Source organism: Phenylobacterium sp. (assembly GCF_035475775.1).
Lineage (GTDB): Bacteria > Pseudomonadota > Alphaproteobacteria > Caulobacterales > Caulobacteraceae > Phenylobacterium.
This window is the reverse complement of record NZ_DATIMC010000106.1, coordinates 1-52,203: the sequence shown is the minus strand read 5'-3', so window position 1 is coordinate 52,203 and position 52,203 is coordinate 1. Positions and strand designations below refer to the sequence as shown.

The 52,203-nt window shown below is 70.6% G+C and carries 52 protein-coding genes and 1 tRNA gene; 24 read left to right on the top strand and 29 right to left on the bottom strand.

Annotated features, from left to right (window positions below):
- The coding region (rnr, locus tag VLI41_RS13675) for a ribonuclease R (protein WP_325268636.1) at positions 1-1,565 on the top strand (1,565 nt) is incomplete at its 5' end.
- A gap of 9 nt (positions 1,566-1,574) precedes the next feature.
- Here the strand turns inward: rnr and VLI41_RS13670 are convergent.
- Complete coding sequence (locus VLI41_RS13670) at positions 1,575-2,234, bottom strand: TMEM175 family protein (RefSeq protein ID WP_325268635.1); 660 nt, start codon at positions 2,232-2,234, stop codon at positions 1,575-1,577.
- Between the two features lie 98 nt (positions 2,235-2,332).
- On the opposite strand from VLI41_RS13670, the gene VLI41_RS13665 reads away from it, so the two are divergent.
- Both VLI41_RS13665 and rpmG read left to right on the top strand, forming a co-directional pair.
- Positions 2,333-3,043 (top strand): NUDIX hydrolase, encoded by a 711-nt coding sequence (locus tag VLI41_RS13665; RefSeq protein ID WP_325268634.1) that lies wholly within the window; start codon positions 2,333-2,335, stop codon positions 3,041-3,043.
- A gap of 104 nt (positions 3,044-3,147) precedes the next feature.
- Complete coding sequence (gene rpmG, locus VLI41_RS13660) at positions 3,148-3,315, top strand: 50S ribosomal protein L33 (protein ID WP_299541601.1); 168 nt, start codon at positions 3,148-3,150, stop codon at positions 3,313-3,315.
- Positions 3,316-3,477: 162 nt separating this feature from the next.
- On the opposite strand, the gene VLI41_RS13655 is transcribed toward rpmG, so the two are convergent.
- Positions 3,478-4,842, bottom strand: a complete 1,365-nt coding sequence (locus VLI41_RS13655) for a PleD family two-component system response regulator (protein ID WP_325268633.1) — start codon at positions 4,840-4,842, stop codon at positions 3,478-3,480.
- 4 nt (positions 4,843-4,846) lie between these two features.
- Positions 4,847-5,212: a response regulator gene (locus tag VLI41_RS13650; RefSeq protein WP_325268632.1), complete on the bottom strand. Its 366-nt coding sequence runs from the start codon at positions 5,210-5,212 to the stop codon at positions 4,847-4,849.
- A gap of 113 nt (positions 5,213-5,325) precedes the next feature.
- Here VLI41_RS13650 and VLI41_RS13645 point away from each other — a divergent pair, with 113 nt between their 5' ends.
- The gene (locus VLI41_RS13645; protein ID WP_325268631.1) at positions 5,326-5,985 is read left to right on the top strand and encodes a hypothetical protein; all 660 of its coding nucleotides are present in this window, start codon (positions 5,326-5,328) and stop codon (positions 5,983-5,985) included.
- On the opposite strand, the gene VLI41_RS13640 is transcribed toward VLI41_RS13645, so the two are convergent.
- A complete protein-coding gene (locus tag VLI41_RS13640; protein ID WP_325268630.1) occupies positions 5,982-7,439 on the bottom strand; it encodes a hypothetical protein in 1,458 nt (485 codons plus the stop codon). The two genes, VLI41_RS13645 and VLI41_RS13640, sit on opposite strands and share 4 nt — an antisense overlap.
- Before the next feature lie 64 nt (positions 7,440-7,503).
- On the opposite strand from VLI41_RS13640, the gene VLI41_RS13635 reads away from it, so the two are divergent.
- The 4 genes from VLI41_RS13635 (at position 7,504) to clpA (ending at position 12,482) form a co-directional block, all read left to right on the top strand.
- Positions 7,504-8,397, top strand: a complete 894-nt coding sequence (locus VLI41_RS13635; RefSeq protein WP_325268629.1) for an ROK family protein — start codon at positions 7,504-7,506, stop codon at positions 8,395-8,397.
- Positions 8,394-9,668 (top strand): DNA polymerase IV, encoded by a 1,275-nt coding sequence (locus VLI41_RS13630; RefSeq protein ID WP_325268628.1) that lies wholly within the window; start codon positions 8,394-8,396, stop codon positions 9,666-9,668. Before VLI41_RS13635 ends, VLI41_RS13630 begins: the two co-directional genes overlap by 4 nt.
- 150 nt (positions 9,669-9,818) lie before the next feature.
- On the top strand, positions 9,819-10,148 hold the full coding sequence (clpS, locus tag VLI41_RS13625) for an ATP-dependent Clp protease adapter ClpS (protein WP_325268627.1): 330 nt from the start codon (positions 9,819-9,821) through the stop codon (positions 10,146-10,148).
- A 6-nt stretch (positions 10,149-10,154) separates the two neighbouring features.
- Positions 10,155-12,482: an ATP-dependent Clp protease ATP-binding subunit ClpA gene (gene clpA / locus VLI41_RS13620; RefSeq protein WP_325268626.1), complete on the top strand. Its 2,328-nt coding sequence runs from the start codon at positions 10,155-10,157 to the stop codon at positions 12,480-12,482.
- Positions 12,483-12,768: 286 nt separating this feature from the next.
- Here clpA and VLI41_RS13615 read toward each other — a convergent pair whose 3' ends face one another.
- A complete protein-coding gene (locus tag VLI41_RS13615; protein WP_325268625.1) occupies positions 12,769-14,067 on the bottom strand; it encodes an abortive infection family protein in 1,299 nt (432 codons plus the stop codon).
- Between the two features lie 93 nt (positions 14,068-14,160).
- Here VLI41_RS13615 and VLI41_RS13610 point away from each other — a divergent pair, with 93 nt between their 5' ends.
- Entirely contained in the window at positions 14,161-16,035 is a 1,875-nt protein-coding gene (locus tag VLI41_RS13610; protein WP_325268624.1) for a DUF7380 domain-containing protein, read from the top strand.
- Between the two features lie 306 nt (positions 16,036-16,341).
- Positions 16,342-16,914 (top strand): hypothetical protein, encoded by a 573-nt coding sequence (locus tag VLI41_RS13605; protein ID WP_325268623.1) that lies wholly within the window; start codon positions 16,342-16,344, stop codon positions 16,912-16,914.
- Here the strand turns inward: VLI41_RS13605 and VLI41_RS13600 are convergent.
- The gene (locus VLI41_RS13600; protein WP_325268622.1) at positions 16,883-17,500 is read right to left on the bottom strand and encodes a TetR/AcrR family transcriptional regulator; all 618 of its coding nucleotides are present in this window, start codon (positions 17,498-17,500) and stop codon (positions 16,883-16,885) included. The two genes, VLI41_RS13605 and VLI41_RS13600, sit on opposite strands and share 32 nt — an antisense overlap.
- Positions 17,501-17,604: 104 nt before the next feature.
- Here VLI41_RS13600 and VLI41_RS13595 point away from each other — a divergent pair, with 104 nt between their 5' ends.
- Positions 17,605-18,312, top strand: coding sequence for a VC0807 family protein (locus VLI41_RS13595; protein WP_325268621.1), 708 nt, complete (start codon positions 17,605-17,607; stop codon positions 18,310-18,312).
- 181 nt (positions 18,313-18,493) lie between these two features.
- On the opposite strand, the gene VLI41_RS13590 is transcribed toward VLI41_RS13595, so the two are convergent.
- The 5 genes from VLI41_RS13590 to VLI41_RS13570 all read right to left on the bottom strand — a co-directional run bounded on the left by VLI41_RS13590 (position 18,494) and on the right by VLI41_RS13570 (position 22,026).
- On the bottom strand, positions 18,494-18,931 hold the full coding sequence (locus VLI41_RS13590; protein ID WP_325268620.1) for an HIT family protein: 438 nt from the start codon (positions 18,929-18,931) through the stop codon (positions 18,494-18,496).
- Between the two features lie 199 nt (positions 18,932-19,130).
- Positions 19,131-20,291: a GNAT family N-acetyltransferase gene (locus VLI41_RS13585; protein ID WP_325268619.1), complete on the bottom strand. Its 1,161-nt coding sequence runs from the start codon at positions 20,289-20,291 to the stop codon at positions 19,131-19,133.
- Positions 20,291-21,037 carry a glycerophosphodiester phosphodiesterase family protein gene (locus VLI41_RS13580; protein WP_325268618.1) on the bottom strand — a complete coding sequence of 249 codons (747 nt, stop codon included), beginning with the start codon at positions 21,035-21,037 and terminating at the stop codon, positions 20,291-20,293. Before VLI41_RS13580 ends, VLI41_RS13585 begins: the two co-directional genes overlap by 1 nt.
- Positions 21,034-21,495 carry a RidA family protein gene (locus VLI41_RS13575; RefSeq protein ID WP_325268617.1) on the bottom strand — a complete coding sequence of 154 codons (462 nt, stop codon included), beginning with the start codon at positions 21,493-21,495 and terminating at the stop codon, positions 21,034-21,036. Before VLI41_RS13575 ends, VLI41_RS13580 begins: the two co-directional genes overlap by 4 nt.
- Before the next feature lie 90 nt (positions 21,496-21,585).
- Positions 21,586-22,026 (bottom strand): TIGR01841 family phasin, encoded by a 441-nt coding sequence (locus VLI41_RS13570; RefSeq protein WP_325268616.1) that lies wholly within the window; start codon positions 22,024-22,026, stop codon positions 21,586-21,588.
- Between the two features lie 280 nt (positions 22,027-22,306).
- Here VLI41_RS13570 and VLI41_RS13565 point away from each other — a divergent pair, with 280 nt between their 5' ends.
- Entirely contained in the window at positions 22,307-23,575 is a 1,269-nt protein-coding gene (locus VLI41_RS13565) for a D-alanyl-D-alanine carboxypeptidase family protein (RefSeq protein WP_325268615.1), read from the top strand.
- 10 nt (positions 23,576-23,585) lie between these two features.
- Here the strand turns inward: VLI41_RS13565 and VLI41_RS13560 are convergent, their stop codons facing one another.
- Together VLI41_RS13560 and VLI41_RS13555 are read right to left on the bottom strand one after the other, a co-directional pair.
- Complete coding sequence (locus VLI41_RS13560) at positions 23,586-24,011, bottom strand: DnaJ domain-containing protein (protein WP_414692561.1); 426 nt, start codon at positions 24,009-24,011, stop codon at positions 23,586-23,588.
- Positions 24,012-24,014: 3 nt separating this feature from the next.
- Positions 24,015-24,821 carry a division plane positioning ATPase MipZ gene (locus VLI41_RS13555; RefSeq protein ID WP_325268614.1) on the bottom strand — a complete coding sequence of 269 codons (807 nt, stop codon included), beginning with the start codon at positions 24,819-24,821 and terminating at the stop codon, positions 24,015-24,017.
- A 157-nt stretch (positions 24,822-24,978) separates the two neighbouring features.
- Between VLI41_RS13555 and panC the strand changes: the two genes are divergently transcribed.
- From panC to VLI41_RS13515, 8 genes are all read left to right on the top strand, one after another.
- A complete protein-coding gene (gene panC, locus VLI41_RS13550; RefSeq protein ID WP_325268613.1) occupies positions 24,979-25,839 on the top strand; it encodes a pantoate--beta-alanine ligase in 861 nt (286 codons plus the stop codon).
- 210 nt (positions 25,840-26,049) lie between these two features.
- Positions 26,050-26,913: an enoyl-CoA hydratase-related protein gene (locus tag VLI41_RS13545; RefSeq protein ID WP_325268612.1), complete on the top strand. Its 864-nt coding sequence runs from the start codon at positions 26,050-26,052 to the stop codon at positions 26,911-26,913.
- Between the two features lie 61 nt (positions 26,914-26,974).
- Positions 26,975-27,451 carry a (2Fe-2S)-binding protein gene (locus tag VLI41_RS13540; RefSeq protein ID WP_325268611.1) on the top strand — a complete coding sequence of 159 codons (477 nt, stop codon included), beginning with the start codon at positions 26,975-26,977 and terminating at the stop codon, positions 27,449-27,451.
- Entirely contained in the window at positions 27,451-29,529 is a 2,079-nt protein-coding gene (locus VLI41_RS13535; RefSeq protein WP_325268610.1) for a xanthine dehydrogenase family protein molybdopterin-binding subunit, read from the top strand. The genes VLI41_RS13540 and VLI41_RS13535 overlap by 1 nt, the downstream gene beginning before the upstream one ends.
- Before the next feature lie 10 nt (positions 29,530-29,539).
- Complete coding sequence (locus VLI41_RS13530) at positions 29,540-30,298, top strand: ABC transporter ATP-binding protein (RefSeq protein ID WP_325268609.1); 759 nt, start codon at positions 29,540-29,542, stop codon at positions 30,296-30,298.
- A complete protein-coding gene (locus VLI41_RS13525; protein WP_325268608.1) occupies positions 30,295-31,098 on the top strand; it encodes an ABC transporter permease in 804 nt (267 codons plus the stop codon). The genes VLI41_RS13530 and VLI41_RS13525 overlap by 4 nt, the downstream gene beginning before the upstream one ends.
- A gap of 62 nt (positions 31,099-31,160) precedes the next feature.
- Positions 31,161-32,528 (top strand): FAD-binding oxidoreductase, encoded by a 1,368-nt coding sequence (locus tag VLI41_RS13520; RefSeq protein WP_325268607.1) that lies wholly within the window; start codon positions 31,161-31,163, stop codon positions 32,526-32,528.
- 7 nt (positions 32,529-32,535) lie between these two features.
- Positions 32,536-33,666 carry an amidohydrolase family protein gene (locus VLI41_RS13515; RefSeq protein ID WP_325268606.1) on the top strand — a complete coding sequence of 377 codons (1,131 nt, stop codon included), beginning with the start codon at positions 32,536-32,538 and terminating at the stop codon, positions 33,664-33,666.
- Between the two features lie 19 nt (positions 33,667-33,685).
- Here the strand turns inward: VLI41_RS13515 and VLI41_RS13510 are convergent.
- Positions 33,686-33,760: transfer RNA gene (locus VLI41_RS13510), tRNA-Lys, on the bottom strand.
- Positions 33,761-33,883: 123 nt separating this feature from the next.
- On the opposite strand from VLI41_RS13510, the gene VLI41_RS13505 reads away from it, so the two are divergent.
- Positions 33,884-34,531 (top strand): hypothetical protein, encoded by a 648-nt coding sequence (locus tag VLI41_RS13505; RefSeq protein WP_325268605.1) that lies wholly within the window; start codon positions 33,884-33,886, stop codon positions 34,529-34,531.
- On the opposite strand, the gene tgt is transcribed toward VLI41_RS13505, so the two are convergent.
- Positions 34,452-35,582: a tRNA guanosine(34) transglycosylase Tgt gene (tgt, locus tag VLI41_RS13500; RefSeq protein ID WP_325268604.1), complete on the bottom strand. Its 1,131-nt coding sequence runs from the start codon at positions 35,580-35,582 to the stop codon at positions 34,452-34,454. The genes VLI41_RS13505 and tgt overlap by 80 nt on opposite strands.
- Positions 35,582-36,658, bottom strand: a complete 1,077-nt coding sequence (gene queA, locus VLI41_RS13495; protein ID WP_325268603.1) for a tRNA preQ1(34) S-adenosylmethionine ribosyltransferase-isomerase QueA — start codon at positions 36,656-36,658, stop codon at positions 35,582-35,584. The genes tgt and queA overlap by 1 nt, the downstream gene beginning before the upstream one ends.
- A gap of 61 nt (positions 36,659-36,719) precedes the next feature.
- On the opposite strand from queA, the gene VLI41_RS13490 reads away from it, so the two are divergent.
- On the top strand, positions 36,720-37,736 hold the full coding sequence (locus tag VLI41_RS13490) for an endonuclease/exonuclease/phosphatase family protein (protein WP_325268602.1): 1,017 nt from the start codon (positions 36,720-36,722) through the stop codon (positions 37,734-37,736).
- Here the strand turns inward: VLI41_RS13490 and VLI41_RS13485 are convergent.
- From VLI41_RS13485 to gyrA, 6 genes are all read right to left on the bottom strand, one after another.
- The gene (locus VLI41_RS13485) at positions 37,663-38,133 is read right to left on the bottom strand and encodes a hypothetical protein (protein WP_325268601.1); all 471 of its coding nucleotides are present in this window, start codon (positions 38,131-38,133) and stop codon (positions 37,663-37,665) included. The two genes, VLI41_RS13490 and VLI41_RS13485, sit on opposite strands and share 74 nt — an antisense overlap.
- Positions 38,134-38,145: 12 nt before the next feature.
- Entirely contained in the window at positions 38,146-38,607 is a 462-nt protein-coding gene (locus VLI41_RS13480) for a peptidylprolyl isomerase (RefSeq protein WP_325268600.1), read from the bottom strand.
- On the bottom strand, positions 38,607-39,470 hold the full coding sequence (locus tag VLI41_RS13475) for a peptidylprolyl isomerase (RefSeq protein ID WP_325268599.1): 864 nt from the start codon (positions 39,468-39,470) through the stop codon (positions 38,607-38,609). The genes VLI41_RS13480 and VLI41_RS13475 overlap by 1 nt, the downstream gene beginning before the upstream one ends.
- 67 nt (positions 39,471-39,537) lie before the next feature.
- Positions 39,538-40,032, bottom strand: coding sequence for a pantetheine-phosphate adenylyltransferase (coaD, locus tag VLI41_RS13470; protein WP_325268598.1), 495 nt, complete (start codon positions 40,030-40,032; stop codon positions 39,538-39,540).
- 82 nt (positions 40,033-40,114) lie between these two features.
- A complete protein-coding gene (gene mddA / locus VLI41_RS13465) occupies positions 40,115-40,846 on the bottom strand; it encodes a methanethiol S-methyltransferase (RefSeq protein ID WP_325268597.1) in 732 nt (243 codons plus the stop codon).
- Positions 40,847-40,935: 89 nt separating this feature from the next.
- Positions 40,936-43,722, bottom strand: coding sequence for a DNA gyrase subunit A (gene gyrA, locus VLI41_RS13460; protein ID WP_325268596.1), 2,787 nt, complete (start codon positions 43,720-43,722; stop codon positions 40,936-40,938).
- A 157-nt stretch (positions 43,723-43,879) separates the two neighbouring features.
- Between gyrA and VLI41_RS13455 the strand changes: the two genes are divergently transcribed.
- On the top strand, positions 43,880-44,950 hold the full coding sequence (locus VLI41_RS13455) for a 2OG-Fe(II) oxygenase (RefSeq protein ID WP_325268595.1): 1,071 nt from the start codon (positions 43,880-43,882) through the stop codon (positions 44,948-44,950).
- A 20-nt stretch (positions 44,951-44,970) separates the two neighbouring features.
- Positions 44,971-45,408: a DUF3617 domain-containing protein gene (locus VLI41_RS13450; protein ID WP_325268594.1), complete on the top strand. Its 438-nt coding sequence runs from the start codon at positions 44,971-44,973 to the stop codon at positions 45,406-45,408.
- 16 nt (positions 45,409-45,424) lie between these two features.
- On the opposite strand, the gene ssb is transcribed toward VLI41_RS13450, so the two are convergent.
- The 7 genes from ssb to VLI41_RS13415 form a co-directional block, all read right to left on the bottom strand.
- The gene (ssb, locus tag VLI41_RS13445; protein WP_325268593.1) at positions 45,425-45,898 is read right to left on the bottom strand and encodes a single-stranded DNA-binding protein; all 474 of its coding nucleotides are present in this window, start codon (positions 45,896-45,898) and stop codon (positions 45,425-45,427) included.
- Positions 45,899-46,019: 121 nt separating this feature from the next.
- On the bottom strand, positions 46,020-46,394 hold the full coding sequence (locus tag VLI41_RS13440; RefSeq protein ID WP_325268592.1) for a hypothetical protein: 375 nt from the start codon (positions 46,392-46,394) through the stop codon (positions 46,020-46,022).
- A gap of 40 nt (positions 46,395-46,434) precedes the next feature.
- Entirely contained in the window at positions 46,435-47,100 is a 666-nt protein-coding gene (locus VLI41_RS13435) for a hypothetical protein (protein ID WP_325268591.1), read from the bottom strand.
- A 14-nt stretch (positions 47,101-47,114) separates the two neighbouring features.
- A complete protein-coding gene (locus VLI41_RS13430) occupies positions 47,115-49,934 on the bottom strand; it encodes an SBBP repeat-containing protein (protein ID WP_325268590.1) in 2,820 nt (939 codons plus the stop codon).
- Between the two features lie 107 nt (positions 49,935-50,041).
- Positions 50,042-50,848, bottom strand: coding sequence for a hypothetical protein (locus VLI41_RS13425; protein WP_325268589.1), 807 nt, complete (start codon positions 50,846-50,848; stop codon positions 50,042-50,044).
- A gap of 172 nt (positions 50,849-51,020) precedes the next feature.
- Positions 51,021-51,299 carry a hypothetical protein gene (locus VLI41_RS13420; RefSeq protein WP_325268588.1) on the bottom strand — a complete coding sequence of 93 codons (279 nt, stop codon included), beginning with the start codon at positions 51,297-51,299 and terminating at the stop codon, positions 51,021-51,023.
- A gap of 119 nt (positions 51,300-51,418) precedes the next feature.
- The coding region (locus tag VLI41_RS13415; protein WP_325268587.1) for a flagellin at positions 51,419-52,203 on the bottom strand (785 nt) is incomplete at its 5' end.

Genomic DNA, 52,203 nt, shown 5'->3' with positions numbered 1-52,203 from the left:
GCGAGGACCTCAGGCGGCTCCCGCTGATCACCATCGACCCGGCCGACGCCCGCGACCATGACGACGCGGTCTTGGCCGAGCCCGATCCCGATCCGAAGAACCCCGGCGGCTGGATCGTCTGGGTGGCCATCGCCGACGTGGCGGCCTACGTGCGGCCGGGCTCGGCGCTCGACCGCGAGGCGCGCGAGAAGGGCAATTCGGTCTACTTCCCCGACCGCGTCGAGCCGATGCTTCCCGAGCGGCTCTCCAACGGCCTCTGCTCGCTCAGGGAGGGCGAGGCCCGCGCCTGCCTGGCGGTGCGGATGGTGTTCGGCGCCGACGGGGGGAAGCGCTCGCACCGGTTCCACCGCGGCCTGATGCGCTCGGCCGCCAAGCTCTCCTACGAGCAGGCGCAGGCGGCGATCGACGGCGTCACCGACGACAAGACCCTGCCGATCCTGCAGCCGGTGCTGCAGCCGCTCTGGGCCGCCTATGGGTGCCTGAAGACCGGCCGCGACATCCGCTCTCCGCTCGCCATCGAGAGCCTGGAGCGCAAGATCCACATGGACGAGATGGGCCGCATCGTCTCGATCGTCCCGCGCAGCTCGCTGGAGGCGCACCGGCTGATCGAGGAGTTCATGATCCAGGCCAACGTCTGCGCCGCCGAGACGCTGGAGGCCAGGCGCTCGCCGCTGATCTACCGGGTCCACGACGCGCCCAGCCCCGAGAAGCTGCAGGCGCTGGTCGACTTCCTCGACACCCTCGGCATTCCCTGGACCAAGGGCGAGGCGCCCAGGACCCGCCGCTTCAACCAGCTGCTCGACCAGACGCGCGACACGCCGAACGCCGAGATCGTCAACGAGGTGGTGCTGCGCACCCAGATGCAGGCGATCTATTCGGCCGAGAACATCGGCCACTACGGCCTCAACCTCGACCGCTACGCGCATTTCACCTCGCCGATCCGCCGGTACGCCGACCTGATCGTCCACCGGGCGCTGATCCGGGCGCTGGGCCTCGGCGAGGACGGCCTGACCGACCGCGACGCCGCCATGCTCAAGGACACCGCCGAGACGATCACCTTCGCCGAGCGCCGGGCCATGGCCGCCGAGCGCGACGCCACCGACCGCTATGTCGCGGCCTTCCTGTCGGACCTGGTGGGCGCCGAGTTCGCCGGCAAGATCACCGGGGTGACCCGCTTCGGCCTGTTCGTGCGGCTGGCCGAGACCGGGGCCGACGGGCTCGTGCCGGTCTCCAGCCTGGGCGGCGAGTACTTCGTGCACGACGACCGGGCCCACGCCCTGGTCGGCGAGCGGACGGGCGCACGCTGGCCGCTCGGCATGAGCGTGCGCGTGCGGCTCAGGGAGGCGACGCCGATCACCGGGGGGCTGTTGTTCGAGATGCTGAGCGAGCCCGTGGCGGCCGATCCCAAGGCGCCGCGGCCGCGGCTCGGCGTGGGGGGCCGCGGCGAGGGCGGATCGCGCGCCGGCGCGGGCTTCCGCGGACCCCGGCGAGGCGGCGGCCCTGGCCCGCCCGGCCGGCCGAAGAACATCCGCAACGGCCGCAAGCGCGGCGGCCCGCGCAAATAGGAGCCGCTGTCAGGCGGCTTGAGCGTGCGGCTCGCCGCGCGGCTTCATGGTCCGTTCGATGCCGAAGGCGATCGGCCCGATCAGCACCCAGCAGAACTCCGAGAGCACGAGGTTGTGGGCGAGCAGCACGCCGAGGCCTGCGGCGAAGGCGAGGCCCGGGCTCGCCGCCCGCGCGGCCCGGTAGCGCACCTCCGCGATGCTGGCGCCGCCGACCAGCCGGCCGCCGCCCCGCGAGACCACCAGGACCAGGGCGACGTTGAGCGCGGAAATGATCACCAGCGTGCTGCAGTAGAAGCCCCACGGGAACGGCGCACCGAAGCTTCGCCCGTACCAAGCGGTGGCGAACGGCAGCAGGGTCACCGGGAACAGGAACAGCAGGTTCACGAACGCGGTCGGCCAGTCGAAGTGCAGCAGCCGCCGCGTGCTGTTGAGGTGCGCAAGCCAGAAGATGGCGATCACCGCGAAGCTGAGCGCGAGGGCGAAGAGCCGGCTGCCCATCCCGCCGATCGCGTGGGCGTCGTCGAGCGGACTGGCGAACGGCGGCGGATGCAGGTCCAGCACCATCAGCGTCATGACGATGGCGAACACCGCGTCGGTGAAGAACAGCATCCGATGCAGCATCCGCTCCTCGAGCGTCTCGTGCGTCGTGCCCCCGGGGTCCCTCGGCATGGCTCCCGCTCCCTCGCCCGCGCCATAGCGCCACGCAGCTTCGCGTTCCGCAAGGTCAGGGTTTCCTCCGGCTCGGCGCCGGTCATACAGTTGTTTGCATGAGTGAAGCGCCTGCCGAGCCGCGAAAGCCCGAGGGCCCGCCCCGCATCCCGGGCACGCGGGCCGTGCGTCCCAAGAACGCCGCCACCGTGATGATCATCCGCCGCGACGGGCCCAAGCCCCGCGTGCTGATGGGCCGCCGCCACGGCGGCCACTCCTTCATGCCCGACCGCTGGGTGTTCCCCGGCGGGCGCATCGACCGCGCCGACTACCACGCCCCCTACGTCAGCGACCTCAGGCCGGACGTGGCCGCGGTGTTCGACGCCTACCTGAAGCCCGGCCGCGGCCGGGCCCTGGCGCTGGCGGCGATCCGCGAGACCTGGGAGGAGGCGGGCCTGCTGCTGGCCAGGCCGGGCCCGGCGCGCCCGGCGGCCGGCCCCTGGCGCACCTTCATCGAGCAGGGCGCGCTCGCCGACCTGGCGGCGCTCGACGTGGTGGCGCGCGCCATCACCCCGCCGATGGTCGGCAAGCGCTTCGACACCTGGTTCCTGCTGGCCTACGCCGAGCGGCTGATGAGCCTGGAGCGGCAGCCTGACTGCGGCGAGCTGGAGGAGATCGCCTGGGTGGACTTCGACGAGGCCCAGGCCCTGCCGCTGCCCAGCGTCACCCGCATGATGATCACCGAGAGCGTCGCGCGGATGAAGGACCCGTCCCGGCCCAAGCCCTTCCTGCGCTTCCAGGCCGGCGGCATGCGCCCGGCGCACCTGTGAAGGCCGGCGCGACATTGACTTTGGAGCGCCGCTCCGTATTTTCCGCGCCTCTTTCGAACGCCCGCCGGCCCTGAGGCTCGGCCCCGCACCGCAAGGACCGCCCCATGGCGAAGCCCGCCTCCATCAAGATCCGCCTGAACTCCTCGGCGGACACCGGCTTCTTCTACGTCACCAAGAAGAACGCCCGCACCAAGACCGACAAGCTGGTCCTGAAGAAGTACGACCCCGTCGTGCGCAAGCACGTGGAATTCCGCGAAGGCAAGATCAAGTAAGCTTCGCAAGAGCTTGATTCAGACGCCAACGCCCGGTCGAGAGCCGGGCGTTGTTCTTTCCCTCCCCTTCATGGGGAGGGACAGGCCGCGTAGCGGCCAGGGTGGGGAAATCACGGCTGGGCTCCGGCCCGCAAGCTAGCGGAAGGCGAAAGAGCGCGCGACCTACGCCGCCCGCGCGATGACCCGGTTGCGGCCGGCGGCCTTGGCCTCGTACATCGCCTGGTCGGCGCGGCGGAGCAGCGCCTGCGGCGTGTCCTGCGGCTCGAGGCTCGCGGCGACGCCGATGGAGATGGTCACCGACAGCAGCTCCTGGCCGCCCAGCACGCGGAACGGCGAGCCCGCCACGTGCAGGCGGATGCGCTCGGCGATCCGCCGGGCGTCCTCCAGCAGGGTGTCGGGCATGACCACCACGAACTCCTCGCCGCCGTAGCGCACCGGCAGGTCGATGGCCCGGACGTTGGAGGCCAGCCGGAGCGCGAACTCCCGCAGCACCTCGTCGCCCACCTGGTGTCCGAAGCTGTCGTTGACCTTCTTGAAGTGGTCGATGTCGATGACCAGGCAGGCGACCGGCTCGCCGCCGGCCCCGGCGCGGCGGCTGAGCGCGTCCAGCCGGGTCTGCATGTAGCGGCGGTTGTGCAGCCCGGTGAGCGGGTCGGTGACGGCGAGCTCGAGCGACTGGTCGAGGTTGTCGCGCAGGTAATCGGTGTAGCGCTTGCGGCGGATCTGGGTGCGCACGCGCGCGGCCAGCTCCTGCGGGTCGATGGGGCGCGCGAGGATGTCGTTGGCCCCGATCTCCAGCGCCTTGACCACCCGCGGGCGATCGTCGGAATCGACGATGGCGAGCACCGGGACGGTGCGGGTCGCCTCGTCCGAGCGGAGCTGAGCGGCGAGCCGCAGGCCGTCGAAGCCCTTGGCGGCGGTGTTGACGATCACCAGGTCCACCCCGGCGCGCGCGGTGAGCAGCGCGCTCTCGGCGTCGGTCTCGGCCACCGGGCGGTGCTCGACGGCGAGCTCGGCGCAGACCCGCTGCGCCTGCCGCGGATGGTCGTCGACCACCAGGATGCGGCCCCCCGCCCCGCCCAGGCGGGCGTGGGCGCCCGCTATCACCCCCAGGCGCCGGCCCGAAGCCTCGCGCTCGCGCAGCTCGTCGATCACCGCCTTCAGGCGCGTGAGGCTGCGCACCCGGGCGAACAGCATCATGTCGTCGATCGGCTTGGTGAGGAACTCGTCGGCCCCGGCCTCCAGCCCCGCCACCCGGTCGGCGCGGCCGTCGAGCGCGGTGACCAGCACCACCGGGATGTGCCGCGTCTCGGGGTCGTCCTTGAGGCGGCGGCAGACGGAGAAGCCGTCCATGCCCGGCATCATCACGTCGAGCAGCACGAGGTCGGGCTGCTCGGCGGCGGCCAGCGCCAGGGCGGTGGGCCCGTCGCCTGCGGTCAGGACCTCGTAGTACTCGGCGGCCAGCTTGGCTTCCAGCAGCCGGACGTTGGCTTCGATGTCATCGACGACCAGGATGCGGGCGGACATGGTCTCAGTCCAGGAGCCGGCGAATGGTGTCGAGGAAGTGGGAGACCGAGATGGGCTTGGAGATGTAGCCCTCGCAGCCGCCCTCGCGGATCCGCTCCTCGTCGCCCTTCATGGCGAAGGCGGTCACCGCGACGACGGGAATGTGCGAGAGCTCCTCGTCCTCCTTCAGCCACTTGGTGACCTCGAGCCCGGAGATCTCCGGCAGCTGGATGTCCATCAGGATCAGGTCGGGACGGTGCTCGCGGGCGAGCGCGAGCGCCTGCAGGCCCTCGCGGGTCTGGAGGGTCTCGTAGCCCTGAGCTTCGAGCAGATCATGAAAAAGCTTCATGTTCAGCTCGTTATCCTCGACGATGAGGACCTTCTTGGCCATTCGTGACCCGACGCTGTTCTCGAGGCCGACTCGCGGGTTTCACGGCCGCCCCCACCTTCCAGCATTCAGCGCGCCCATATCCTTAAACTTCGTTAGCCGCACCCGGAGCGCCCTTGGCCGATCCCCCTGCCCTGCCCCCGCCACGCCTTGAAAACCTGGGGCTTTCCCGGGCGCGGCCGCTGGTGATCGTCGACGTCGACGAGGTCCTGGGCCTGTTCCTGAAGGGCTTCGGCGGATTCCTCGCCGAGCGCGGCTACGACTTCCGACTCGACCGCTTCGCGCTGTTCCAGAACATCTATGCGGGCGGCGCGGCCGAACACCTCGACCTGGCGGCCGGGCGCAGGCTGTTCGACGAGTTCTTCGCCGGCCATTGCGCCGAGATCGAGCCCGCGCCCGGCGCGATCGAAGCCCTGAACCGGCTCGCGCGCCGGGCGGAGATCCTGATCCTCTCCAACGCCCCGCCGCAGGCCGAGCGGCTGCGCGGCGCATGGCTGAGGAAGCACGGGATCGGCCACCCGCTGGTCCTGAACTCCGGCCCCAAGGGCCCGATCACCGCCGCCATCGTGGCGCAGACGGCGCAACCCACCGCCTTCGTCGACGACCTCCTGCCGAACCTGGATTCGGTGGCCGAGCACGCGCCCGCGACCGCCACCTTCCAGCACGTCGCCGACGAGCGCTTGCGGCCCCTGGCCCCCAGCGCGCCCGAGCGGCATCCGCGCATCGACGACTGGGGCGAGCTCGCCGCCGCCATCGAGCAGGCGATCGCGCGCTAGCGGGCGGGCGCGGGCGCGTCCTGGCGCACGAACACCACCGCCCAGACGTCGCCATAGAGCTTGCGCCAGCCGGGCTTGGCCTCCATCGCCCGCGCCAGCGGCTCCCGCGGCGACAGCAGCATCCACTGGATGCCGTACTTGCCGATGGTGCGGTCGAGCTCGGGCTCGTCGCCGCGCATCAGGTGGTTGTGCAGGCGCATGAAGTCGTCGCCGTACATGTCGGCGCGGCCGTCGATGAACGGCCTGAGCCCATGGAAGATCAGATAGCCGCCGAAGTCGTAGGTGTTGAGCACCGGCTGGCGCAGGAGCGGGACCGGCACGTGCGCCATGGCCGACTTCGGGGTGACGAAGTCGTCGCCGCGCTGGGCGGGGTCGGCGAAGCGGAACCCGATCATCGCCAGCGCCGCGAGCGCGACGACGGCCAGGGCCGGGGCAAGCCGGATCGGCGCCGGCGGCCGCTGGGCCAGCGCCTTGGCGAGCGGCTCGGCCAGGATCAGCGGCGCGGTGGCGCCCAGCACGATCTGGTAGCGCTGGTGGATCAGCGTCAGGTGCAGCAGCAGAAGCAGCAGCAAGAGCCGGAACATCGGCGCCCTGAGGCCCCGCGCGAGGCCCATGTAGAGCGCCGCCAGCAGCGCGAACTCCAAGGGCTGGGGCGTGGCGAAGCTGAGCGGCTTCCACTCGCCGATGTTGTAGAGCGTCTGCATCGACATGATGCGCAGCGGGTAGATCAGGCCGAACACCCCATGCGGCGTGGCGCAGGCGCCGGCCAGCGTCGCTGCGCCGAACACCGCCCAGTCCCTGACCGTCCGCCATCGATCGAGCGCCGGATCGAACAGCGCCTCCAGCCCGAAGAATCCCGCCAGCAGGAAGCCGTAGATGAAGCTGCCGTGCAGGTTGGCCCACCCCGCCATCACCAGCGCGGCCCACAGCGGCGGCGCCGCGCCCTTTTCGCGCGCCCGGATCATCAGCATGGTCCAGCCGACCAGCGGGGTGAGCGCCAGGAGATGCGGCCGGGCCAGCACCCCTGCGGACATCACCGAGAAGCTGAGGATCAAAAGCACCGCAAGCGCCAGGCCCCTGAGCTTGCGGCCGGCTTCATAGGCCATCAGCCCGGCGGTCGCCGCGGCGGAGGCGGCGAACAGCACCAGGATCCCGTTCCAGCGCCCCGCCGCAAAGGCCAGCGCCATGAGGATCTCGGAGAACCACTCGTGGGTCATCCAGGGCTGGCCGAAATGGGTGTAGGAGAAGATGTCGCGGTGCAGCACCTGGCGGTGGGCGAGCATCCAGCGGCCGGCGGCGATGTGCCAGTAGGTGTCGCCATCGTTGAACACCGCGTGCGAGAACATCACGTCGGCGATGGCGACGGCGCAGGCCACGGCCAGGACGAGCGCCGGCCAATAGGAGGCCAGGCGGGGCTTCGCCCCTGCGTCCTCGGGAATCGCTGCCGCGGTCATCGAGGCAGGCTAAGCTGCGCGGCCGGACGAGGCACAGCGGAACAAATCAGGTAGATTGGATCGCATGATCCGCATCGGGGTCGACTTCGGCGGCACGAAGATCGAGGCCGCGGCGCTGGACGTCCAGGGCCACGTCCAGGCGCGCGTGCGGGCCCCCTCGCCGGGCGACTACGCCGCCGGGCTGGAGGCGGTGAAGGCGCTGGTCGACGAAGCCGAGCGGCAGGCGGGCGCGCGGGCCGGGCGCGTGGGCGTGGGCGGTCCGGGCTCGCCCTCGCCCGCCACCGGGCTGATGCGCGGCGCCAACTCCACCCAGCTCAACGGCCGCCCGTTCCCGGAAGACCTCGCGCGGGTGCTGGGCCGGCCGGTGCGCTACGCCAACGACGCCAACTGCCTGGCGCTTTCGGAGGCCGTGGACGGGGCGGGCGCGCAGGCCAAGGTGGTGTTCGCCGCCATCCTCGGCACCGGCGTGGGGGCCGGCCTGGCCGTGGGCCGCGAGGTCATCGAAGGGCGCAACCGCGTCGCCGGCGAGTGGGGGCACATGCCGCTCCCCTGGCCGCGCGCCGAGGAGCATCCGGGCCCGCTCTGCTGGTGCGGACGGCGCGGCTGCCTGGAGTTGTTCGTCTCCGGCCCGGGGCTGGCGCGCGACCACGGCGGGGCGGCGAGCGGCGAGGCCGTGGTCGCCGCGGCCCGCGCGGGGGAGCCCGCGGCCACGGCGGCGCTGGCGCGCTACGTCGAGCGGCTGGCCCGCGGCCTGGCGGTGGTCTGCGACCTCCTCGATCCGGACGTCATCGTGCTCGGCGGCGGGCTCTCCAACGTCGAGGCGCTCTATGCGGCGCTGCCGCCCGCCATCGCGCCGCACGTGTTCTCCGACGTGTTCGCGACGCCGGTCGTCAAGGCCCTGCACGGGGATTCCTCCGGCGTGCGCGGCGCGGCCTGGCTGTGGCCGATCGCCACATGAAGGCGTTCTGCCGCGACTGCTTCTGGAGCGCCGAGGCGGCGCCGCGCCGCTGCCCGGCCTGCGCCTCGCCGCGCATCGTCGTCCACCCCGAGCTCGACCGGCTGGCCATCGCCCACATGGACTGCGACGCCTTCTACGCCTCGGTCGAGAAGCGCGACCGGCCGGAGCTGCGCGACCGGCCGGTGATCGTCGGCGGCGGCAAGCGCGGGGTGGTCACCACCTGCTGCTACATCGCCCGCATCTCCGGCGTGCGTTCGGCCATGCCGATGTTCAAGGCGCTGCAGGCCTGCCCCGAGGCCGTGGTCGTCAAGCCGGACTTCGCCAAGTACCGCGCCGAGAGCCGCCGCATCCTGGGGCTCGCCGCCGGGCTCACCCCGCTGATCCAGCCGCTGTCGCTGGACGAGGCGTGGCTGGACCTGGCCGGCACCGAGCGGCTGCACGGCGCGCCGCCCGCCCTGACGCTCGCCCGCCTGCAGGCGCGCATCGAGGCCGAGACCGGCCTGACCGTCTCCATCGGCCTGGCGGCCAACAAGTTCCTGGCCAAGATCGCCTCCGACCTCGACAAGCCGCGCGGCTTCTCGGTGATCGGCCAGGCCGAGGCGCAGGCCTTCCTGGCGCCCCGCACGGTCGCGATCCTGCCGGGCGTCGGCCCGGCCATGGCGGCGGCGCTGGAGCAGGCCGGCTACCGCACGGTGGGCGACCTCGCCCGCGCCGATCCGAAGGCGCTGGCCCAGCGCTGGGGCGCCCACGGGCTCAGGCTCGCGGGGCTCGCCGCCGGCCGCGACGCCCGCGCGGTCGATCCCCACGAGGCGCGCAAGACGATCAGCGCCGAGACCACCTTCGAGGCCGACCTCGCGGCGCTGTCCGACCTGGAGGACCAGCTCGCCCCGCTCTGCGAGAAGGTCGCCCGCCACGCCCGCGCCGACGGCCTCGCCGGACGGGTGGTGACCCTGAAGCTGCGCGCCACCGACTTCCGGATCGTGACCCGGCGCCGCACGCTGGCGCTCGCCACCCAGACCGCCAGGACCCTGTTCGCGGTCGGCCGCGAGCTGCTGGCCCGGGAGGCCGACGGGCGGCCGTGGCGGCTGATCGGGGTCGGGCTCGCCGATCTGGTCGGGGCCGAGGCGGCCGGGGCGGACTTCTTCGCCGGCGAGGAGCGCCGCGCGCTGGCCGGCGAGCGCTCGGTCGATGCGCTGCGCGACCGATTCGGCGCCGCGGCCGTCACCTCGGGGCGCAGCCTGCGCCTGAATTCCCGGCGCAAGCCGCGATGAGCCAAGGCGTTTGCGCCAGGCGGTGAAGCAAAACGCGCGGTTTGGCGGTTGTTCCACCGGACCGTGACGATTCGGCCCTTCCATCCCCAAATCTTTTCCATATCTAATCGTCGAGGGCCGAAGTGCCGGCGGCGCCAGGAGATCCGTTCGATGGCCGAACGCAAACAAGGTGATCAGGCCACCGGCGTGCGGACGGCGGTGGTCACCCAGACCAAGCCGAAGACGCAGAAACCCTCGATGTATCGCGTTCTGCTCTTGAACGACGACTACACGCCGATGGAGTTCGTGGTCTATATTCTTGAGCAATTCTTCAATAAGTCGCGCGAAGATGCGACTCGGATCATGCTCCACGTCCATCAGCACGGCGTGGGGGTGTGTGGCGTGTACACCTACGAGGTGGCGGAAACAAAAGTCGCGCAGGTCGTTGATACCGCCAGGCGGCATCAGCACCCGCTGCAGTGCACCATGGAAAAGGATTAGAGGCTCTTGCCTTCATTCTCGCGCCAGCTGGAAGAGTCCCTTCACCGCGCCGTCGCTTACGCCAACCAGCGCAAGCACGAGTACGCGACGCTCGAGCACCTGCTCCTGTCCCTGGTGGACGACGAGGACGCCGCCGCGGTGATGCGCGCCTGCGACGTCGACCTGGCGTCGCTGCGCACCACGCTGACCAACTACGTGGACAACGAGCTGCGCTCCCTGGTGGTGGACGACGGCGAGGACGCCAAGCCGACCGCCGGCTTCCAGCGGGTGATCCAGCGCGCGGTGATCCACGTGCAGTCCTCCGGCCGCGAGGAGGTGAGCGGCGCCAACGTGCTGGTGGCCATCTTCTCCGAGCGCGAGAGCCACGCCGCCTACTTCCTGCAGGAGCAGGACATGACCCGCTACGACGCGGTCAACTACATCGCCCACGGCATCGCCAAGAAGGCCGGCGCCTCGGAAGCCAAGCCCGTCAAGGGCGCCGAGGACGACGAGAAGCCCTCGGTCAAGACCGGCGGCGAGGCGCTGGAGGCCTACTGCATCAACCTCAACGAGAAGGCCAAGCAGGGCAAGGTCGACCCCTTGATCGGCCGCGCCAACGAGGTCGAGCGCTGCATCCAGATCCTCTGCCGGCGGACCAAGAACAACCCGCTCTTGGTCGGCGAGCCCGGGGTCGGCAAGACCGCGATCGCCGAGGGCCTGGCCCGCAAGATCGTCAACAACCAGGTGCCCGACGTGCTCGCCGGGGCGACCATCTTCTCGCTCGACATGGGCGCGCTGCTGGCCGGCACCCGCTACCGCGGCGACTTCGAGGAGCGGGTGAAGCAGGTCGTCAAGGAGCTGGAGAACCACCCCGACGCGATCCTGTTCATCGACGAGATCCACACCGTGATCGGCGCGGGCGCCACCTCGGGCGGGGCCATGGACGCCTCGAACCTCTTAAAGCCGGCGCTGGCCTCGGGCACGCTCCGCTGCATGGGCTCGACCACCTACAAGGAGTTCCGCCAGCACTTCGAGAAGGACCGCGCCCTGGTCCGCCGGTTCCAGAAGATCGACGTCAACGAGCCCACCATCGACGACACGATCAAGATCCTGAAAGGCCTCAAGACCTACTACGAGGAGTTCCACAAGCTCCGCTACACCAATGAGGCGATCAAGGCCGCGGTGGAGCTGTCGGCCCGCTACATCACCGACCGCAAGCTGCCCGACAAGGCGATCGACATCATCGACGAGGCCGGCGCCTCGCAGATGCTGCTGCCCGAGGCCCGGCGCAAGAAGACCATCGGGCTGAAGGAAGTCGAGAGCGTGGTCGCCAAGATCGCGCGCATTCCGCCGAAGTCGGTGTCGAAGTCCGACACCGAGGCGCTGAAGCAGCTGCAGGACGACCTCAAGCGCGCCGTCTACGGCCAGGATGACGCCATCGAGCAGCTCTCGGCGGCCATGAAGATGGCCCGCGCCGGCCTGCGCGACCCCAACAAGCCGATCGGCTGCTACCTGTTCACCGGGCCGACCGGCACCGGCAAGACCGAGACCGCCCGCCAGCTCGCCGCCACGCTCGGCATCGAGCTGCTGCGCTTCGACATGAGCGAGTACATGGAGCGCCACACGGTGAGCCGCCTGATCGGCGCGCCCCCCGGCTACGTGGGCTTCGACCAGGGCGGCCTGCTCACCGACGCGGTCGACCAGCACCCGCACGCGGTCGTCCTCCTCGACGAGATCGAGAAGGCCCACCCGGACGTCTACAACATCCTGCTGCAGGTCATGGACCACGGCCAGCTCACCGATTCCAACGGCAAGAAGATCGACTTCCGCAACGTGGTCCTGATCATGACCACCAACGCCGGCGCCGCCGACGCCCAGCGCAACTCCATCGGCTTCGGCCGCGGCAAGGCCGAGGGCGAGGTGGACGAGGCGCTGAAGCGGCTGTTCACGCCGGAGTTCCGCAACCGCCTGGACGCCATGGTCCACTTCCATGCGCTGACCCCGGAGATCATCCGCCAGGTGGTGCTGAAGTTCGTCATGCAGCTGGAGGCCCAGCTCGCCGACCGCCACGTCACCATCGAGACCTCGGAGGAGGCCACCGACTGGCTGGCCAAGAACGGCTTCGACGAGCTCTACGGCGCCCGCCCGCTGGCCCGGGTGATCCAGGAGCACATCAAGAAGCCGCTGGCCGACGAGATCCTGTTCGGCCGGCTCACCAAGGGCGGCCACGTCTGCGTGGTGCTCAAGGACGGCAAGCTCGACTTCGACATCGAGGGCCGCGAGCGCGAGCCCGGCGCCCCCATCGTCGAGAACCCGGCGGAGGACGCCGCGGAGCCGGCGACGGTCGAGCCCTAACCCGCGCCCCCCGCCCCGCTCGTCCCCTTACCGCTCACCCCCGCGAAGGCGGGGGAGGCGGGGACCCAGGCGGCGCTGGAAAATGCAGAGGCCCGGGGGATGAGCCCGGGCCTTTTCGTTAGGGGCGGCGGCGGGGCGAGTAGTTGCTAAGGGATGGCCGCAAAATGACTCATGCCGGACATCCGGAAGGTCGGCTCTAGGGAAGAGCAGGGGCCCGCTGCACAGCCCCCCGGACGAAGCGCGCGCCGCCACAAGCGCGTGATTCAGCATGGCAATCAACGCGGCCCTAACTAGGTCGCCGGTTCGGCGGTTGCCCCGGGTTGGGCGTCGTCCGTTCCTCGTCGCCAATCGGTCGGCGATGATGCGTGTCGCTGACGAAGTCGATGAACGCGACGGCGGAGGCGACGGCAAGGCGGGCATGCCGAGGTTCGAGGCCCCGGTGTCTCCCGTCGCGCCCGTGTCCAGAGCCGTACATGCCGCGCAGCTCGGCTAGATAATGAGTCAGGCCGGACAGGTTGCGCAGGATCAGGCGAACCGTTTCGGCCCCGCGCGCCTCGTCCGAGATACCTTCGGGCACGAGCCTCAGTTCCTTCGCCAGCGCCTTGGTCAGGTCCGGCAACCCGGCCGAGGCCGCTACGGCCACACCGCGCTTCTGCAAGATCGACTTGCAGCAGCTCTCGACGAGATCCTTGGCTGTTCCGATGGCGAGCGCCGGATCCCGATCAACCGCGTTCTCAAGCCGCTCGATTTCCTTCTGCATCCAGCCGGCGTCGAGCGCATCGGCCACTGTCCGCGCCCTGGAGACGGCTCGACCGCCCGACAGGCCGAGCGGCCGGGCGACGTATCGCGGCCGGCCCGCGATCTTCTCTTCTTCAACGAGATGCCAGCCTTCGGGGCGGAGCTGGTCGTTGAACTGTTGAACGAGCTGAAGCGCCTCGTTTTTATCGGGGCGCACGACCGGATGGACCAGCTCGCAGAGGAAACGGAGGAAGGTATCGGACGGGCCGCCCATCAGGTCGAAGCGGCTGTCGCCATAAATCCAGTCGTCAGACCAATCCATCGGGTTGTTCACCCGGTGCTGCCAGATGTCGCCGGCCGCGTCGCTGAAGCGGCTGTCTGTGGAGGGCAGTCTCTGGAGATCGAATAGGCGCGCGAGGAATTCGACCTCTTCAAGCCGGCCCGACCAGGCGACGTTGTCGAGGCGAAGACCGTCGATGATGTTCCGGCGCGCGACCTGCGATATTTGCCCCTTGGACTCCCGCCAGTCCGGGCGCGGCGTCACGTGCGGAATGATCGAGGCCGAGTACCAGTTGGCGGTGTGCCCGGAGAGGACCGCTTCCAGGCGCTTGTTGATCTGTTGTTCTATCCCGACCTTTCGGTCGCCGAGCTGGCCGTAAGCGGCTGGCTCTATCTCCAGGAAGACCGTCCATACCGACGTGCTGCCGTTCCAGTTGTCGACGCCGGTCTGCTCGACCCTGGACGCAGCGGTTCTCAGCAGCTCCGCCGCTGCATTCATCCCTTCGGTCGACAGCATCTCCGCCGCCGTCGCCAGATAGGGTTCAAAGTCTTCCGCCGGCTCCGCCATCTCTATTCTCTTTCGATGTCGAGAGAAGATAGGCGTGGCCGTGGCCGATAACTACATGTCGAGCTTAACCACGAACCGATTGAGGACCGGGCCATGAGTGAGACGCCGCCGCGGCCCGAGGAGCCGCAGGTTTCCCTGTGGATGAGGGTGATGCTGGCTGATGTCCAAGGCCTCGATTTCGAGCAGGTGATCGCCGGCTCGACGGCGGCCGACAGCCAGGAACTCGGCGACCTTTACCGCGCCGCCTCGGGTGCTGCGGGGGCCGGCGAGGATGGCACGAACGACCCGTCGCGGGTTCGTGTCTGGGACTTCCTCTGGGGCGTCACGGGCATGCACTTCAAGCCTGAGGACACGAACGAGCCATTTGGCCCGATGCTGGTCATGGCGGACGGGCGGCGCTCGGCGGCGTCATCCGATTTTCGGGAGCACGGCGACGTCCTGCAGCTTATGGCGGGCGCCGCAACGAACGTTGTGCTGCGGGCGCGCCTGAACGACGTCGCCTGGCTGCTGGACCGCAAGAAGGCGGCCTGCGGGGCGGAGGCCTTGAAGGCCTATGTCGAGATGGTACGGCGGATCGAGGCCGGCAAGCTGAAGTTCAGCCGCGGCGACGACGACTGGCCGTTCCACCCCGACACTAAGGACTATCTCCTTCGCGCCCTAGGCCTGGCCCGGATGCTCGGCTGGACCAAGCCGGAGGCCGAAGCCGCTCGCGAACAACTCGTGGCTATCCGCAAGCGCGCGGTGGCGGCCAGGGACCCGGTGCCCGTCCATTGGTACTGCGAGATGGACTTGCAGATGCGGGTGTCCGACCCGCTCGAGGTCGCCGCAGAGATCGAAGACGTGCTCGCCAACCTGCCGGCGGACGCCAACCACCATGTGGTCGTGGACCTCTGGTGCGTGGCGTCGCGGGCATATCAGGCGGGCAAGAAGGAAGACGACAAGCATCGCTGTCAGATCGCTAGTGCCGAGGTGATGGTCGCCGAGGCCGAAAAGATCGCGTCGCCCATGCTGGCTTCGCACCTGCTCGGCAACGCAATCGCAGCCTTGCACGGCATTCCGAGCGCGCGACCACGCCGCACTGAGCTGCGGCACAAGTTGGTGGAGGTGCAGGCCAACGTCGGCGAGGAGATGGGTAGTTTCTCGCAGGAGATCGACCTGACCGAGTTGGTCGAGTCGATCCAGAACAAGCTCAAGCCGCTCAGCGTCTACGACAGCCTGTTCTTTTTCGCCGTGCTGGATCAGAGCCCCGACCCAGAGAAGCTGAGGGCCGAAGCCATCGAGCAAATCCGCAAGCACCCGTTGTCGTCGCTGTTCGGTGCGGCGCACCTCGACGACGAGGGCAAGGTCATCCATCGGACCGGCGGTGCCGGCGGCTTCGGCGATCCGGACGATTCGGTAATCGCCCAGCAGATCGCGCAATCCGAGGGCATCCGGCGGCACGTCAGCGTCTCTGGTCAGATAGAGCCGGCCCGGCGCACGATGACCTCCGGCCATTACCTGTCGGACGACGTGTTCTATGCCCTCACGAGCCAGAGCCCATTCGTGCCGCAAGACCTCGCCCATACGTTCGCGCGGGGGTTCAACCGCTTTTTCCAGGGCGATTTCACCAGCGCGCTGTACATCCTGACGCCGCTGCTGGAGAACTCGCTGCGCCATGTCCTTAAGTCGCACGGCCAGGACGTGACGACGTTCGACAACGCCGGGCAGACCCAAGAAGACCGGACCATCACCGCCTTGTTCAACGGCGTGAGGTCGGAGCTGGACGCGGTGTTCGGCCGCGACATCACCGAGGACATCTCTCATGTGTTCCTCGGGCGGCCAGGACCGGCGATTCGGCACGGCGTCGCACACGGGCTGCTCCACGATGGCAGTCCCTATGGCGTGGACGCCATCTACGCCTGCTGGCTGATCTTCCGGCTCTGCCTCATTCCATTGTTCCCATATCGGGAGGAGCTGGGGCTGGCCTGATCGCGGCACGAAGCTGGACCTGGCTTCGGAAGACCTTCTTCCGGGGATGACGTGGACCAACACGGCTTCCTGCGAATGGGTCTGGGTGTGGTGAGGCCCTAGCACAGGGAGAGCCCAACGAAGGTCTGACGGGTCATAATCCGGGCGAAGCGAATGTCGCTTTTCGGGCGAGACCTCAATGTCAGCTCCTGGCGCAGAGCTGACCATAAGCAGCCATCGTCCAAGGGGCTTGCGCGCCACGCCTGGATGTTCTATCTTTGTTCTCATATGCCGCCCGCGCCCGCCACGTCCGAGATGCTCGCCGAGATGAGTGCGTGCGCCTATCGGCTGGGGATGGCGTTCGGGCGCGAGGCGGAGCGGGCGGAGGCGCCTGAGCGGCGGCTGGAGATGTTCCAGCTGTTCGACCGCTGCTTCTTCGCGCTTCGGGTCGCGACCGCCCTGCAGCTGCGCCTGCGGCGCGACGGCGGGATGGCCCCGGCGCGCGCGCCGGCGAGCGACGCCGAGCGCCTGGAGACCGAGCGCGCCGAGCCGGATGGGCCGGAGCGCGAGCGCTTCGAGGCGGAGCGGGACCGCGACCGCGAGACCGAACGCGCCAGCCTGCCCGTGCTCCTGACCACGCTGAGGGGCGTGGCGGCCGACGCCGCCGCCCTGCCCGGCCCCAGGCCCGCCGAGCTCCCCGCCCTGCAGGACCTCCTCGCCCGGGTGGCCGCGGCGCCGGCGCCCGCGAGGCCGCAGCCCCGCGCGCCGGCCCTGCGCGACCGCCTGGCCGGCGGCTCCGCCGCGCTCGCCATGGCGGCCGCGCCGCGGCGCGGGGACGGCGCGCCCGATCCCGCCGCCGTTGCGCCGCTCAGAGGCTCGGCGCTGGCGAAAGGGCCCTGAGGAACATCCGCGTCACGCGCTGGGCGTGGTCGACGATCATCGCGTCGGTGACCTCCTCGACCATCCCGGTGCCCAGGCGCAGCGTCCATTCGCCTTCGGCCATGGCCACGAACAGCGAGGCGAGCTCCAGGGGATCGTCGTCGAAGGCGATGTAGCCGTGGTCGCGGCAGTAGTTCAGGTATTCCACGAATCCCTGCCGCCGATCGGCGATCGTCTTGCCGATGCGCCGCAGCGTGGGCTCGCCGGCCTCCGGCAGGCCCTGGGTCAGCGGCTGGACCGCAAGCGCCAGGCGCAGGAGGTCTTCGGCCATCACCGGCAGCACGTTGGCGGGCGAGGGATCGCGCTGGCCGGCGGCGACGATGCGTGTCCCGAACCCCGCCAGCCGCTGCTCGACGAGGATGTTGAAGAGCGCGCCCTTGCTCTCGAACCAGGCGTAGAGCGTCTCCTTCGAGGCGCGGGCCCGCCGGGCGATGCCTTCCATGCTGGCGCCCGCGTAGCCCTTCTGGGCGAACTCGGCATAGGCGGCCTCGAGGATCTCCTCGCGCCGCTGTTGCTTCGCGGCGTCCGTGGCCGACGCTGCTTCCATCCCGCGGGTCTCTCCACCTGCTCGTCGCGCTTGCATAGCGCATCGCAACCCGATATCAAGCCGTACCGAACGGTACGGTACGGCGGAAAATGACGAGAACAGCGATGACCACTCCCCTTGGCTTCCGCGCGCGCGACGAGGCTCGAACCGGGACCGCGGCCCGCATCGGGACCGCGTTGCGGGCGCACGCCGGCCGGGCGGCCCTGGTGGGCGCGGTCAACTTTGCGCTCCCGTTCGTGATCTACAGCCTGCTGCACCAAGCCTATGGCGAGGCGCCGGCGCTGATCGCGGCGGGGATTCCGCCCCTGGCGTTCTCGCTGATCGAGTTCCTCCGCGCGCGCCGCATCGACGCGACCTCGCTTCTGGTGCTCACGGGCCTCCTCCTGTCGCTGATCGCCTTTGCGGGCGGCGGCGGCGTGAAGTGGCTGCAGTTGCGCGAGAACCTGGTCAGCGCGGTCGTGGGCCTGATCTTCCTGGGCTCGGTGGCGATCGGCCGGCCGCTGCTCTGGCAGCTGGCGCGAGCCCGCGCCCAGCGCGGCGCCCCGGAGAAGCTGGCCATGCTGGAGGCCCTGCGCACCGACGCCGGCTTCCGGCGCGCGATGACGCTGGCCACCCTGGTCTGGGCCGGCGGCCTGATCGCCGCCGCGGCCGTCAACTGCTCCCTGGTCTTCCTGCTCTCGATCCGCACCTTCCTGCTGGTCAGCGGCCCGATCGGCTACGGCGCCATCGCCGCGATGACCGCGTGGACCTTCTGGTACGTCCCGCGCGCCAGGCGCCTCGCCGAGCGCACGGCGAGCACGACCACGGCATGAGCGAAACCCTTTTGACGAGCGGCAGCTTGCCGACACCCGCCGCGTCGCTGATTTTTTCACCCGCTCATCCCCGCGAAGGCGAGGACCCAAGCTGAACATGAAGGAAGCTCTCAGAGCCGCCGCCCCCGGCGCGTCGGCCGCGGTTCCGCTTGGATTCCCGCCTTCGCGGGAATGAGCGGAGCTAGCTGATCTTCTCGGCGATCTGGTGGGCCAGCGCCTTCAGCTCCTCCATGTCCGCCATCCCGCCGCCGGCGTGGCGGCCCAGCGGCACGCCCTCCCAGCGCGGGATGATGTGGAAGTGCAGGTGGAAGATCGTCTGGCCGGCGGTCGCGCCGTTGAACTGGGTCACCACGACGCCGTCCGGGTTCAGCGCCGCGCGCACCGCCCGCGTCACCCGCTGCACGCCGAGGATCAGCGTCGCCAGCACCTCCGGCTCCTCGTCCATGAGGTTGCGGGCCCGCGAGTGCTTGGGGATCACCAGGGTGTGGCCCCTGGCCTGCGGGAAGACGTCCATGAAGGCCAGCACGTGGCTGTCCTCGTAGACCCGCGCCGCGGCCGCCTCGCCGCGCAGGATCTTGGCGAAGATGTTGCCCTCGTCGTAGGCGCCTTCCAGGCTCATGGCGTGCTCCTCGCGTCCTCCGCCGTCCTAGCAAATCGCTCGCCCGGGCGGAACGATCGCCAGTTGCTCCCCCACAGGGGGAGCTGTCGCAAAGCGACTGAGGGGGTTTCCGCTCAGACAGCGCCGCTGCGATTCAGCGGATGAAACCCCCTCCGGCCCTCTGGGCCACCTCCCCCTGAGGGGGAGGAACGGAGGCCGCCTACGCCTCCTTGCGGAACGGCGAATACTCCTCGGCGAGCCACTCGATGTCGGCTTCGACGCCGGCCCGCTCGCGGCGCAGGAAGTCCTCGACCGGGCCGCGCAGGGCGGGGTCGGCGATGTAGTGGGCCGAATAGACCGGCTTCGGCAGATAGCCGCGGGCGATCTTGTGCTGGCCCTGGGCGCCCGCCTCGACGCGCGGCAGGCCATGCGCGATCGCCCAGTCGATCGCCTGGTAGTAGCAGAGCTCGAAGTGCAGGAAGGCGATGTCCTCGACGCAGCCCCAGTGGCGCCCGTATAGCGCCTCGTCGCCGATCAGGTTGAGCGCGCCGGCGACCCAGCGGCCGCCGCGCCGCGCCATGATCAGCAGCACCCGCTCGGCCAGCCGCTCGCCGAGCAGCGAGAAGAAGCGCCGGGTCAGGTAGGGCCGGCCCCACTTGCGCGCGCCGGTGTCCATGTAGAAGCCGAAGAAGGCGTCCCAGTGCTCCTCCGTGATATCCGCCCCGGTGAGCGCCGCGATCTCCACCTGCGCCTGCGCGTCGCGGCGCTCGCGGCGGATGGTCTTGCGCCGGCCCGAGGAGAGCGCGCCCAGGAAGTCCTCGAAGCCGGCGTAGCCGGCGTTCTCCCAGTGGTACTGCTGGCCCTCGCGGCGCCCCAGGCCCTGCTCGCCCATCCAGCGCCACTCGGCCTTCGTCGGGAAGTTCACGCTGAACGACGAGGTCCCGTACTGCTCGCACAGCGCCAGCGCGCCGCCGACCAGGTGCGCCCAGGCCGCCTGCGGCTCCACGTCGGGCCGCGCCAGGAGCCGCGCGCCGGTGACCGGGGTGAACGGCACCGCGGCGAGCAGCTTGGGATAGTATCGGCCGCCGGCCCGCTCGTAGGCGTCGGCCCAGGCGTGGTCGAAGATGTACTCGCCCTGGCTGTGGGACTTCAGGTAGAGCGGCATGACCGCGGCGATGCGGCCCGCCTCGTCCTCGACCGCCAGGTGCTGCGGCCCCCAGCCGGTGCGCTCGACCGCGCAGCCCGCCTCCTCCAGGGCGTGCAGGAAGTCGAAGCTCAGGAACGGATCGCCCGCGTAGGCCGGGTTCGTGGCGCAGGCGTCCCACGCCTCGCGCCCGATCTCGGCGATGCGGCGGCTGACCCTGACCGCCGGCTTCAGCATCACGCCTGGAAGCCCTCGAAGATGAGGTTGTCGCAGTGCGCCTTGATGGCCTCCCATTGCGACGGCTCTTTGACCGTCCAGGCGACCACCGGCAGGCCCTGCGCGCGATGCCGCGCGGCCGCCTCGCCCGGCAGCATGTCCAGGCCCAGCGCCAGGAAGTGCGGCTTGGCGATGGCCACGTGCTCCAGCCTCGCCATGGCGCGCCGCTGGGCCGCGTCCATGTTCCGGGCGTCGGCGTAGGAATAGCTGTCGAGGCCGCGCAGCACGTTCGGGTAGCGCTCGGCGAACCAGGCGTGGGAATAGGCGTTGAAGCCGATCACGCAGACCGGACCGGCGTGGTCGATGATGATCTCGTGCACCCGCTGCTCGAGGGGCCCCACCGCGCCGTAGGGCGTCTTCAGCTCGATGTGCACCATGGCGCGGCGGCCGACCACCGCCAGCGTCTCGGCCAGCGTCGGGATGCGCTCGTCGGACCCCGCCAGGCGCAGCTCGGCGAGCTCGTCGGCGGTGCGGTCGCCGAGCCGGCCCTCGGCGCCGGTCATCCGCTTGAGCCCGCCGTCGTGGAACACCATCGCCTCGCCGTCCGCCGAGAGCTGGACGTCGAGCTCGATGCCGTAGCCCGCGGCGCAGGCGGCCCGGAACGCGGCCAGGGAATTCTCCGGCGGGCCGTCCGGCGACCACAGGCCGCGGTGCGCGATCGGCGGCGCGAACAGCAGCTCCCACGCCTCGCCGAACTGTGCCTTCACGAGAGCGCCGCCACCGCGTCCACCTCGACGGCGAAATTGAACGGCAGCCGATAGACCCCGACCGCCGAGCGCGCGTGGCGGCCCGCCTCGCCGAACACCTCGACCATCAGGTCGGAGGCGCCGTTGACGACCTGCGGGATGTCGAAGAAGCCGGGCCCGGCCTGCACGAACCCGCCCAGCTTCACGATGCGCCGGACCCGGTCGAGGTCGCCGTCGCAGGCGGCCTTCATCTGGGCGATCAGCGACAGGCCGCAGAGCCGCGCCGCCTTGCGGGCCGCCTCCAGGTCGACGTCCTCGCCGACCACGCCCTTGATCCCGCCGGACGCGTCCAGCGACACCTGCCCGGAGATGTGCACGAACTCGCCCTGCCGCACGAAGGGCGCGTAGTTGGCGACCGGGGCGTTGGGCCGTGGCAGCTCGATGCCCAGCTCGGCCAGGCGCGCGTCGATCTTGGACATGGCCGAAGCTCTAGAGCGGCCCCGGCCATAAGAAAAGGCCCGGACCTTGCGACCCGGGCCTGACGACCGCCGGCGGCTGGGAGGCTGCGCTCAGCGGGTGGCCTGCAGCGCGCCCACGACCTCGGTGACGCGCTGGTTGATCGGTTTGAAGCTCGCCTTCGCGGAGGCCGCGAGGGTCTCGGAAAACCGGCCGAGCTCGCCCACGTAGCTCTCGAAGGCGCTCTTGGCGAAGGCGCTCTGCAGCTCGAAGAACTCCTGCGGGGTCTTGGCTGCGGCGATCGCCTTGGCGGCGTTCACCTGGGTCTCGAAAGCCGTCTTGGAGTAGGCGACGGCCTGCGCGCCCAGGGTCTCGGCCCCGCGCGCCGCGGCGGAGACGGAGGCGGCCACGGCCTCCAGGTTCTTCTTGGATTGGGTGTTCGCCTCGGCCATCGCCGAAAGCGTCTTCTCGACGCCGTCCTTGAAGGCGGCGGAGGTGAATTGGTCGACGGCGGGCTTCTCGGCCCCGGCGTTCGCGGTTTCGGAGGCGTCCATGGGGGAGGTCCTTGTCTGTCGGCTGCGCGGCGGTGACGCCGCAATGCAAAATGGCGGGACTGAGGCTTGATCTTCGCCTGTGTTTCTCATGTTGCACTGCAGCAGTCAAGCGAGTTTTTGTGCGTCGCACAATGCGGCTGGCCCGCCTTTTGCAGGCTGCGCGCCGCGACATTTGGGCCCGTTCAACAGCTGTTTACTCCCCCGCAACGGTCCCGGTGTGATGGTAAGGAGTTCCTAAAGCGGCGCTTCGCTGCAAACCTTGGATTCGATGGACGAAAGTATGCTCAAACCCGCGCGCCGCCTCCTTGTCTCCCTGGGTCTTGCCGTCGCGACCGCGTTCGCGGCGACCCCGCCGGCGGCGCAGGCGCAGATTCCCTATTTCCGCAGCCTGCTCGCGGCCTCCGAGAGCAAGTACGCGGCCATCGTGCTCGACGCCAAGACCGGCGAGGTGCTCTACGCCAACCACGCCGACAGCCCGCGCTACCCGGCCTCGATCACCAAGCTGATGACGCTCTACCTGTCGTTCGAGGCGCTGGCCTCGGGCAAGCTGCACATGGAGGACCGGGTGGTCTTCTCCCCGCACGCCTCGGCCCAGTCGCCGACCAAGCTCGGCGTGCGCCCCGGGGACAGCATCACCGTCTCCGACGCCCTGCACGGCATGGCCATCAAGTCGGCGAACGACGCCGCCGTCGCCATGGCCGAGAAGCTGGGCGGTTCGGAAAGCCGCTTCGCCGCGCTGATGACCCAGCGCGCGCAGGAGCTGGGCATGCAGAACACCCATTTCGCCAACGCCTCGGGCCTGCCGGACAGCCGCCAGATCACCACGGCCCGGGACCTGGCCACCCTCTCGCGGGCGATCATGCGGGACTATCCGCAGTACTATAGGCTGTTCGACGAGCGCTCGTTCGAGTTCCGCGGCCGCACGATCATGGGCCACAACCATCTGCTGAACATCCCCGGCGTCGACGGCCTGAAGACCGGCTTCACCAACGCCTCGGGCTTCAACATCGCCATCTCCGGCGTGCGCGACAACCGCCGCCTGATCGTGGTGGTGATGGGCGGCCCGACCACCGCCTCGCGCGACCAGAACGCCGAGGACCTGCTGCTCACCGGCTTCGACGTGATGCGCCATCGCGCGCTCGGCCAGAACATGACCGTCGCCCAGAACCTGTCCGAGCCGCCGCCTTCCGGCCCGGTGGTGCGCGCGCCCAGCGAGCAGGGCGACGCCGACCAGGACAGCCTGAAGATCGTGCTGACCTCCACGCCGCCGCCGCGGGCCAGGGCGACGGTTTCGTCCCACCGGGCGCGGCGCGCGGAGAACTGGGCGGTTCAGGTTGGCGAATTCCACCGCCGCACGGAAGCCACGCGCCAGATCGCCTTCGTCGAGAAGCGCTTCTCCGAGCACTTCGACGACGCCGCCGGTTCGGCCGAGCGCCAGGGCCGGCGTTACAAGGCGGTGTTCACCGGCTTCTCCGAATCCGAGGCGAAGAGCGCCTGCCGCGCCCTGCACGCCCGGCGGCTGGCCTGCGAAGTGCTCGAGCCGAGCTGACGATCGAGGCTCATCTGCCCAGCAGCCGGTCGCGCGCGGCGTTGAGCTGGGCGGCGAGACCGCTGGTGCCGCCCTTGTCCGGGTGGGCGAGCCGCATGAGGCGCGTGTAGGCGGCCTGGATCTCGTCGGGCGAGGCCTGCGGCCCCACCCCCAGGATCGAGCGCGCCGCCTCCAGGCTCATGGGTTCCTGCGGCGGGGCCGGCGCGCGGCGAGTGTCGAGGCGGGCGGCGACGGCCAAGCTGAGGCCGAAGCCCGCCAGAAGCAGCGCCGGCAACCAGGCTTCTCGGACGGTGAGGATCGCGGCGGCGACGAAGGCGGCGATCGCGCCGGCCGAGGAGAGGAACCGCCACTCGCGGCGCACGCGCAGGGGCCGCCTCGCCCGCCCGGCGGTGACCAGCACCAGCAAGGCAAGCCCGCCCAGGATGATGTAGCCCATCGCCTATTCTGCGGCGATCGGCTGGACCTCCGCAAACCCGGAAAGGCCGAGCGCGCCCATGAGGGCCCGAAGCTCCTGGCGCGCCGCCACATGCTGCAGGCTCATCGACACCGGCCGGATGGCGGGCGACAGGTCGGCGATGGTCAGGCCGAACGGGAACAGTTCGCGGTAGATCACCCGGTCGCGCAGCCCCGGCCCGACCCGGAATCCCACCTTCCGCGAGAGGGCCACCACCCGCTCGTCCAGCCGCCGGCGGTTGCGCGCCTCGGTCGGCGCGAGCCGGTTCCGCAGCACCACCCAATCGATCATCTTGCGGTCGAGGGCGGCGCGCTGCTTGCGGCACTCCCAGACGGTCTCGGAATAGAGGCTGTGGCGCTTCAGCTCCAGGGTCACCGGATCGACCACGCCCAGCATGTCGAAATCGACGAAGCTGTCGTTCATCGGGGTGACGATCAGGTCGGCCTTGGCGTGGGCCGCGCGGCTGACCGCCGTGTCGCTCCCGGGCGTGTCGATGAGGATGAAGTCGGCGCCCTGCGAGGCTTCGGCGAACGCGGCCTCGAAGCGGGCGGAGGCGTCCTCCCCGAGCGGAATGGCGAACTCCTGCGGCAAAGGCGCGCTCGCGCCGTTGGCGCTGAGCCAGGCTCGGCGATTGGCGAAGAAGTGGGCGGTCGACTGCTGGCGCAGGTCGAGATCGATCACCGCCACCTGTGCGCCGCCGTGCAGCAGGGCGACGGCGGTGTGGATGGCGATGGTGGACTTGCCCGCCCCGCCCTTTTCGTTGCCCACCACGATCACGCTCGCCTGCGGCATGCGCCGGTCTCCGAACTCACACGGCGAATCCGCGACTCGCCCTCGGGCGTTAGGTCAGCCCTGCGCCCCGGCCCCGTCAACGCAACTCGGCGCGGCGGCTGTGGATGGACGCGCGCGGCGGCCTGCCGCATAAGCGGGCCGCTTCGCGAAACCGCCCATGCCTTCCGATCCGCCCCTTCCGATCGTCCGCACCGTCGCCGACCTGCGCGCCCGGGTCGCGGCCTGGAAAGGCGCGGGCGAGCGCATCGCCCTGGTTCCGACCATGGGCGCGCTGCACGAGGGGCATCTGTCGCTGATCCGGCTGGCCCGGGCGAACGCCGCCCGCGTGGTCGCCAGCCTGTTCGTCAATCCGACCCAGTTCGGGCCCAACGAGGACTTCGCCGCCTATCCGCGCGACGAGACTCGCGACGCCGCGCTGCTGGCGAAGGCGGGATGCGACCTGCTCTATGCGCCGGGCGTCACGGACATGTACCCGGAACGATTCGCCACCGCGGTCACGGTGCGCGGCGTCTCGGAACCCCTGGACGGGGCCGCCCGGCCCGGCCACTTCACGGGCGTGGCGACGGTCGTCGCCAAGCTCCTTCTGCAGTGCGGACCGGACGTGGCGGTGTTCGGCGAGAAAGACTACCAGCAGCTGCAGGTGATCCGCCGGCTGGTCGTGGACCTCGACATCCCCGTCGAGGTGCTGGGCGGACCGACGGCGCGGGCGCAGGACGGTTTGGCGCTCTCTTCGCGCAACGCCTATCTCACGCCCGAGCAGCGGCGCGCCGCGCCCGAGCTCTACGCGACGCTGCAGGCCGCGGCGGCCAGGCTGCGCGCCGGCGAGCCGGTCGCCGATGTCGAGGTCGCGGCGCGGGACCGGCTCATGGCGGCCGGCTTTCAGCGCGTCGACTATGTGGAGGCCCGCCGTCCCGACGATCTCGCGCGATTGGGCCCGGGGCCGATCGAGGGCCCGGCCAGACTGCTGGCCGCCGCGGTGCTCGGCCGGGCCCGATTGATCGACAACCTCGAGGTCTGAGGCGGCGCTGCGGCGGGAAAGCGCTCTTGCGAAACGCTCAGGCCCACCGTCCGGACTGGGGCCGAGATGGCGCGCCGGTGGGCCGTCGTAGCCCGCCGCAGCGCCCCCAATATAGGTCCGTTCCGGAGCCGAGGTAGCGGGCTTGCCGTCGGGGCGCCCTTGACCGCGGCGGCGTCGCGTCTCGAACTGGCGCAAAAGCCGGAGGCGCTTATGGGCTACGAGACCATCCGCTACGAGGTCGAGGACCGCATCCTCACCGTAACCCTGAACCGGCCGGAAAAGCTCAACGCCTACACCGCCCAGATGGGCGCCGAGCTCGCCGAGGCGCTGCAGCGGGCCGACGCGGACGACGATGTCCGGGTGGTGATCCTCACCGGCGAAGGCCGCGGCTTCTGCGCTGGCGCGGATCTCTCGGCAGGGGCGTCCAGCTTCGATACCCGGGCGGGGGCGGGCGCGACCAACTTCGGGGCCGGCCGCGCCCCGCGCGGCGGCGGGCTCGGCTTCGTGGGCGCGCTGTTCAATTGCCGCAAGGCGACCATCGCCGCCTTCAACGGCCCGGCGGTCGGCGTGGGGATCACCCTCGCCTTGCCGACCGACATCAAGATCGCCTCGAGCGCGGCGCGCTTCGGTTTCGTCTTCGCCCGGCGCGGCCTGGTGCCGGAGGCGGGCAGCGCCTGGTTCCTGCCCAGGCTCGTGGGCCTGCCGCAGGCGTTGCGCTGGTGCCTCTCGGGCCAGCTGTTCGGGGCCGAGGAAGCGCTCCGCGGCGGCCTGGTGAGCGAGGTCGTCGAGCCCGACCAACTCCTGCCGCGCGCCCGCGAAATCGCCCGCGAGATCGCCGAAAACACCGCGCCGATCTCGATCGCGCTGACCCGCCAGATGCTCTGGCGCTTTGGCGCGGAGGCCGAGCCCTGGGGCGCGCTGAAGGTGGACGGCCCGTTCGCCATGGCGCTCGGCGCGACCGCCGACGTGAAGGAAGGGGTCAGCGCCTTCCTGGAGAAGCGGCCGCCGAACTTCCCCGGCCGGGTCTCCGACGGCATGCCGGCCGGCTATCCGTGGTGGACCGAGGGGACTTGAGGGGCCGCGCCCGAGCCGACATGCTAGGACGAGCCTCGCCCGCCTGAGACAGGTCTCGCCCATGCCCGCATCCATCGCCTTTACGGTGAACGGCCGCCCGGTGGAGGTGAGCGCCGAGCCAGAGGACACCCTGCTCGACCTGCTTCGCAACCACCTGGGCCTGACGGGCGCGCGGTTCGGCTGCGGAGCCGGCCAGTGCGGCGCCTGCGCGGTGATCGTGGACGGCGAGCTGAAGGCGGCCTGCCACACGGAGGCGGGCGCCATCGCCGGCGCAAAGCTCACCACCGTCGAGGCGCTGAGCGCGTCCTCCCCGCCGCATCCGCTGATCGCGGCGTTCCTGGAGAAGCAGGCCGGCCAGTGCGGCTTCTGCCTGAATGGCATCCTGGTCTCGGCGAGCCTGCTGCTGGAGCGCAACCGCGAGCCCAGCCGCGCGGAAATCGCCGAGGCGCTCGACTGGCACCTCTGCCGCTGCGGTGCGCACAACCGCATCCTAAACGCCGTCGAGCTCGCCGCCTCGCGCCTGAAGGAGCCCGCCTGATGCTCCCGCCCAGCCTGCAGAAGACCCCGAGCCTGGCGCGGTGGGTGAGCTTCCGCCCGGACCGCAAGGTGGGCCTCAACGTCGGCAAGGTGGAGTTCGGACAGGGTGTCGCCACGGCGCTGACCCAGATCGCCGCCGAGGAGCTCGACCTCGCGCCGGAGCAGGTCGCGATCACCTTCGGCGACACCGAGCGCGCGCCCGACGAGGGGCTGACGGTCGGCAGCATGTCGATCGAGGTTTCCGGCGCCTCGGTGCGCCTGGTCTGCGCCGACGTGCGCCGGCGTTTCCTGGGCGTCGCGGCCGAGCGGCTGGGCTGCCAGGCCGGCGACCTGGGCGTCGACGAGGGCGCGATCCGGCGCGGCCGCCAGTCCACCGGTCTCGACTACTGGGCGCTCGCCGACGCCGTGGACCTGGACGCGCCCGTCGCCGAGGATGCGCCGCTCAAGGATCCCGCCGCCTACCGCGTGGTGGGCCGGAGCACGCCGCGCATCGACCTGCCTTCGAAGCTGGCGGGCGGCGGCTTCATCACCGACCTGCGCCCCGCCGGGCTGCTGCACGCCCGCGTCCTGCGCCAGCCGAGCCCCGCGGCGCGGCTGCAGCGGCTGGATGAAGCCGCCATCCGCTCGGCGGCGCGCGGCGAGGTGGACATCCTGCGCGACGGCGACTTCGTGGCCGTGCTGGCCGCCAGCGAGAGCGCCGCCGAGCGGGCGGTCGCGGCCGCCGAGGCGGTGGCCGTGTGGGACGATCCCCGCCGGATCAGCCCCGAGCAGCAGGAGGCGCCGTGGCTGCGCAGCCAGCCCACGGAAGACAACGTGCTCGGCGAGCCGCAGGCGCCGGCCCAGGGCGTGCGCCAGCACCGGGCGACCTACGCCAAGCCCTACATCTCTCATGCCTCGATGGGCCCTTCGGTCGGCCTCGCGCAGTATGCCGCCGGGCGCCTGACCGTCTGGAGCCACACCCAGGGCCCCTACCCCTTGCGCGACCGCATCGCGCGGGCGGCGGGGCTCGCGGCCGAGCAGGTGACGCTCAGGCACGCGCAGGGCTCGGGCTGCTATGGCCACAACGGCGCCGACGATGCGGCGTTCGACGCGGCGCTGATCGCGCTGCGCAGGCCTGGGCCGCCGATCCGCGTGCAATGGCGCCGCGAGGATGAGTTCGGCTTCGAGCCGGTGGGCACGGCCATGATCGTCGAGCTCGCCGCCGAGCTGGACGAGGCCGGCCGCCCGGCCTCCTGGACCTGCGAGATCTGGAGCGGACCGCACGGCAACCGCGGGCGGCTGCTGGCCGAGACCGCCCTGCCTGGCGCGGCGGAGGCCCCGCCGGTCCGGCCGCCCTCCAACCGCATGTTCTCCGGCGCGGTGAGGAATGCGCCGCCGTCCTACGACATTCCCCGCTGGGGCGTGATCGACCACCTAGTCAGGGAGACGCCGGTCTATTGCTCGTCGCTGCGCACGCTGGGCGCCCTGCAGAATGTCTTCGCGGCCGAGGGCTTCGTCGACGAGTTGGCGGCCCTGGCCGGCGAGGACCCCCTCGCCTATCGCCTGAGCCTCACCTCCGACCCGCGCGCCCGCGCCGTCATCGAGACCGCCGCGGAGATGGCCGGCTGGGCCCGGCGCGATGGGCGCGCGCTCGGGATCGGCTACGCCCGCTACAAGAACACCGGCGCCTACATCGCGGTGATCGCCCAGGTGGAGGCCGCGGAGAGCGTGCGCCTGAAGCGGATCTGGTGCGCCGGCGACATCGGCCTGGTGATCAATCCGGACGGCGCGCGGAACCAGATCGAGGGCGGCATCCTGATGGCGGCGAGCTGGTGCCTGAAGGAGCAGGTCCGCTTCGACGAGCGCGGCATCGCCTCGCGCACCTTCGGCGACTATCCCATGCTGCGGTTCAGCGAGGTCCCGCCGGTCGAGGTGCGGCTGATCGAGCAGGCGGACGCGGCGTCGGTCGGCATCGGCGAAGCCTCGTCGGGCCCGGCGGCCGGCGCGATCGGCAACGCCGTCGCGGCCGCGCTCGGCGTTCGCGTCCGCGAGCTGCCCTTCACCCGCGAGCGGCTGGCTTCGGCCATCCTGGCGGCCTGAAGACCGCCGCATGGGAGCCGCCCCCGACGCCGTGCTCGCCGCCGAGGGGTTGACCAAGACCTTCGGCGCGCTCGTGGCGGTCGACGACGTCTGCTTCCAGGTGCGGCCCGGCGAGATCGTCGGCCTGGTCGGGCCCAACGGCGCCGGCAAGACCACGATCATCAGCATGGTGCTGGGCGTGCTGCGGCCCACAGCCGGACGCGTGCGGATCGGCGGCGTCGACGTGGCGGCCAACCGCAGCGCGGCGCTGGAGCGGACCAACTTCGCCGCCGTCTACACGCCGCTGCCGGGCAATCTCACCGTCGAGCAGAACCTGCGGGTCTTCGGCCTGATCTATGGCGTGAAGCAGCTCTCGGCCCGCATCGAGGCCCTGCTCGCCGACTTCGACCTCCTGCGCCACCGCCGGGCCAAGACCGGCGTCCTCTCCTCCGGCGAGCAGACCCGGGTGGAGCTCGCCAAGGCCATGCTGAACCGGCCCCGGCTGCTGCTGCTCGACGAACCCACGGCCTCGATCGATCCCTCCACCGCGCGCGACATCCGCGCCCGGATTGTCGAGTTCGCCGCTAAGGAGCAGGCCGGCGTGCTCTGGACCAGCCACAACATGTACGAGGTGGCGGAGGTCTGCGATCGGGTGCTGTTCCTGTCGCGCGGCCGCATCCTGCTTTCGGGCTCGCCCGCCGAGCTGATCCGCCAGCACGGCGCGCCCAATCTCGAGGAGCTGTTCGTGGAGGTGGCGCACGAGGCGCTGCGCCCGGCGGGGGCGAAATGATGCGCGCCTCCCGGGTGGCCGCGGTGTCGCTCCGCTACTTCTACCTGGTGCGCGGCAGTCCGGTCAGGCTCCTGCCGATGATCGCCTGGGTGGCGATCGACATCGTGCTGTGGGGCTTCATCAGCCGCTATCTCGGCGGCCTCACCCGCTTCAACTTCGTCGCCACGCTGCTGGGCGCGGTGCTGCTCTGGGATTTCCTGAGCCGGGTCATGCAGGGCATCACCACCGCCTTCTTCGAGGACGTCTGGTCGCGCAACTTCCTGAACGTGTTCGCGACGCCGATGACGATCGGCGACTACCTGCTGGGCCTCGTGCTCACCGGCATCGTGACCAGCTTCCTGGGGCTCGCCGCCATGCTGGTCCTGGCGACCAGCGTCTTCGGCCTGTCGTTCTTCGCCTATGGCGCGGCGCTGGCGCCGTTCGTCTTCGTGCTGTTCATCACCGGCATCTCCCTGGGGATCGTCGGGACCTCGATCGTGCTTCGTTTCGGGCCGGCGTCGGAATGGCTGATCTGGCCGATCCCCTCGCTGCTGTCGCCGTTCGTGGGCGTCTTCTATCCGCTCGCCACCCTGCCCGCCTGGATGCGCGCCATCGCCCGGCTGCTGCCGCCGTCCTATGTCTTCGAGGGCATGCGCGCGATCGTCACTGGCAAACAGGGCGTGCGCTGGGACCAGCTCGCATTTGGGAGCGGCCTCTCGGTGATCTACCTGGCCGCCGCCTGTGGGCTGTTCGCGGCCGTCTACCGCTACGCCCTGAAGACCGGGCTGATCGCCCGCTACTCCGCCGAGACGGCGAACTAGGCAGGTTGATCTGGATCGAGCCGGGAGCGCATGCTCGGGCCGAACACGCGGGAGGAGCCGCCATGCAGAGCCTCGTGGCCGACCTGGAGCGCAGCCTTGGCGCGGGCGGGCTGGTCAGCGGCGAGACCGCCGCCGAGCAAGCCTTCAGCCCCTGGACCCGGCTCGGCAAGCCCATGGCCATCGCCCGGCCCCGCTCCACCGACGAGGTCGCCCAGGTCCTGCGGACCGCGGGCAAGGCGGGAGTCCCGGTGGTGCCGTGGGGCGGCCGCACGGGGCTGGTCGACGGAGCTCACGCCGAGGGCGCCATCGCGCTGAGCCTGGAGCGGATGGCCGCGATCGAGGAGATCGACCCGATCGGCTCGACCATGACCGTCCAGGCCGGCTGCGTGCTGGAGAAGGCCTGCGAGGCGGCCGATGCGGCTGGGCTGTTCCTGCCGCTCGACCTGGGCGCGCGCGGCTCGGCCACGGTGGGCGGGGTGGTCTCGACCAACGCCGGCGGCAACCGCGTCATCCGCTACGGCATGACCCGCGACATGATCCTGGGCCTGGAGGTGGTGCTGGCCGACGGCACGGTCATCCCGGCCATGAACCGGCTGATCAAGAACAACACCGGCTATGACCTGAAGCAGCTGTTCATCGGCTCCGAAGGCACGCTCGGCGTGGTCACCCGGGCGGTCTTCCGGCTGCGCGCCAAGCCCGCCTCGCAGAGCACCGCCTTCCTGGCGGTGGACGGGTTCGCGGCTCTGCCGAAGCTGCTCCGGCGGGTGGATTCCGAGCTCGGCGGCGCGCTCTCGGCCTTCGAGGTGATGTGGCCGGCGTTCTATGAGCTGGTCACCACCGAGCCCGCCGCGGGCCGGTCGATCCTGCCGCCCGGCCATGACTTCTACGTCCTCGTGGAGTCGCTGGGAGCCGACCCGCAGGCCGACGGCGAGCGCTTCGAAGAGGTCCTGGCCGGCGTGCTCGAGGACGGGCTGGCCGCCGACGCCGTGGTCGCCAAGTCGCAGGGCGAGCGCGACCGGATGTGGGCCCTGCGCGACGACGTGCGCCAGACCGCCCGCAACGGCCCGACGGTGGTGTTCGACATCAGCCTGCCGATCCCGCAGATGGAGGCCTATCTCGACGAGGTCCGCCAGGCGCTGACCGGCCGCTGGCCCAGGGCCGAGCTCACCGTCTTCGGCCACCTGGGAGACGGCAATCTGCACCTGATCGCCGGGGTCGGAGACTCGAAGGCCCGGCACGAGATCGAAGACATCGTCTACGGACCCCTGAAGGCGCGCGGCGGCTCGGTCTCCGCCGAGCACGGCATCGGCCTGCAGAAGCTCGCCTACCTGCCCGCCTCGCGCTCGGCGGCCGAGCTTGCGCTGATGCGCACGCTCAAGAGCACCCTCGATCCCAGGGGCATCCTCAATCCCGGCAAGGTCGTGGGCTGACGCCGCGATGAACGCGCCCGCCAGGCCCCTGGTCGTCGACTGCGACTCCCACGTGATGGAGCCGGCGGACCTCTGGGTCCGCTACCTGGAGCCGAAGTACCGCGACCGCGCCATCCGCATCGAGCGGCGCGACGGCGTCGAGCACCTGATCATCGGCGAGCAGAGCGTGCTCTCCGGCGTGCTCGCGGGCCTGGGCGGGGCGCACCTCGACCGGCGCGACCTCTTCACGCCGGGGCGCAGCTACGCCGACGGCTGCGAGCCGGCGAGCTACGATCCGGCCGCCCGCGCCAGCCTGCTCGACGCCTGGAAGGTGGACGTGGGCGTGCTGTTTCCGACCATCGGCATCCTGCCGTTCCCGACCGACGACGCGGCCCTGGCCTCGGCCTACTGCCGCGCCTACAACCGCTGGCAGCGGGAGTTCCACGAGGGCGCGAGGGGCCGGGTGGCGCCGATCGCAGCCGTAAACTGGCGCGATGTCGAAGGGGCGGCCGCCGAGCTCGAGGCCTGCATCAAGGCCGGCTTCAAGGGCCTGTTCGTCCCGCCCGAGATCGTCGACGGGCGGCGGCCCAGCGATCCGCACTTCGACCCGATCTGGCGGCTCTGCGAAGAGGCGGGCATTCCCGGCTGCCTGCACGTGATCGTCCGCTTCTCCGGCTCGGCGGGCGGATTCGGCGTCTGGCACGAGACCAAGCCCGGCCCGGTCTTCACCTTCGGCCTGGGCGCGACGGGGCAGCTCATCCCCGCCATGGCGGCCATGGTCACCGACGGCCTGTTCGACCGCTTTCCAACGCTCAAGGCGGTCAGCGTCGAGGCGGGCTGCGGCTACGCGGCCTATCTGATGGACCGGCTGGACGAGAAGGCCGAGGTGCTGCGCGCCCTGCTGCCAACGCCGCCCAGGCTGAAGCCCAGCTACTACATCCGCCGCAACTGCTGGTTCGTGGCCGAGCCGGAGGAGCGCACGATCGGCGCCATGCTCGACCTGGTCGGCGAGGACAAGATCCTGTGGGGAAGCGACTATCCGCACGTCGATTCGACGCTGCAGGCGCCGCAACTCATCCGCCGCTCGGTCGCCGGCCTCAGCCCGAAGCGCCAGGCCGCCGTGCTCGGCGAGAACGCCCGCGCGCTGTTCGGCCTCTGACGGGAGAGGTGCTGGGCGTTGGTAGGCCGGGAGGGGATCGAACCCTCGACCATTCGATTAAAAGTCGAATGCTCTACCGCTGAGCTACCGGCCCCCGTCGCTCGAGCGGGCCGCCGGCCCGGTCGCGAAGCGGCGCGGACCATAGGGGCCCCGATCTTGCCGGGCAAGGGACGAGGCCTTAACAGGTCGGGAGGGGACGCGAACAGTCGGGATGATCATGCGCAAGGCCGCACGCGCCGTCCTGCCCCTCGCCGCCGTGTTGCTGGCGGCCTGCACCACCACCTCGGCGAAGAACCCGCAGCGGGTCGAGACCACCGACCAGGCCGAGCGGGAGAACGTCGAGGGCGCGGTCTCCGCCCCCTTGCGCGACTTCAACGTCCTGCGCACCAAGATCCCGGGCATCCTGCTGGAAGCCATGGCCGACCCCTACGACGTGCCGCCGCCGCACTTCACCTGCGGCCAGCTCGAGGCGCTGATCGAGCCGCTCGACATCGCCCTCGGCCCGGACCTCGACGTGCCGGAGAAGAAGGACGAGAACCTCAGGCAAAAGGGCCGCGGCGCGACCCTGGGGGCGGTCGCCGGCGTCACCTCCGGGGCGATCCCGTTCCACAGCTGGGTCCGCAAGCTCACCGGGGCCGAACGGCACGACGACTACGTGCAGAAGGCGATCAACGCCGGCTCGGTGCGCCGCGCCTATCTGAAGGGCCTGGGCGAGGCCAACGGCTGCCCGCCGCCGGCCACGCCCTCGCACGTGATGGCGAGCCGGCCCACCATGGACCAGGCGATCAGGCCTCGCTATCCGACGCGGCTGCCGCCCGCTGGGCAAACGCCTGGCGAAACGCCGAAAGGCGAGCCTCCGCGATAGCGCCGCGCAGCTCGGCCATCAGGGCCTCGAAGAAGGCGAGGTTGTGCCAGGACAGCAGCACCTGGCCCAGGATCTCATCCGACTTCACAAGGTGGTGCAGGTAAGCCTTTGAATAGTCGCGACTTGCCGAGACCGGGATGGACTCGTCCAAGGGGCTCTCGTCCTCCGCGAAGCGGGCGTTCCTGAGGTTGATCGGCCCCGCGGCCGTCCAGGCCTGGCCGTGCCGGCCGGAGCGGGTGGGCAGCACGCAGTCGAACATGTCGACGCCGCGTGCCACCGCCTCGACGATGTCGAGCGGCTTGCCGACGCCCATCAGGTAGCGCGGCCGCGCGGCCGGCAGCATGGCCGGCGCATAGTCCAGCACCTCGACCATGCCGGCATGCCCCTCGCCCACCGCCAGGCCGCCGATGGCGTAGCCGTCGAAGCCGATCTCCACCAGACGCTCGGCCGACTCCCGGCGCAGCGCCTCGTCCGTTCCGCCCTGCTGGATGCCGAACAGGGCCTGGCGCTCGCGGTTTCCGAACGTCGCCTTCGACCGCGCGCCCCACTGCGCGGAGCGGCGCATGGCCTCGGCGACGCGCTCCGCCGGCGCCGGCAGTCCCACCAGCTCATCGAGCTGCATGACGATGTCCGCGCCCAGCAGGTCCGCCTGGATCTCGATCGAGCGCTCGGGCGAGAGCGCGTGGCGCGAGCCGTCGAGATGGCTCTGGAAGGCGACCCCGTCGTCGGTGACCTTGGCGATCTTCGCCAGCGACATCACCTGGAAGCCGCCGGAGTCGGTCAGGATCGGCTTCTCCCAGCGCATGAAGCGATGCAGCCCGCCGAGCCGCGCCACCCGCTCGGCGGTGGGCCTGAGCATCAGGTGGTAGGTGTTGCCGAGCACGATGTCGGCCCCCGCCGCGGCGACCTGATCCACGGTCAGCGCCTTGACGGTTCCAGCCGTGCCCACCGGCATGAAGGCCGGGGTGCGGATCTCGCCCCTGGGCGTGGCGAGCACGCCGGTGCGGGCGGCGCCGTCGGTCGCGGCGATGCGGAAAGGGAAGGCCGCCATCAGGGCGCCCGCCAGAGCAGGCTCGCGTCGCCGTAGGAATAGAAGCGGTAGCCGGCTTCGATCGCGTGCGCGTAGGCGGCCCGCATCGTCCCGGTCCCGGCGAAGGCGCAGACCAGCATGAAGAGGGTCGAGCGGGGCAGGTGGAAGTTGGTCAGCAGCCCGTCGGCCGCCCGGAACCGATAGCCGGGGGTGATGAAGATCTCGGTCTCGCCCAGGAACGGCCGCACCTCGCCGTCCTCGCCGGTCGCCGACTCCAGGAGCCGCAGCGAGGTGGTGCCGACGCAGACGATGCGCCCGCCCGCCGCGCGGATGGCGTTCAGGCGCCGCGCCGCGCGTTCGTCCACCTCGCCCCATTCGGAGTGCATGCGGTGGGCCTCCACCGTCTCGGTCTTGACCGGCAGGAAGGTGCCCGCGCCCACGTGCAGGGTGACCGGGACGGTCTCGACGCCGGCGTCAGCCAGCCGCTGCAGCAGCTCCGGCGTGAAGTGCAGGCCGGCCGTGGGGGCGGCCACCGAGCCGTCCTCCTGCGCATAGACCGTCTGGTAGTCGGTGCGGTCCTGCTCGTCCTCGGACCGGCGCGCGGCGATGTAGGGCGGCAGCGGCATGGCGCCGCGCTCGGCGATGGCTGCGTCGAGGTCGGGGCCGGAGATGTCGAAGGCGAGCGTCACCTCCCCGTCCTCCCCCTTCGCCTTCACCGTGGCGTTGAGCTCGCCCAGGAAGCAGGCCCGGTCGTGGGCCTCGCCGAACACGATGCGGTCGCCCTCGGCCAGGCGTTTGCCCGGCCGCATGAACGCCGTCCAGAGGTGGCCGGAAAGCCGGCGGTGCAGCGTCGCCTGGACCGCCACCCGGCCCTCGTCGCGGACGCGCAGCCCCTTCAGTCTGGCCGGGATCACCCGCGTGTCGTTGAGCACCAGGGCGTCGCCCGGCCGAAGCAGCGCCGGCAGGTCGCGGACCTGCCGGTCGGCGAACGCTTCGCCCGGCCTCACCACCAGCAGGCGGGCCGCGTCGCGCGGGTGGACCGGACGCAGAGCGATCCGGTCCTCCGGCAGGTCGAAGTCGAAGTCGGCGAGCTGCATGGATGCGCCTTGCGCCATGCGGCGGCTGGCGCGTCAAGCCGGGGGGCTGCTAGAGGCGGGCATGGGTCTGCTGCGACTCGCGCTGAACATCGTCCTGGGGCCGCCGATCTTCCTGCTGGCGGGGCTCAGCGCCGCGGCGAGCCTGGCGGCCCTGCGCGGCCGCCACAGCCTGCGCTGGGACCTGCTCGCCCATTTCGCGCCGGTCTGGTTCGCAGGCGCGCTGCTGGCCGGGATCTGCGCGCTGGTGCTGTTCGGCGGCGTGACGCGCCTGGTCGTGCTGGGGCTCGCCGGCGTGGGGATCGTCGCGGCCGGCGCCCTGATCGCCCCGGAGCTGACGCGCAGCGCCGGGCCGCGCGCCACGGCCGATGCGCCGGGCCGGCTGAAGATCATCCAGTTCAACGTCTGGAGCCACAACGCCGACATCGCGGGCACGATCGACTGGCTCGCCCGCGAGAGGCCCGACATCGCGATCCTGGAGGAGACCACGCCCGCCTTCCGCCGCGCGGTGGAGGCGCGCACCGGCTGGCGGGCGGTGTGCCGCGACTGCGAGGTGATGATCTATTCCGAGCGGCCGATGACCCGCGGCTATGTGCCGGCCGAGCCTTCGGTCGGGCCCTTGTCGCACGCCATCTTCCGCGACGCGCAGGGGACCTTCGACGTGGTCGGCGTCCACGACGCCTGGCCGACGGACGGGCAGGACCAGCAGCGCCAGGAGGCGCGGCTCGCCCACGTGCTGGCCGACCTGCCTCAGGAGCGCACCATCCTGGCGGGCGACTTCAACTCCACGCCCTGGTCCTTCGCCCGGCGGAAGTGGGACCGCGCCTTCGGCCTGACCCGGCGCGACCGGGCGCTGTTCAGCTGGCCCGCCGGCCGGTTCATGCGGCGCGGCCCGGCGGCGCCGTTCCCGATCCTGCCGATCGACCACGTCTACGCCGGGCCCGGCTGGGCCACGGTCGAGGTCCGCACCGGCCCGAGGCTGGGCTCCGACCACTACCCTGTGGTGGCTATCCTAGCGCCTGTCGCGCCGCGGCCAGGGCCGTCCGGCAGCGCGCCCGATCGGCCTCGAACCTCGCGGTGAGCGCCTCGGCCTTGCGCTCGAGCGCCGCACGCTGCGCCGCGATCGTCTCGAGCGCCCTGGCATGGGCCGCCTCGAGGGCCGCGAGCCTCTTCTCCAGGTCGGCCACCTTCCTGAGCGCCGCCTTGGACGGCCCGGCCGGCTTGCTGGGCTTCGGCTGTCGGGCCGGCTTCAGCCTGGCCAGCGCGCCGCGGGCGCCGGCCGGCCGGCGCAGCACCTCGCCCGGCTGGGCGACGGCGGCCTTCACCAGCTCGGGGTCGTCGGTCTCATGGGCGAAGCCGGTCTTGAACAGGTCCTGGTGGCTGCCCCAGGCCGCCAGCGCCTTGGTCTTGGACGAAGCCGCGACCGCATAGTCGGTCAGGCCGTCCGAGGTGACGAAGACCTTGAGCCTGGCCGCCATGGTCCGCCCCGCTCAGGCGTCCGCCGCCACCGTCATGGAGACGATCTTGCCGGGATTGCGCGGCGGCTCGCCCTTGGGCAAGGAGTCGACGTTCTCCATGCCCTCCACCACCTCGCCCCAGACCGTGTACTCGCCGTCCAGGAAGCGGGCGTCGTCGAAGCAGATGAAGAACTGGCTGTTGGCCGAATTGGGGTTCGATGTGCGGGCCATCGAGCAGACGCCGCGCACGTGCGGCTCGCGGCTGAACTCCGCCTTGAGGTTGGGCTTGTCCGAGCCGCCGGACCCGCTGCCGGTGGGATCGCCGCCCTGGGCCATGAAGCCGGGGATCACCCGGTGGAAGACGACGCCGTCGTAGAAGCCCTCGCGCGCCAGCTCCTTGATGCGCGCCACGTGGCCGGGCGCGAGGTCGGGCCGGAGCTTGACCGTCACCGGTCCCGTGTCGAGCTGCATGATCAGGGTGTTCTCGGGATCCATCACTTCACCTCGGCGGGGATTTCCAGGTCGCACATGAAATCGTTCGGGCTCGCCTGCTCGGCGCGCGCCGCCTGGGCCTTGAACCAGGCGCTCCTGGGATCGATCACCCGGATCTTCGGCCGCTCTGCGGTGGGCAAATCGGCGAGCAGGCGCACGCGTTCCATGCGGTCCTGCGGCGGCTCGACCGGCTCGCCGGTCTTGATGGCCCGCACCACGTCCTCGCCGGCGATCACCCGGCCGAAGGCGGTGTAGCGCTTCTCCAGATTGTGATGGCTGCGCCGCATGAGGAAGAACTGGCTGTTGTTGGAATCCGGGTTCTCGTCGCGCGCCATGCCGGCGACGCCCGGGCAGTAGAGCGCCCATCCGGCGACCTTCTGATCCTTGGTCATGGCCGCCAGCGACATCGACTGGCTGGTCACCGGCAGGGACTTGATGAAGCCGACCTCCGCCACGGTCTGGTCGGCGACCAGGACGAACGGCGTCTCGGCGCCGCGCCGGAAGGTGAATTCGCCCGGCACATTTGGCTTGTCCGAGCCGCCGGTGCCGTTGTTCTGCGGATCTCCGGTCTGGGCCATGAAGTCGTCGATCACCCGGAAGAAGCGCAGGCCGTCGTAGAAGTGCGCGCGGGTGAGCTCGCGGATCCGCGCCACGGTCTGCGGAGCGACCTCCGGGATCATCTCGACCAGGATCCGGCCCTTGTTGGTGTCGATGACCAGGACGTCGTTCGGATCGGGGATGCGCCAGTCGGCGGGGCCCGGCGCGGCCGGGGTTGCGGGAGAAGCGGCGGGCCTGGCCTTTGGCGCGGCCATCGCGGCGGTGGCGAGCCCGGCCAGGGCTGCGACGGCGATCAGTGCGGTCTTCATCGGATCACTCGTAGAAGGCGGCGGAGTCCGTGACCAGCCCCCGGGCGACGGCCTGGGGGCTCGGGCCTCATTGGCGGCCGACCTTCTCCAACAGCCGGACCTTGACGCGCGGGCTCACGAACTTGGTGATGTCGCCGCCCAGGAGCACGATCTCCTTGACCAGCCGCGAGGCGATCGCCTGGTGCCGCGGATCGGCCATCAGGAACACGGTGTCGATCTCGCGATCGAGCTGCTGGTTCATGGCCGCCATCTGGAATTCGTATTCGAAGTCGGTGAAGGCGCGCAGGCCCCGCACGATGAGGTTCGCGCCGACCTCGCGCGCGAACACCGTCGTGAGCCCTTCGTAGGGACGGACGTCGATCTCGACCTGCCCGGCCAGGTGGGCGGTCTCCTCGCGCAGGATGGCGACCCGCTCCTCGAGCGTGAACATCGGTCCCTTGCCGATGTTGATCGCCACGCCGATCACCAGCCTGTCGACCAGCTTGGCGGCCCGCTCCATGATGTCGATGTGCCCGTTGTGCACGGGATCGAAAGTGGCGGGAAACAAGCCGACGCGCGTCATCAGGTGGGCCCCCAACTGTCCGCTTCCGCCTTTCGCCGTGGAGTGCGGTTATGGCAAGCGCTAAGTTGGGGGCCCTAAGCTGCTACGCCTTGCTGGGCGGCATCGGGATGATCATCGACACCCGCTTGCGGTAGCTCGCGTAGACATCGCCGAACACGGCGGTCAGGTCGTGTTCCTCGAGCTGGATGGCGATCAGGATGTAGGCCGTCGTCGCCGCCGCGAAGAGCAGGCGGCCCAGGGTCATGGTCGGCGCGGCCCAGAAGGCGACGATGAAGCCCAGGTACAGCGGGTGGCGGACGACCCGATAGAACAGCGGGGTCCGGAACTCGGGCGGCGGCGTCTCCTTGCCCGTGGCGTAGGCCCAGGTCTGCCGCAGCCCGAACAGGTCGAAGTGGTTGATGAGGAAGGTCGAGGCGAGCACCGTGAGCCAGCCCGCGGCCGCGAGCGCCAGGATCACCTGGCCCCACGGACCTCCCACCGACCACAGGACCGTGGGGATCGGCCGCCAGGCCCAGAAGATCAGCACCAGGGCCGCCGAGGCGAACAGCACATAGGTCGATCGCTCGATGGCCGGCGGGACCGCCTTGGTCCACCAAGCCTTGAAGGCCGGTCTCGCCATCACGCTGTGCTGGATGGCGAATACGCCCAGCACGGCCACATCGATGCCCAGGCGCGTCAGCAGCGGCCCGACGGGCCCGCTGTCGATCGTCTTCGGAACCACGAAGCCGCTCACGAAGCCGATGGCGTAGAGAAACGTGACGAAGAAGATGGCGTAGCAAACGACGCCATAGAACAAAGCGAGAATGCGTCCCATCTCGCAACCTCCCCTTACTGTGAGGAAGGAAGGCTGTACCCAGCGCCGGCAGGTGTCAATTCGGGTGAACGCGGGTCGGCGAAGGCGCGCTAAGCCTCGCCGCCATCCTCTGGGGCGGGTTCGTCCTCGCCCGCCTCGCCGTTTGTCTCCTCGCCTTGATCGGGGAGGCGCTCGACCGAGACGACGTGCTCGTCCTCGCCCTTGCGGAAGATGATCACGCCCTGGGTGTTGCGGCCGGCCAGGCGCACCTGGTTCACCGGCACGCGGATCAGCTGGCCCTGATCGGAGACCAGCAGGATCTGATCGTCCTCCTCCACCGGGAACGAGCCGGCGAGCCGTCCCCCGCGCTTGCTGAGGTCCTGCGCCAGCAGGCCCTGGCCGCCACGGCCGGTGCGGCGGAACTCGTAAGCCGAGGTTCGCTTGCCGTAACCTTCGGTGGAGACGGTGAGGATGATCTCCTCCGCCGCCTCGAGCTCGATCAGCCGCGACATGGGCGTGTCGCCCTCGGACTGCGCCGCCTCTTCCGGCTCGTCCTCTGCGGCGAGGGCGCCGTCTTCCGGCTCGTCCGCCGCCTCGCCGCGGGCGACGCGCATGGCGCGGGCGTAGCGGAGATAGTCGGCGCGCTCCTCCGGCGTCGCCGGCACGGCGCGCAGGATGGCCATCGAGATCACGCTGTCGCCCTCGGCGAGCCGGATGCCGCGCACGCCGGTGGAGTCACGGCCGGCGAAAACGCGGACGTCGTCGACCTTGAAGCGGATGCAGCGGCCGAGCGCGGTGGTCAAAAGGACGTCGTTCACCTGCGCGTTGCAGACTGCGACGCCGACGATGGCGTCGCCCGCGTCCAGCTTCATGGCGATCTTGCCGTTGCGGCGGATGTCGACGAAGTCGGAGAGCTTGTTGCGGCGCACCCCGCCGGAGCGGGTGGCGAACATCACGTCATACCGGTCCCAGGAGGCTTCGTCCTCGGGCAGCGTCAGGATCGAGGTGATGCTCTCGCCCGGCTCGATCGGCAGCAGGTTGACGAAGGCCTTGCCGCGGCTGGTGGGCGTGCCGAGCGGCAGCCGCCAGACCTTCAGCTTGTAGGCCTTGCCGCCCGACGAAAAGAACAGCATCGGGCTGTGCGTATTGGCCGAGAAGACGCGGGTGACCGCATCCTCCTCCTTGGTCGCCATGCCCGAGCGGCCCTTGCCGCCGCGATGCTGGGTCCGGTAGATCGACAAGGGCGTGCGCTTCACGTAGCCGCCGTGGGTGACGGTGATCACCATCTCCTCGCGGGCGATGAGGTCCTCGTCCTCGACGTCGGCGTCGCCCTCGACCACCTCGGAGCGGCGCGGCACGGCGAACGCCTCGCGCACCTCGACGAGCTCCTCGCGCACGATGGCCATGACCTTCTCGCGCGAGGCCAGGATCGCCAGGAAGCCCTGGATCGCTTCGGCCAGGCTCTCCGCCTCCCCGAAGATCTCGTCGCGGCCGAGACCCGTCAGGCGCGAAAGGGTCAGGGCCAGGATGGCGCGCGCCTGGTCGTCCGTCAGCCGGATGCGCGAGCCTTCGATGGCCACGGTGCGAGGGTCGGCGATCAGGTCGACGAGCGGCAGCATGTCGCCGGCCGGCCAGTCGCGGGCCACCAGCCGCTCGCGCGCCTCGGCGGGGTCCTTGGACGAACGGATGATCTGGATGAAGTCGTCGATGTTGGCGACGGCGATCGCCAGGCCGACCAGCACGTGACCGCGGTCGCGCGCCTTGCCGAGCTCGAACTTCGTCCGGCGGACGACGACCTCCTCGCGGAACTCGACGAAGGCCTGCAGCATCTCGCGCAGGCCCATCTGCTCGGGACGGCCACGGTTGAGCGCCAGCGCGTTGACGCCGAACGAGGTCTGCAGCGGGGTGAACCGGTAGAGCTGGTTCAGGATCACGTCGGCCGGCGCATCTCGCTTCATCTCGACGACGATGCGCATGCCGTCGCGGTCGCTCTCGTCGCGCAGATCGGCGATCCCTTCGATCCGCTTCTCGCGCACCAGCTCGGCGATCCGCTCGACCAGTGCGGCCTTGTTCACCTGGTATGGGATGGCGGTGATGACGATCGCCTCGCGCTCCTTGCGGATCTCCTCCACCGAAGCCTTGCCGCGCACCACGACCGAGCCGCGGCCGGTCATCAGCGCCTGGCGCGCGCCGGTGCGGCCGATGATCTCGCCGCCGGTCGGGAAGTCGGGCCCCGGCACGATGTCCAACAGCTCGTCGAGGCCGATCTCCGGGTCGTCGATCAGCGCCAGGCAGGCGTCGACCACCTCGCCCAGGTTGTGCGGCGGGATGTTGGTCGCCATGCCGACGGCGATGCCGCCCGCGCCGTTGACCAGCAGGTTGGGAATCCGCGAGGGCAGCACCACCGGCTCCTGCTCGGAGCCGTCGTAGTTGTCCTTGAAATCGACGGTGTCCTTGTCGAGGTCGGCCAGGATCGACATCGAGGCCTGGGTCAGGCGGCACTCGGTGTAACGCATCGCCGCCGGCGGGTCGTTGTCGACCGAGCCGAAGTTGCCCTGGCCGTCGATCAGCATCAGGCCCATTGAGAAGGGCTGCGCCATCCTGACCAGGGTGTCGTAGATCGCCAGGTCGCCGTGCGGGTGATACTTGCCCATCACGTCGCCGACCACCCGGGCCGACTTCACGTAGCCGCGCTCGGGCGTGTGGCCCTGCTCGTTCATCGAGAACAGGATGCGGCGGTGCACGGGCTTCAGGCCGTCGCGCACGTCCGGCAGGGCGCGGCTGACGATCACGCTCATGGCGTAGTCGAGGTAGGAGCGCTTCAGCTCGTCCTCGATGGCGATAGGGGCGACAGCCCCGCGCCGGTCGTCAGGCGGAGTGGTGTTCTCGTCGGTCAAGGGGAGAAATTCGCCGTTCGAATCGTGAGGCTTATGTGGGGTGTTTGATTAGCATTCTGAAGGGGCGAGCGCCACGAATTCGCGCGCACGCGCGTACGCGCGTGAGGACCGGGCGGCGCGTGACCTGCTTGCGCTTCGCGCCTAGGCTCCGCCCCCGATGACTGCGCCGCCCCTAGATCCCGGCGAGCCCGCGCCCTGGTTCAAGGCGGCGAGCGCCTCCAGCCCGGAATTCGTGTTCGACACCGCCGGCGGCCGCTTCGTGCTGATGCTGTTCCTGCCCGTGGCGACGGAGCCGCGCAAGGCGGCGCTGAGCGCGCTGGCCCGCGGGCAGCGGCTGTTCGACGAGGCCACGCTCGCGGCTTTCGTGGTGGTGCGCGAGCCCGAAACCGCGGCCCAGGTGCGCGACCTGCGCGGCCTGCGCTGGATCCTGGACGAGGGCCGGGAGGTGAGCCGGCTCTATGGCGCCGACAATGCGGGGTTCTGGCTGCTGCTGGACCCGGCGCTCAGGGTGATGCGGCGGGCGGCCATCGAGGACGCTCCGGCGCTCTTCGCCGAGCTCGCCGCCCTGCCGGCGCCCGGCGACCCCGCCGGCGCGCCCCTGCACGCGCCGGTGCTGATCGCGCCCCGCATCTTCGAGCCCGCGCTCTGCGCCGAGCTGATCGCGCTCCACGCCTCGCGAGGCGGCGGCGAGTTCACCGGCGTCATGCGCGACAAGGGCGACGTCACGGTGATGGAAATGGACGAGCTGAAGCGTCGCCGCGACCTGCTGGTCGAGGACGACGCGCTGAGGGCCGCCATCGCCGAGCGGCTGCAGCGGCGGCTGTTCCCGTTCATCGGGCGCGCGTTGGCGAGCGAGGTCACCCGTATCGAACGCTACCTCATCAGCTGCTACGACGCCGAGGACGGCGGCGTGTTCCACGCCCACCGCGACAACACCACCTTCCAGACGGCGCACCGGAAGTTCGCCTGCTCGATAAACCTGAACGACGATTTCGAAGGCGGCGACCTGCGCTTCCCGGAGTTCGGGCCGACGACCTACCGGCCGCCGGTGGGGGGCGCCGTGGTCTTCGCCTGCGGCCTGATGCATGAGGCGCTGCGGGTCAGGCGCGGCCGCCGCTACGCCTTCCTGCCCTTCCTCTATGACGAGGCCGGCGCCGAGGTCCGTGAGGCCTATCTCAGGCGCGCCGGACGCGACGGATCGGCCAGCCGCCATGGCGGCGCCTCATAGGCCCGCCTATATGCGCGCGCATGAAGCTCTTCCTTCCGACCCTGGCGGCCGCGGCCCTGGCGGGCTCCGCGGCGGCGGCCCAGAGCCCGATCCTTCCCGGCTATTGGGAATCCACCAACACGGTGAGCTCGCCGCTGCATTCGACCAGCACCTCGCGGCGCTGCATCAGCCCGGCCGACGTGGACCGGTTCCTGACCGGGCCGATCAACCACCATTACACCTGCATCTACCCCACCCGTCGCGTGGGCGGCGGCAAGCTGGCGATGAAGGGGATCTGCACGGACAACAAGGGCCGGCAGGTGCAGGTGAGCGCGTCCGGCGCCTACACCCCGACGAGCTTCCACGTGGACGCTGTCATGACCACCCGCTTCCTGGGACTGCCGGTCTCGGGCCACGCCACGACCGAGGCCCGGCGCATCGCCGAAGCCTGCCCGGAGCCGCCCCCCGCCGCGGGCTGAGCGGCCGCGGGCCGGCTCAGAACGGGATCTCGTCGTCCAGCTCGGCTGTGAAGTCCTCGCGCGGGCCGGAGCTGGGCGTGCGCGGACCCGAGGAGAAGCCCCCGGCATAGCCGCCGCCCTCCTCCCGCTCGGCGTCGCCGCGGCCGTCCAGCATGGTGAGCTCACCGCGGAACTTCTGCAGCACGACCTCGGTGGAGAACTTCTCCTGCCCCGACTGGTCGGCCCATTTGCGGGTCTGCAGCGCGCCTTCGATGTAGACCTTCGAGCCCTTGCGCAGATAGTTCTCGGCGACCTTCACGAGGTTGTCGTTGAAGATGACCACGCGGTGCCACTCGGTCTTCTCCTTGCGCTCGCCGGAGGTCCGGTCGCGCCAGGTCTCGGAGGTGGCCACGCGCAGGTTGGCGACCCGGTCGCCGGAGTTGAGGGAGCGGATTTCGGGGTCCGCCCCGAGGTTGCCGATCAGAATGACCTTATTGACGCTGCCCGCCATATCGATGTCCTAAGCTTCCGTGCCTGCGGGCTGATGCCCAGGCCGACGGTAGCGCGCCGTTAACGGCTCGGCAAGCAAACGTTCTTGTTACGTTCGAATCGAGCGGCCGGTTCTCCACAGCCTATTGCTGCGGCATGGCGCCGGGAATCGCCAGCCGGCCATCGCCGGTGCGCACCAGGGCGACATATCGCGGTCCTTCCAGAGAGGTTGAAGTGAAGATCCCTTCCCTTTCAACGAAAATGAAATTCGACTGGTAGGCGCCGAGCAGCTCCGTGGCGGAGCCGCCCATCCCGAGGAACTTGAGCCGCATCGCCTCGAGGTTCGCCGCACAGGTCTCGAGGTTCGGCGCGTTGACCAGCCTGTTGTATTTCAGCCTCCCGTTCTTCTCGAAGACCACGTGATAGCAGACGCCCGCGGTGCCGGGCGGCGTGGTGCGTTTGGCGCAGGCGCCAAGCGCCAGGGCCGCGGCGAACAGGATAAGGCTGGTGCGGAGCATGGGCGGCAACCTACACAAGGCTTGCGGCCGGCGCGAGGCGTCAGCCTGTGGGCAGGCTGCAGCCCTGCCCCTGCTCCATCAGGCCGCGGAAGCTGCGATTGTCCGAGGAGATCTCCACCTTCCCGGGGACCAGGCGGATGGTTTCTTGCCCCCAGCGGCCGTAGAGCGCCTGGCCGGGCCGTTCGCAGCGCCCGTCGAACAGGGTGCGGGCGCACAGGTTCAGCGCCATGTCGTTCGGCAGCCTGCGCCAGGTCCCCTCTGCATAGCGCCAGCATGCGCCGAGCGGGCCGGCGCGCGGCGCCGGTTGCGGCTTGGGGGCCAGCCGCCTGACCGGCTCGGGGGCGGGCGGCAGAGGGGCGACGACGGATCCGCCCGGCCGGGCGGCGGCCAGCGCCCCGGTCGGATCGACGCCGACATCCAGCTTGTCGGTCGCGACGCCGTTGCGCTGGGCGCACTCGGCCAGGGTGAACTCGCCCACGAACTGGCCAGACGCGAAACAGCGCAAGGTCTTGGCCGCTGCGACCGGCTTGGACTCGGTCTGATTGGGTTTGATGATCAGGCCGCCCTGCGAGGCCGGCGGCGGCGGCGTGGGTTCGCCGCTATGCCCGCCCATCAGGGCCCAGGCGATCAGCCCGCCGGCCGCGAGCGCCACCACGGCGCCGCCGCCCAGCACGACGCCGGTTCTACGAGCCCCGTCAAAATTCATGCCCCTCGCTAGACTCAGCCGAACAGGCTGGCAAGCGACGAGCCCGACCCATCGGCGCCGGTCAAACGATCGAGCGCCGCCTGGTAATCGGCGATGCGGCTCTGGGTGTAGGCCGAGACCGCGCCGGTCACCTTGGGCTGCTGGCTCTGCGGCGTCGCCGCCTGCTTCAGGTCGGCATAGATCGCCCGCACCGTGGTGATCGCATTGGTGAGCGCATCCTGGGCGCTCGCGATATCCGCCGCGGAGTTCAGGTCGAGGCGCGACGGAAGCCGCAGGCCATAGGTCTGGGTTCCGCCGTCGGCCGGCAGGACGCCCTTGGTCTTGTCGACCACCGTGTTGCGGATCAGGCCGGGCTGCAGACCCAGCGCCTGCAGCGCATCCTGTCCGGCCGGCCCGGGCAGCAGCTGGAACGTCGCGCGATTGTCCTCCGGCGTGAGCGACAGGGTCGAGCCCTCGACGCTGAAGCCGGTCTCGACATTGATCGAGAACAGGCCGGCCCGCTGGATCTTGGTCATCAGCGTCTGCAACGTGTCGTCGGCCTCGATCGTGACCGTGCTCGGGGAGTTGTTTCCGGCCTTGATCTGGAACTCGTCGCCGGCCCGCGCCGAGGTCGCGGAGGTGACGAGCTGCGAGCTGTCCGAGGTCAGCGCGCCCTTCGGCAGGCCGAGCTTGTCCAGTGCGCTGCCGCCGTTCGCGTCCACGGCGATCGATTCCGGAGCGTCGATGGAGTCCTTGGCCGTGAAGCGCTGGGAATAGGTCACCGCGCCGGCGCCCACGTCGAGTCCGGCCACGAAGCCGTCGGTCTTGCCGACCGGGGCAAGGCCGGGAAGATCGGTCGAGGTGGTCGTGCCCGTGACCCAGACCTGCCCGCCCGCGACGGTCGCCGCCGTCACCTTCTCCGTGCCGGAACCGCCGAAGTAGGCCGCCGCGTCGGTGGCCGTGGACGTCAGGTCCTCCGATATCCGTGCGCCGAAGGCGTCCTGACCGCCGCTGAGCGTCCGGGTGGTGTTGGCGACGCTCAGGCCGCCGCTGGTCGAGCCGCCGATCAGCAGGTTGCCGGAGCCGTCGAGGCCGATGCCCCCGATCGTCGCGCTGCCGAGGCTGCGCGTCGCGGTCAGCGTCAGCTGCGTGGGATCCGAGGCGTCGAAGCTGCGGATCGTCGCCGTCCCGCCGTCGTGGCCCGCCACGTAGACGTTGGTTCCATCCACCACCAGCCCGGAGATGCCGTCGTCGCCCGTCGTGCCGAACTGGCGGGTGGAGAGCGAGACGCCGTTGGAGTCGTAGGCGCGGAGATAGCCGTCGACGCCGCCGATCGCCGAGCGGCCGCCGATCGAGCCCTGGGTCTGGCCCGCCACATAGACGTCGCCGCTCGCATCGAAGGCGACCGCCTTGGCCGTGTCGTCGCCGAGGTCTGAGCCCTGGCGCTGGGTCCACAGCTCCTGGCCCTGGGAGTCGTAGAGGGTGACGAAGCTGTCGCTCTGGGTGGGGTCGGCGCCTGAATCGCCGCTGTCGAGCTCGCCGGTGACCGAGCCCGCAATCGCCACCTTGCCGTCGGCGCTCACCGCCAAGGACATGCCGCTCGCCGAGGATGCCGCGCCGAGGGTGCGCGTATAGACCAGATTGCCCGCGGAATCGTACTTCAGGAGAACCGCGTCCTGCGCGCCCTTGATCGTCTGGCCGTTCACCGTGCCGGTGGCGTCGGCGAGCAGATAGACCGAACCGTCCGCGCCTGTGGCCGTGGCGTGCACGGTCCCTACGCCGGCCGGCAGAGTCTCGCCGAACACCTCTCCGGTCGTGTACGACGTCTCGCCGGGACGCGAGGCGGCGTCGGCCCCCCCGCCGCCTTCCAGCTTGAGCAGCTGCTGCTCGGTGTCATCGACTGTCGCAGGCGTGGTCGAAGCGGTCGAGCCGTCGCTCGGCGCGACGGCCGGCGCTGGCGCCACGGGATCGCCGGCGCTCTGGGCCACGTAGATGCCCGGAGCGGTGGTCGGCGCCGAGAAGGTGACCGTCTCGTCCAGCAGGCCGCTGAACTGGAAGGCCCATTGCGTCTGGGCGTCCGCGATGGTGGTCGTCTGCCCGCCGATGCTGATCGTCTCGGGGGCGGTCTGCGAGGAGGTGGTGCTCACTCGGATTCCGAGACCGGCGGCCTGCAGCTTGGAGTTCATATAGGCCGCAACGGTGCTCATGCTCCGCGGGGTCGAACCCATTTCCGAGAGGTCGAAGTTCACCGTGACGATCGAGCCGCCGATCTTCTTCACATCGGCGGTGAACTGCACGCTGCCCTGGAACGCCGCGACCGGAGCCGCCGAGGAGCCGGTGGCCAGCACCGCTGTCGTGTAGGTGTCGGACTGTTTTGCGAAGGCCGCCGTGCTGGTCGCGCTGGCCGTCGCCGTCCCCGAGGTGAGCCGGAACTCGTCGAACTTCGTGCTCTCCGCGTAGGTCGAGATCTCCGTGAGACCACGCTGAAAGGCCTGCTGGATTCCCGGCAACGCGAACTGCGAGGTCGTCGGATCGCTCGCGGCCCCGGCGAGGGCCTGAAGCGTGAGCAGCCCCTGATTGATTGCGAACAGCCGCTTGTAGTCGGCATCGGCCGTGGTCACGTCGACCTTCGCCGCTTTTTCATCGACGAAAGCAGCCCCTGAAAGCGCCTGGGTGATCAGCGCGCTGGCCTGTGTCGCCTGGCTCGGATCGTTCCAGGGCGCGGTCGGCACCTGGGCGGCGGTCTGCGCGGTCGCCGAGCTCGCGACGCCGCGGCTGGCGGCCGCGGCCGCCGCCACGCCCGCCTGGGCCTGGTACCAGCTCAGAAGCACGTTCGGATCGAAGCTGATCGTCACGGGACCGCGCCTGACTTGCGAAGGAGCTCGCGGCGCGAGCATGCCCCTGCAAGGGCTGACACCGAGTTAAGGGCGCCGAAGTCTTTGCGGTCCGGCCCGAGGGCCGCTCAGCCGCGGAACAGGGAGAGCAGCGCCTGAGGCGCCTGGTTCGCGAGCGACGTGGTCTGCCCGGCCAAGGCCTGCTGCACGGCCAACGCCTGCAGGCGCGCCTCATCCGCCCCCTCGCCGGCGGGGATGCCGCTCGATAGCGCGCTCTGCAGCTGGCTGACCACCCCGAGATGCGCCTGGATCTGATCGGACTGGGCGCTCATCTGCCCCAGCCGCTCGCCGAGACTGCCGGAGGCGGCGTCGATCTGCGCCAGCAGCGCCTGGAGATCGTCCGGACCGCCCAGCAGGTCCGTTCCCGCCAGGCCCAGAACCGGCCCGCCGGTGGTGAAGTCCTGGGACGCCAGGCTGATCGTGGTCCCGCCCGCCAGGTCGGCCTGGAAGCTGAGGTCCTGGTCGGAGCCGCCGTCCAGCATCGTCACGCCCTGGAACGAAGCGGAGGTGGCCAGCTGGTCGATGGCGGCGAGCACGCCCTGATAGTTGGCGTTCAGCGCCTGCGGATCGCCCGCGCCGCCTTGAACGGCCGAGGCATTGTCGCGCAGCATCGAAACGAGCCCTGCGATGGTCTGGCCCGCGCTGATGCCCACGTCGGAGATGGAGGCCGCGCGGTTGAGGCTGTCGGTCAGTCCAAGCACGGCGCTCAGCGAGGGCGCGCCGCTTGCGCCGGCATAGACGACCGCCGGATCGGGCGCGCCGGCGGGCCGCGTCGCCGGCTGGGGAGAAGCCCCGCCGGCCGAGGCGCGATTGGCCGCGGCCTGTTCCTGGGCCAGCAGCGCCGCCAACGACGCCCCGTTCACGCTCGTCACCATGCTCGCCCCGCTCGCGCCTTCCGAGACGCCGACCGCGCCTGCTGCGGTTTTAGGCCGAGTCCCTCATCTCGGCGCTAGCGAACAGACGACGATGGCCGCGCGCCGGGGCCCCGGCGGCGGTCGCGACCGCGGCAGGCGGTCCGCTTGGCGATGTCCCCTCCGAGCCTTGCGCTCAGACGGCGGTCTTGATCAGGCTTCCGGCCTCGTAGCGTTCCACCTCGTGCATGCGCACCACCTCTTCGCGAGGCAGCTGCAGCACCACGTCCCCCGTCCGGCGGTCGATGGTCTTGTAGATGAACAGGCCGCTGGCCTGGTCTTCTTCGATCACCAATCGCAGGTCCGCGACGTCCTTCTGCATGGCGGCGGAATTGGACACCGCCGCGGGCGGAGCCGGCGCCGGCGTCACGCCGGCGGCTTGGGTCAGACCGATAGGGGCGAGATTGTTCTCCATCTTTCTTACGCCAGCCGGCGACGCGGCGAGGCGACTCCCTTCGCGACGACGCGGCGGGAAGGTCGCCCTCCCCGCCGCTTACGCGTGGGCTAGGGGCGCGGCGAGCGCGCCCCCGAACCCTATCGGAACAGGCCGAGCAGGATGCCGGTCGACTGGTTGGCGATCGACAGCGCCTGCACGCCAAGCTGCTGCTTGGTCTGCAGGGCCTGCAGGTTGGCGCTTTCCTGAGCGAGGTTGGCGTCAACCAGGTTGCCGATGCCGGTGTTGAGGCTGTCCTGCAGCTTCGAGACCAGGTCGAGCTGGTTGTCGACGGCCTTGGAGTCCACACCGAAGCCCGAGAGCCCCTGCGTGACGGACTTGATGGCCGAGTCGATGACCGCCAGCGAGGCCGCGGCCTTCGTGCCGGTGCCGTCGGCCCAGGAGCCGCCGGCGTTCGCCGCGACCGTGTCGACCGAGGCGGTGGTGGCCGGAGCCGTCACCGTGCCCGCCGTCAGCGTCAGCGAGGTGTCGGAAGCGAAGACCGTCGCGGCGTTCAGCTTGTCGTGCGCCGAGGTGATCTTGATCTTGCCGTCGGCGGAGCCGATGGCCGCCACCGCACCGCTGGAGTTGTCGATCAGGTTCACGCCGTTGAACGAGGCCGAGGCGATCACGTTGGCGTAGCTTTGCGCCAGCTTGGTGTACTCGTTCTCGTACTGCGTGCGCGAAGCGTCGTCGACGCCGGCGTCGGAGGCCGCCAGGGCCTTCTGGCGCATCTGGTTGAGGTTGTCGGTGAGCTGCGAGCCCGCCTGCAGGGTGGTGTCGAGGACCGACTTGCCGTTGTTCAGCGAGTTGGTCACCGCGTCCAGCGAGGAGGCCTGGGCCTTTTCCGTCTGGGCGATGGCCCAGATGGCGCCGTTGTCCTTGG

Coding starts and splice junctions, on each gene's coding strand:
- VLI41_RS13670 (WP_325268635.1), bottom strand. CDS start 2,234: ATGCCGAGGGACCCCGGGGGCACGACGCACGAGACGCTCGAGGAGCGG.
- VLI41_RS13665 (WP_325268634.1), top strand. CDS start 2,333: ATGAGTGAAGCGCCTGCCGAGCCGCGAAAGCCCGAGGGCCCGCCCCGC.
- rpmG (WP_299541601.1), top strand. CDS start 3,148: ATGGCGAAGCCCGCCTCCATCAAGATCCGCCTGAACTCCTCGGCGGAC.
- VLI41_RS13655 (WP_325268633.1), bottom strand. CDS start 4,842: ATGTCCGCCCGCATCCTGGTCGTCGATGACATCGAAGCCAACGTCCGG.
- VLI41_RS13650 (WP_325268632.1), bottom strand. CDS start 5,212: ATGGCCAAGAAGGTCCTCATCGTCGAGGATAACGAGCTGAACATGAAG.
- VLI41_RS13640 (WP_325268630.1), bottom strand. CDS start 7,439: ATGACCGCGGCAGCGATTCCCGAGGACGCAGGGGCGAAGCCCCGCCTG.
- VLI41_RS13635 (WP_325268629.1), top strand. CDS start 7,504: ATGATCCGCATCGGGGTCGACTTCGGCGGCACGAAGATCGAGGCCGCG.
- VLI41_RS13630 (WP_325268628.1), top strand. CDS start 8,394: ATGAAGGCGTTCTGCCGCGACTGCTTCTGGAGCGCCGAGGCGGCGCCG.
- clpS (WP_325268627.1), top strand. CDS start 9,819: ATGGCCGAACGCAAACAAGGTGATCAGGCCACCGGCGTGCGGACGGCG.
- VLI41_RS13615 (WP_325268625.1), bottom strand. CDS start 14,067: ATGGCGGAGCCGGCGGAAGACTTTGAACCCTATCTGGCGACGGCGGCG.
- VLI41_RS13610 (WP_325268624.1), top strand. CDS start 14,161: ATGAGTGAGACGCCGCCGCGGCCCGAGGAGCCGCAGGTTTCCCTGTGG.
- VLI41_RS13605 (WP_325268623.1), top strand. CDS start 16,342: ATGAGTGCGTGCGCCTATCGGCTGGGGATGGCGTTCGGGCGCGAGGCG.
- VLI41_RS13600 (WP_325268622.1), bottom strand. CDS start 17,500: ATGGAAGCAGCGTCGGCCACGGACGCCGCGAAGCAACAGCGGCGCGAG.
- VLI41_RS13595 (WP_325268621.1), top strand. CDS start 17,605: ATGACCACTCCCCTTGGCTTCCGCGCGCGCGACGAGGCTCGAACCGGG.
- VLI41_RS13590 (WP_325268620.1), bottom strand. CDS start 18,931: ATGAGCCTGGAAGGCGCCTACGACGAGGGCAACATCTTCGCCAAGATC.
- VLI41_RS13585 (WP_325268619.1), bottom strand. CDS start 20,291: ATGCTGAAGCCGGCGGTCAGGGTCAGCCGCCGCATCGCCGAGATCGGG.
- VLI41_RS13575 (WP_325268617.1), bottom strand. CDS start 21,495: ATGTCCAAGATCGACGCGCGCCTGGCCGAGCTGGGCATCGAGCTGCCA.
- VLI41_RS13570 (WP_325268616.1), bottom strand. CDS start 22,026: ATGGACGCCTCCGAAACCGCGAACGCCGGGGCCGAGAAGCCCGCCGTC.
- VLI41_RS13565 (WP_325268615.1), top strand. CDS start 22,307: ATGCTCAAACCCGCGCGCCGCCTCCTTGTCTCCCTGGGTCTTGCCGTC.
- VLI41_RS13560 (WP_414692561.1), bottom strand. CDS start 24,011: ATGGGCTACATCATCCTGGGCGGGCTTGCCTTGCTGGTGCTGGTCACC.
- VLI41_RS13555 (WP_325268614.1), bottom strand. CDS start 24,821: ATGCCGCAGGCGAGCGTGATCGTGGTGGGCAACGAAAAGGGCGGGGCG.
- panC (WP_325268613.1), top strand. CDS start 24,979: ATGCCTTCCGATCCGCCCCTTCCGATCGTCCGCACCGTCGCCGACCTG.
- VLI41_RS13545 (WP_325268612.1), top strand. CDS start 26,050: ATGGGCTACGAGACCATCCGCTACGAGGTCGAGGACCGCATCCTCACC.
- VLI41_RS13540 (WP_325268611.1), top strand. CDS start 26,975: ATGCCCGCATCCATCGCCTTTACGGTGAACGGCCGCCCGGTGGAGGTG.
- VLI41_RS13535 (WP_325268610.1), top strand. CDS start 27,451: ATGCTCCCGCCCAGCCTGCAGAAGACCCCGAGCCTGGCGCGGTGGGTG.
- VLI41_RS13530 (WP_325268609.1), top strand. CDS start 29,540: ATGGGAGCCGCCCCCGACGCCGTGCTCGCCGCCGAGGGGTTGACCAAG.
- VLI41_RS13525 (WP_325268608.1), top strand. CDS start 30,295: ATGATGCGCGCCTCCCGGGTGGCCGCGGTGTCGCTCCGCTACTTCTAC.
- VLI41_RS13520 (WP_325268607.1), top strand. CDS start 31,161: ATGCAGAGCCTCGTGGCCGACCTGGAGCGCAGCCTTGGCGCGGGCGGG.
- VLI41_RS13515 (WP_325268606.1), top strand. CDS start 32,536: ATGAACGCGCCCGCCAGGCCCCTGGTCGTCGACTGCGACTCCCACGTG.
- VLI41_RS13505 (WP_325268605.1), top strand. CDS start 33,884: ATGCGCAAGGCCGCACGCGCCGTCCTGCCCCTCGCCGCCGTGTTGCTG.
- tgt (WP_325268604.1), bottom strand. CDS start 35,582: ATGGCGGCCTTCCCTTTCCGCATCGCCGCGACCGACGGCGCCGCCCGC.
- queA (WP_325268603.1), bottom strand. CDS start 36,658: ATGCAGCTCGCCGACTTCGACTTCGACCTGCCGGAGGACCGGATCGCT.
- VLI41_RS13490 (WP_325268602.1), top strand. CDS start 36,720: ATGGGTCTGCTGCGACTCGCGCTGAACATCGTCCTGGGGCCGCCGATC.
- VLI41_RS13485 (WP_325268601.1), bottom strand. CDS start 38,133: ATGGCGGCCAGGCTCAAGGTCTTCGTCACCTCGGACGGCCTGACCGAC.
- VLI41_RS13480 (WP_325268600.1), bottom strand. CDS start 38,607: ATGGATCCCGAGAACACCCTGATCATGCAGCTCGACACGGGACCGGTG.
- VLI41_RS13475 (WP_325268599.1), bottom strand. CDS start 39,470: ATGAAGACCGCACTGATCGCCGTCGCAGCCCTGGCCGGGCTCGCCACC.
- coaD (WP_325268598.1), bottom strand. CDS start 40,032: ATGACGCGCGTCGGCTTGTTTCCCGCCACTTTCGATCCCGTGCACAAC.
- mddA (WP_325268597.1), bottom strand. CDS start 40,846: ATGGGACGCATTCTCGCTTTGTTCTATGGCGTCGTTTGCTACGCCATC.
- VLI41_RS13455 (WP_325268595.1), top strand. CDS start 43,880: ATGACTGCGCCGCCCCTAGATCCCGGCGAGCCCGCGCCCTGGTTCAAG.
- VLI41_RS13450 (WP_325268594.1), top strand. CDS start 44,971: ATGAAGCTCTTCCTTCCGACCCTGGCGGCCGCGGCCCTGGCGGGCTCC.
- ssb (WP_325268593.1), bottom strand. CDS start 45,898: ATGGCGGGCAGCGTCAATAAGGTCATTCTGATCGGCAACCTCGGGGCG.
- VLI41_RS13440 (WP_325268592.1), bottom strand. CDS start 46,394: ATGCTCCGCACCAGCCTTATCCTGTTCGCCGCGGCCCTGGCGCTTGGC.
- VLI41_RS13435 (WP_325268591.1), bottom strand. CDS start 47,100: ATGAATTTTGACGGGGCTCGTAGAACCGGCGTCGTGCTGGGCGGCGGC.
- VLI41_RS13425 (WP_325268589.1), bottom strand. CDS start 50,848: ATGGTGACGAGCGTGAACGGGGCGTCGTTGGCGGCGCTGCTGGCCCAG.
- VLI41_RS13420 (WP_325268588.1), bottom strand. CDS start 51,299: ATGGAGAACAATCTCGCCCCTATCGGTCTGACCCAAGCCGCCGGCGTG.